Below are 54,649 nucleotides of genomic sequence, written 5' to 3' on the forward strand. Positions count from 1 at the left end.
CAACGCGCAGACCGAAGCCTGCGAGGTGGCATTTCTGGTGATGCAGTTGATGACATGTCTGCCCGAGCAGCCGCAGCCCTACCCGCCGCGCCAGCAGACCGTCGCCTCGCGGATAATGAGCTGGGTCGAAGCCCACTATGCCAGCAAGTTTTCGCTCGATCGGTTAGCGCACGACCTGGGGCTCTCGCGAAGCTATACCTCACGCATTTTCCGCCAGCAGACCGGCGGTAGCATCCACGAATATTTGCTGACCCGGCGGATTAAAAGCAGCTGCGATCTCTTACGGTACAGCGATGAGCCTGTTGACGCCATTGCACTGGCAGTGGGGTTTAGCGAGGTGACCTATTTCATTACCTGCTTTAAAAAGATGATGCGTCAGACGCCGCTGCAGTATCGACGGAGTAACTCCGGCACCAGAATTCCCGGTTAAGGCGGTTTTAACAAACAAAAAACCCAGGTCGCATAACGACCTGGGTTTCGAATTTGGCGGAAGCGTAGAGATTCGAACTCTAGAACCCTTTCGGGTCGCCGGTTTTCAAGACCGGTGCCTTCAACCGCTCGGCCACGCTTCCAAAGTGAGGCGCACTATAAACATCTATTAGCGCCTTGTAAAGCAGGAATTTTTCTATTTCTACGCCCTGGCGTTTAACTGCGCAAAAAATCGCTCATTCCCCGATCCCCGCGTCGCTCTCTCCCACTTGTACATACCGTTACACGGCAACGCTCATCCTTCTAAATCGCTCTGGTATAGAATGCCCCAAAATAGACGGCCATTTGTTGTGTAATTGTTATAAAGCCGGTTATTAACGGATTTTAGAAAATTGCCGCCATGTAGTCTTACTGGTTAATGATGAAAATCAAAAATACGTTTTGCTTACATATCCTGATGGCAGCCCTGGCCATTTTATTCCTCAGCATTCACCCGCTGGTGACCAGCTTTGATCCGCCGCTTAAATTCCAGCCGCTGATCAAATCCATGGCGGGCACACCGAAAGAACAAGCGGAAAAAATTGCCACCATTTCCCATGCCCTGGAGGGGAATGCCATTTTCTTCATTGGTGCCTCTGAAGTTGCCACCTCCGAAGATGAACATTACGCGGTCTATCATTATTTTAATCAGCAATTACACCAACCCGTCGTGGCGTATGGCGATGCGTTTGTCGATGATGAAACACAATTTTTACTGTTTTCACGTTTTAAAAATAGCCTTAACGCAAACAGTAAAGTGGTTTTATTGTTGGCACCTGACAGCTTTTACTCAAAAGGTCTGCCACCCGCTATCTATGCGGATAATTTTCCGGGCTCTGTTTTTGATCCCCTGATGAAGGATCCGCAGGCACGTCCGATCCTCGTGAATTATTTAAAACATATTGATGCTAAAGAGATAAGCCATTTAACCTTTGGGCAAATGCGTGTCTTCGGCTGGCACCCCGATCTGATTTGGGATGAGATCGGTTTCCAGTTCGCTAATATTTGTACCCTGATAAAAAACGACTGGCTGTCGCTGCTCAATATCAGGCCTGAGACGGCGCAACCCTGGCCGCAACAGCCAACCACCCACATGACTCCGGACTGGAATAAAGAGCTGGCGAATGCCCGTGAATTAAATAAAGTTCGCCAGCAAAGCGCGGCGACCCTGTGGATGGACAAAACGATTTACGAAGAGGACGGTAAGCCGCAGCAGTGGGATGACACGCCGGTGGTGCCCGGCCAATTCGCTGCGTTCAGGAAAACCGTCCAGCTGCTGAAGGCACATCACGTGCAGGTCATTGCTATCGTCGACCCGGTTAACCCGTGGGCGCTTTACCATACCGACACTTTCCGCCCGTACGATAAGCAAATTCAATCCATTCTGAAAGAGAACCAGATCCCTTATTTAGATATGTACGCTATGCCTTATCAGAATGGCTGGAACTGGGACCGACTGCACCCGACTGAACTGGCCTGGGTGCCTATGCTTCGCTTTATTGCACAGAGTTTTAAATAATGAAAATCGCGATCCGTCTGTTTATCCTTTATCTCCTGCTTGGGATCACCATCGTCGCGTGGACCGCTGTCGATGACAGCATGAGTATGCAACTGCATTTTGAATATCAGAAATTCTGAGGCCGAATGATGTACAGCTCAGGACTGTTTTTTGTCTGTTTATTTTCATCGGCAGGGGTATTTGCGCTGATTAATCGCCTGCTGCGCCATCGCCTGACCTGGTTATCGTCCTTGGTCGTCCTGACAGCATTAGGCTGGGGCTATATTTTTCAGGGCGATTATCGTATTCCGGCGATCGTTTTTGGCTGTTTTTATCTTTTCGCCACGTTAAAAGAAAAAGGATGGTTAAAAACCTGGCAGGCGATCGTGTTAACGCTGCTGCCACTGTTTTTGGTGAAATTACATTTTAATCACCATCTCGGCATGATCGGTCTCTCTTTTATGACCTTTCGCGCGGTGGATGTGCTGTTGTATCGCAGTAAAAAAGAGGGCCAGAATATTCTGCACTATTTCTGCTACCTCTTTATGCCCTTTATTATTCTGGCCGGGCCGATGTACCGCTGGCGGACATGGATGAGCGATGTGAATAAACCCGCATTCACCCTTAACCGTGAACAATGTTTAACAGCGTTAGAGCAGATCGTCACCGGCATCATCCAGAAGTTCCTGTTTGCCATGCTGATCGATTCGCTTGTGGTGCAGCCCTGGAGCCATAAGCCATTTTCGCTGACCGTCGGCGTGGTGATGTCGATTGCTTACAGCGCCTATCTGTACTTTGATTTTGCAGGTTACAGCAATATGGCCATCGGTGCCGGGCGCTTATTCGGGCTGAATATTCCGGCAAACTTCAATATGCCGCTGCTTGCAAAGAACCCTCAGGACTTCTGGCGGCGCTTCCACATCAGCCTGTCTGAATGGCTGCGCGATGTGGTGTTTATGCCCGTCTATATGAACCTGATGAAGTTCAACTTTTTCCGTCAGAACAAAACGCTGGCGCAAAATATCGGTATTTTTTGCACCCTGTTCTGCATGGGGGCATGGAATGGCCTGGAACGCCATTATGTCATCAGCGGCGCGCTGTTTGGCGCCATTTCCGTCGCACACAACATGCTGCTGTGGTCAGCCAAACGCAGCCCGGCATTACACCGTGGTTTGCAGTATCCGGCAGTGGCGTTTTTGGGGCGAATTCTGACGCTGGGCAGCGCCGCAGGATCCCTTTACATCTTTAGTGGAATGTCTCCTCTATGAAAAATCACACCGATCTGCAGGAACTGCAGGATTTCTTACGCGCGGCATTGCGCGATCCCGCCTCCCCGCAGCAGCTGGCCATCACGGGTAGCGACGAAACCCTCAGCTGGCTACAGCTTTCCGCCGCCGTGATGGACTGGGCGGAACGCTATCAACGCTGCAAGCCTATCGAAGGCACACCGGTCGTATTATATGGTCATCAGCAGGCCGAGTTCGCCGTGGCGATTTATAGCTGCCTGTTGCACAACATTCCGTACATCCCGGTGGATTGCATTTACCCGCAGGAGCGGCTCCGGGAGATTTGTAGCCTGGCCAGTGTCCCTTACTATTACGACGTGGCAACCCGGCAGTTTATTGCCACCGGTGAAGCGGGCAAGGTCCTGGAAGAGCAGGATCTGGCCTATATCATGTTTACCTCAGGCAGCACCGGCAAACCGAAAGGCGTGCAGATTGGACGTGAGAGCGTCTGGCACTTCATGAAATGGGTCAGCCAGGATTTTTCCCTGCCGGCAAAACCGGTGCTGATGAACCACGCGGTGTTCAGCTTTGACCTCTCCCTGATCCCTTTGCTGGCGAACCTGGCGATGGGCGGACACATCGTGCTCAACGCCAAAGAGGATATTCAGAAAGAGAACTGGCTGGCGCGACTCAAAAGCAACGCGGTCTCCGCCTGGGTGTCCACGCCCTCTTTTGCCTACCAGCAGCTGCTGTCCCCGCAGTTTAACAGCGAGTATTTGCCTGAACTCGGCGTCTTTATCTTCATTGGTGAAGTGCTCAATAAAGCGCTGGTTAAACAGCTGCGCCGCCGTTTCCCGCAGGCCAAAATCATCAACTCCTATGGCCCAACGGAAGCGACCATCGCGACGACGGTGGTTGAAATTACGGATGAGATCCTTAACCAGGACAGCGCCGTGCTGCCGGTGGGGGTCATGATGCCGGAGAGCAGAATGGACATTTCCGCCGAGGGCGAGCTGATTATCTGGGGTAAAAACGTCATGCGCGGCTACCTCGGCCTGCCGCAGGAGAACGCGGCAAAATTACTGCATCGGGAAGATGACGCGTGTCGCGGCTACCGGACCGGCGATCTGGGTTATGAAGCGGGGATGATCTATTGCCAGGGTCGCAACGATAGTCAGGTCAAACTGAATGGCTACCGTATTGAAATCAACGAGATCGAAAACCGTCTGCTGGCCATGTCCGGCATTAATGAAGCGGTAGTGATGCCGCTGATGAAACCCTGCGGCAGCGTGCTGCGTATTGCCGCGTTCTGCGTGACGGAAATGGCACCGGACACGATCAAAACCTCGCTGTCGAAAGTGGTTCCCCACTATATGGTGCCTACACAAATTATCGTAAAAGACGCGTTGCCGCTGAACCCTAACGGCAAAATTGACCGCAAATTGCTGGACGCTTACGCCCGCACTCATTAATTATCCCAGGAAACATAATGGAAAACGAAATTCTCGCCCTGTTCGAAAAAGTATTATCCCGTAAAGTGGGCTTTCACGATGAACTGATTGAATCTGATATTCTCGACTCTATTCTGGCAGTCGATATGGTGCTGGAAGTGCAGGACGTTTACGGCTGTATGATCCCGCCAACTGACGTAGCGACGGTGTTGAAGACCCCGGCAGATCTCGCCCGCTATATTGAAGAGAACCGCTAAGCCCCTCTGTATGACCCCGCCCTGGGGGCTCTGGCGCACCGCGCCAGAGCCCTGAATGCAAAATGAATACCTTTCACGGGAATGAAACCCACCGCTGATATGATTTCTCCTACACTTTAGGGGTCGTGTTGTTTTTAACAGAGGAGTCTGCGGTATGGCATTCGTAACAACGAAAGACGGCGTCAACATTTACTACAAAGACTGGGGTCCGAAAGAAGCTCAACCCATTGTTTTCCATCACGGCTGGCCATTGAGTGCCGATGACTGGGATAACCAGATGCTCTTCTTCCTTGCAGAGGGCTATCGCGTTATCGCTATCGATCGTCGTGGTCATGGACGTTCGGATCAGGTCAGTGAAGGTCACGATATGGATCATTATGCGGCCGACGCGTCGGCCGTGGTTGAAAGCCTGGATCTGCACAATGCCGTGCATGTCGGTCACTCTACCGGCGGCGGCCAGGTCGCCCGCTATGTAGCGAAATACGGCCAGCCGCAGGGGCGCGTCGCCAAAGCGGTGCTCGTCAGCGCCGTTCCCCCGCTGATGGTCAAAACAGAGAATAACCCCGGCGGGACACCCATCGAGGTGTTTGACGGCTTCCGTAGTGCGCTGGCAGCCAATCGCGCGCAGTTTTACCTCGACGTAGCCAGCGGCCCTTTTTACGGTTTTAACCGGGATGGCGCGGAGGTTTCACAGGTTACGATTCAGAACTGGTGGCGTCAGGGAATGATTGGCAGTGCCAAAGCGCACTATGAGGGGATTAAGGCGTTTTCAGAGACTGACCAGACGGAGGACTTAAAAGCCATCACGGTTCCCGTTCTGGTAATGCAGGGCGATGACGATCAGGTCGTACCGTATAAGAATGCCGCCCTTCTGCAGGACAAGCTGCTGGCGAACAGCGTGCTGAAAATTTATCCAGGCTTCCCGCACGGGATGCACACCACGCATGCGGAGACCATCAACGCGGACATTCTTGCGTTTATCCGTTCATAAACGTCAGGTTTTAAATTCACGCCAAAAGAAAAACCCCAGCTTAACGAGTAAGCTGGGGTTTATATCTGGCGGAAGCGCAGAGATTCGAACTCTGGAACCCTTTCGGGTCGCCGGTTTTCAAGACCGGTGCCTTCAACCGCTCGGCCACACTTCCTAAGTGAGGCGAACTATAAACACCTCACCGCGTGCTGTAAAGAGTGGCTGCAATCGTTCGCTGTAAAAATAGCCAAAACGCGTTTAATCGGTTGAACTGACGACATATCGGCGATTTTAACAGCATAACATTCAGCCCGCCCTCTTAGTGCTTTTTGATGTACATATCTTTTGTGAAATAGTACCCGAGCTTATCCGGTGTGAATCCCCCTACCCACGGTTTGACCAGGTGGGTACGAACGTAGTGATAAACCGGAATGGCTGGCACATCACGGCCAAGCAGATCCTCCGCCTGCTGGTAGAATTTACCCCGTTCCCCGGCTGTTTTCGCTTTCGCGGCGTTGATCAGGGCCTGGTCGTACTCCGGATTGCTGTACTGGCTGGTATTTTCGCTGTCGCCGGTACGGAAGTTGTTCAGGAAGGTTGCTGCATCGTCGTAGTCCGCAATCCATGCGTAACGCACCGCGTCAAAGTTGTGAGTGTGCATGGTATCCAGCATGGTTTTCCACTCCTGATTTTGCAGCTTCGCGTCCACGCCGAGGTTTTTCTTCCACATGGAGCTGGCGGCAATCGCGATACGCTGGTGCGATTCAGAGGTGTTATAGAGCAGGTTGAAGCGCAGAGGATGGCTTTCGTTATACCCCGCTTCACTGAGCAGTTTTTTCGCCTCCGCGATGCGCTTGTCCAGCGGCCAGCTGGCGTAATCCGGGTTCTGCAGCTTGACCCCACCGATGTCCGGCTGGCTAATCAGCCACGCCGGACGCTGCCCCTGCCCTAACACTTTCCCGGCAATGATGTCTTTATCCAGCGCCATATTCAGCGCCTTACGCACGCGCGCGTCGTTGAACGGCGGGCGCGTGGTGTTGAACTCGTAGTAATAGGTCGCGAGCTGCGGTGAAACGTCCAGCTCGCTGCCAAGGGTTTTCTTCAGCTGGGCAAACTGGTTAATGGGGACCGTGTAGACAATATCAATTTCACCCGCTTTATAGCGGTTCACATCTGAGGCCTCAGAGGTGATGGGCAAATACGTCACTTTGTTGATAACGGTATGCGCATTATCCCAGTAGCGCGCGTTACGCTCCGCCACAATGCGTTCGTTGACCACCCACTGAGAAAGTTTATACGCCCCGCTGCTGACGAAATGCTCCGGCTTGGTCCACTTATCGCCAAAACGCCCAATCAGCACTTTGTCCACCGGTACCAGCGACGGGTGCGCCAGCATCGCAAGGAAAGCCGCGTTTGGCTGCGTGAGCGTCACTTCCAGGGTGGTGTCGTTAATCGCTTTTACCCCCAGCGTATCGGGGGCTTTTTTCCCCTGGGCAATATCGGCCGCGTTGGCAATATGCATGTTGCCCGGATAGCTGGCATACGGTGACGCCGTTTTAGGATCGATCAGGCGCTGCCAGCTCCAGACCACATCTTCTGCGGTAATCGCTGTCCCGTCGCTCCAGGTGATGCCCGGCCGCAAATGGAACGTCCAGACGGTATTGTCTTTGTTCTCCCACTTTTCCGCCAGCCGGGGCTGAATTTCCCCCGTCGGGGAGACGCTCACCAGACCTTCGAATAAATCGCTGATAATATTGAATTCGACATCGCTTTCGACTTTATGCGGATCGAGCGAAGCCGGTTCACTGCCATTATTTCTGACCAGTTCCTGTTTCTCTGCCAGCGCGGTTCCTGCCGGGACGTTGGCCGCCCAGGATGCCGTACTGGCGCACAGGATCCCGGCGGTAAGTAAAGAGAGTGTAAAGCGCGTGCGTGTTTGTGGTTTCATGTCCTTCGCCTTATTGTCTGTTTTATGACGATCCGGAGATAACTCTTAGCGCCCTAAGGGTAATAACGCAATATTTTTCAGTAACCTATAAGAGGTTGATCTGGTAAATTTTCTCAAACCGCTGTTCATTCTGGTGAAATGCATTTCTGCAGAAGAAATAACCATCTCCTTCGCTAACGTGCTGAGTAAAGATGGGTAAAACCACTTTGAGACTGGCTCGCCGTTTCCTATTCTTTCCGCTAATTACATCTGTCATAAGAGAGTGACTCATGGATCGTATTATTACTTCTTCACGCGACCGCACATCGCTACTCAGTACCCACAAGGTGCTGCGCAATACCTATTTCATGCTCAGCCTGACGCTGGCGTTTTCGGCGATCACTGCCACCGCCAGCACCGTGCTGATGCTGCCGTCTCCGGGGCTGATCCTGACGCTGGTGGGGATGTATGGGCTGATGTTCTTGACCTACAAAACCGCGGATAAACCGGTCGGTATTCTGTCCGCGTTCGCCTTCACCGGCTTCCTGGGCTATATCCTGGGGCCGATTCTGAACGCGTATCTGTCTGCCGGTATGGGCGACGTGATTGGCATGGCGCTGGGCGGTACCGCGCTGGTGTTCTTCTGCTGCTCGGCCTACGTGCTGACCACCCGTAAGGACATGTCCTTCCTCGGCGGTATGCTGATGGCGGGTATCGTGGTGGTGCTGATTGGTATGGTGGCTAACATCTTCCTGCAGCTGCCTGCCCTGCATCTGGCGATTAGCGCGGTGTTTATCCTGCTGTCATCTGGCGCGATCCTGTATGAAACCAGCAACATCATTCACGGCGGTGAGACGAACTACATTCGCGCCACCGTGAGCCTGTATGTATCGCTGTATAACATCTTCGTCAGCCTGCTGAGCATTCTGGGCTTCGCCAGCCGGGATTAATTTGCATCACTGATACGAAAAAAGAGAATGCCCATGGCATTCTCTTTTTTTTGTCTTATTCTCCCCGGCAGATATAGGTAGGATAACGCCGGTCCTGAATCAGCCACACGGCGGGCGACAGTTCAGAGATCGTCAGGTAGTAACGTGCGGTCGGATAGGCGAAGCTTCCCCATTGAGCATCCGGGGTATTGTCATTGTGTCGACGCCAGGTTTTGGTGTAGCTCAATACAATGACGTTATCATCTTTCCGTTGCTCCCAGGTAAAGTCGACATCCCTGTCAACGATCAAACATTGCCCGCCAGCCCTTGCCGCGCCTTTGTAAGTCGTCAACCCGGTTCCATCCTGATGAAAATAGAACTGAGCAAAGGTATTGACCTTCACCTCACTTGCTTTTCCCTCATTGCGCGTGAAATTAAATTCTGTACTGCAGGCAAGCACATCCTTTTTACCCAGGCCGCCAGAATAGTAAAAAAGCGCTATTGCACCACCAACCAGTACACCGCTCAGCCCAAAAATAAGTTTTATTTTCATTTTTCAGCCCCGCTTTTATAACGAATGGTTTTGCACAGTCTGGTTTTACTTCCCGGGCAGGCACCAATGAAAACCTCATCCGCGGCGGAAATAGCAAAACGGGCGCTGAAATAATAAATATTATACTCTTCTCGCTCGCATGCCACGTTATTCGCCTCCAGCTGTTTTGCTAATTTCGATAACACTAACGGCCGTCCATGATCGTTAATTATCCAGATACTGCAACGCGCAATTTTTTCCTTAACTGGCGTGAGTTTCGCCGGAACGGTTATCCCCTGCGGGCGGCTAAAGTACAGGCATCCCCCTAGTGCAGCGACGATCGCGACCGCCGTAATCGCCCCCCTTTTCAGGAATGTGCGCCGCGGCTTTACGTCTTGCTGTTCAACCGGAGACTGAGAATCAACGGGTTGAATATTCTCCCGAGGCTGAAAAATCACATCGGCCTCAAAACGAAATCCATAGCGGGGTACGGTCACGATAAATTCATGCCCCTCTCCCAGCGACTGAAAGCTTTTACGTAATTCGCTTACCGCTTTATTGAGATTATTTCCTGATGGCGTAAAGCCGAACGCTTCCCACACGCGAGCGATCAATTCATCCCGGCTAAGGTCACGACCTCTGTGCTTAATAAACTCCTGTAAAAGACGAACGGCCGGTGCCGAAAGCGTTAATACAGACTCGGGTTGTCCAACAAGACTTATTGCATGTGATTCAGGATCGAATAACAACGAATTATTGCATATAAAAAACATCTTTTATTCTCGGCTGTTACCGCATGCTTTTTAATCCCTGGTACATCGACATGAAAATCACCTCCTGATCTGCTTATTTTGTAATCAGAAGGAATTTTCTTCCCATCCCTGGTCGCGGTATTTTCGCTTAACTATACAACCTTAAAGACAGAAAAGCAGGATAAAAAACTGTATTTAACGAGTTAATTAATACAAATTTTCACAAACCGCTGTTCTGGTTAAAGTTTCCCTGCCCTGAAGCGATACGAAAGCAGACGGTGTCCTGGTGTTAACGCGCCACCGATGAACTCAGAGCAGGCAGGCAGAATGTGAAACAGAAAAAAAGAGTGAACATGACAACCGCCTTTTATGTCGCCGCGCTGTCATTACCATTTTTCTCAGAAATGGCAATGGCCAATATGAGCGTGTACCCGATGGAACTTAACGTGGATAAGTCCGGGGCGGCTCAAATAAAAGTGGCTTCAAAAACGGATGATATTCAGTTCATTCGGGTGAGGCAAAAGAAAATTCTTAATCCCGGCACTGCCGAGGAAAAAGAGATTGATGTGGCCTCGTGGAAAGAAGGTGGCGTTGTTGTGACGCCAGAAAAATTTGCCCTGGCGGCTGGCGCAATGCGCGTCGTTCGTCTGGTATCGCTCACGCCACCGGAAAAAGAGACCACCTGGCGCGTCTATTTTGAAGGGGTAAAGCAACCTGACAGCATTATTCCAGGTCAGGCAGAAAGCGCTGCGGCGAAGGCGACATTGGGCGTCAATGTCATCTGGGGCGCCCTGATCCACCTCGCCCCGGAAAAAAGTGTGGTTTCACTCTCGATAGACCCTCGCAGGGGGACGTTAAAAAACAACGGTACGCTGCGCGTGCCGCTGAGAGAGATCGGTATTTGTGACGCAAATTCGTCGTGTAAATGGATTAAAGAAGACGCGACGATTTATCCGGACACCGAACGGAAATTAAAAACGCTCACAAAGACACAAGGCCATAAATATAAATTCCGCTACTTCAACTGGGTGAATAAAACCGCTGAAGAAGCTGATTTACCCGTCGTGCAATAACACGACGTTACCGTAAAGACCCCAAAGGGTTTGTTTAAAGAGCCAGGGTGCTCATTTGTAAATATGGAGATATCAATGCGTAAGTATTTTAAACCCCTGATGATTGTTGCCGCGATGACCACGTCCGTTAGCGCGCTGGCGCTCCAAAAAGATATTACCGTCAACGCCAGCGTTGATTCACAGCTGGATATGACCCAGGCGGATAATACGCCGCTGCCGGCAAGCATCGATATGCAGTACCTGCCAGGCCGCGGTCTGGAAAGCTACCGCCTGAATACCAAGGTATGGTCTAACTCCGCCACCAGCAACGTGAAAGTCCGTCTGGTGAGTGCCGCGAAGCTGGCAAATGCCGACGGTGCTGAGTCCATCCCAATGACGGTGAAGCTGGGCGATAAAACCCTCTCTACCGCCGATGTTGAATATACCGGTACCGAACTGTTCCCGGGGAGCATTGAAAACGGTTCAGCGGTACTGCCGCTGACCATTTCTCAGACCACCAAAGGCATTCTGAAAACCGGTCAGTACAGCGGCGTTGTCAGCCTGATGCTGACGCAAGCGACGACCACGGAAGGCGGTGCGTAACACCACAGCACCTAAGGAATAACGTCAGAGGGTGCCCACCCTCTGACGTCAGGATGATGTCGAGGCTCGTTCATGGCGTTTCACAGAAATACTCTCCTCTTTGTTGCTTTGTTACCCGCTTCCATCCAACTCGCCTGTGCCGGGATGACCGTCCCGGCAGGTTTTGAAGATCTGGCGAAAACCCAGCGCCTGTGGACAGAGGTAAACCTCTATGGCGAGTCGCTTGGCCTGTTTGAAACGGATATCACGCTTGAAACGGTCAGTTTTGTCGCACCTGAAACCGTTGTAGCGGCCATCAAACGACGGTTTAACGACGACCCTGCTCTCGTTGCCACCGTGTCTGCCACGCTGGCCGTTCCGCTTGCCCGTAACGGCAACCTGGCCTGCAGCAGCAACAGCTCCGCAGCGGGCTGCGATTACATTGATACCGACCGCGCGGCCATTATCTATGACGAGAATAACGCCCGTATTAGCCTGTTTTTAGACAAGAAATTCCTGCCTAAAGCCACCGCGGAAAATCAGTGGTATCAGCCCACGCAGGACACCGAAAATGCGCTTATCCATCAGCAGAATGTTAATTTTGTTGCCGACAGGGATTATCAGTCAGCCACCGTGCAGGGCAATGGCGCGCTGGCGCTCACGCAGGACGGCTATGTTAACCTCGACTGGACCTGGCTGGGACAGCGTTCAAGGCACCAGCAGCAACAGGAAATCACCGTTAACAATGCCTGGTTCCGCCAGGATATCTTGCGCCAGTACTATGTCCAGCTGGGCGAAATGGATACCCGCGATCTGTTCAGTAATGCCGGTGGAAATATCAACCTCAGCCAGCTGCCGCTGGGGAAAATTCGCGGCGTACGCGCAGGCTCAACACGGGCGTGGATAAATCCGGTTCAGCAGTCAAAGGGAACCCCTATCACCGTGCTGCTTTCCCATGACGCGCGTATTGATGCCCGCCGTGGCAGTCAGCTGCTGGCCAGCTTTTACCTGAATGCCGGGGCGCAAACTCTCGACACGCGATCGTTTCCGGACGGGAGCTACACCGTCACGCTGTCAGTCTATGAAAATAACCGGCTAACGCGTACCGAGCAGGTGCCGTTTACCCGAACCGGCATTACGCCATTCGACCGCGTCGAGTGGTTCCTGCAGGCGGGTGAAACCGACAATAGCGATCAAAACGAAGAACCCAGCGCGGTTGCGCAGGCGGGCGTACGCCTGCCCGTCACCGAGACCTTAGCGCTTACCAGCGGAGCAACGATAAAGCAAAACCAGCGCTTCCTGGAAAATGCGCTCGACTGGAGCCGGGGCTTCAACGCGGGCCCGATCGACGGCGTGCTGAGTACCCGGTTTAGCTACCTTTACGGCAGCGAAGGCCAGCGCGGCAATATTCAGCAAATCAGCTACAACGACGGTTTTTCACTAAGCCTCTATCGCAACGCGCTATCAGCGGAAAACTGCAACACCAGAAGAGCCGGGTTTGATGCCGTGAACGGCTGTTATCGCACCCTCTCGGTGATGTTTTCCGTCCCTGTCGGCGCCTGGTATGCGAGCCTCGGCTATTCGGATAACCGCAACGAAGGACGGTACGTTTCACGCCGGGAGCTGCCGGATAGCGACGATCGCCACGATGCGGGTTTGCCGTGGGAATCGGTCTATATGACCCGCTCGCGCTCGCGGGCCTGGCAGGGAGGCCTGAGCAATGCCTTTAGCACCCATGGTCTGAACATTAACAGTAGCGTTAACCTCTTCATGCGCAACGATGATGCCCGCGACGGCAGGGACAAAGGCGGCTACCTGAGCGTGAGCCTGTCCATGGCGCATAACCGTCAGGGTGATGCGTCTAGCTATACCTCTCTGGGGGCGACCTGGCAGCACCAGCAGCGTGAAAAAAATCAGCTGAGCTACAACGTGGCGCATAACTGGTACAGCGATGCACGCGGTGAAAACGAGTACGGCCTTAGCGCATCAGGCATTAACAGCGACTCGCTGAATACCTCAGCCTATACGCGCCAGGGCGGGCGATATGGCAACGGCAGTCTGACCGTCAGCGACGCCTGGGATCGTCAGGACAGACGCCATACGCTGAGCACCAGCGGCAACTACAGCTCGACACTTGCGCTGTCGCGTTCTGGCCTGTGGCTGGGCCGCTGGAGCGACGGACGCCCTGCTTCCGCCGTCGCGGTTAACGTTGCCACACCGACTGATACCCAGGCTCCGAGCGTTGCCGTGTCGCTGGATAACAGCGGGAGCGCAGACATTCCGGGTAATAGCCGCGCTCTCTTCGCCGTACCGGGCTACCAGCAGACCACGTTGACGATTAACGAATCGCTGGATGTATCCCGGGGAGCCAGCAGTGAGATCACGCAAGGTTCAGGCAGCAGAACGCTGTTTATGGTGCCAGGCAAACTGCTGCGTCGGGATGTGCAAACCACCGCAAGCTACACCTGGCTCGGCCAGTTAACCGACGAGCGTCATTCGCCGTTTATCGGTGGTGTGCCGCTGAACGTTAACGGCTGGAGCGATCTCGGCAACGGCGGATTCAGCGCCCAGAGCGATGCCCTGCTGCATAACCTCTACCTGGTGCGTCAGCAGCAGTTTTATCAGTGCGAACTCAACGTGAAAAGTATGCGCGACGTGGTGCGCTATGTCGGCTCAATTCCTTGTCGGGAATTAACCTTCTCGGCCCTGCCGGATGCCATCCAGCAGCAGGCACAGCTGATGCTCGCCGGACGATCGGTACCTGCCGGGCCAACTGCCATGAACGCCGACAACCTCACTAAAGGGAAATGATGTGATGAGGTACCTCTTTATTTTACTGTTGTTAAGCCTGTGGACAGGCCAGACGCTGGCGGGCGCCCCTGCGGGACGAAACACCAGCGTTGGGATCAGCTTCGATCGCACGGCACCGCCTGCACGTTTCGATATCTGGTTGCATGAATCGGGCGGCTTTGACACCGCCGACCCGCAAAAGTGGGGACGTAATACCCTGACCTGTCAGTCCCGAACCGACGCCACGTACGGGGCCTGCATGAACTCTCCGGTCTGGTTCTCGGGTAACCCGGCCGCGCCCTATGCCATCAATTTACGTTTCACGCATGCCCTCACCAGCAAGACGGTGGATATCAAGGTGTATGGCGATCACTACATGTTTATCAACAATAAAGTGTTTACCTTTGCCAGCTTTGTGACAGGCGGAACAGCCACAATTGCTGACTGGAACAGAGAGCCCTACTTCGATTTCTATATTGTGAAAAGCGAACTGGATAAGCTCGCCCTGCCGGGGATCTGGACCGCAACGCTGAAGCAGAACCTGCGTCAATGGGGGAGCGCCGACTGTGGCGGGAACTTCAATGACGTAAACGTCGGATGCCCTGGCTATCTCACTATCGCCAGGTGGCAGGCAAACATTCGCATTGAGGTGGTCGATCCGGGTAATCAGCAGATTTATCTGCCGGCATTTCCGCACTCCACGCCCATCGTTAACCTCAACCTGACTAACTTCCCGGGGCGGCCGGGTGGCAGTGAGATTCAGGGAGAAAATACGCTGGATATGTGCCTGTACGATGGTAAAAACAGCACCAGCACCCGCACCTACCTTCGGTTTGAGGACGACGGACTCGCCTCAGCGGGCCGTACTGAAGGTGCGTTTTCTATCAGGCGACGCGGAGGAAGCCAGACCGATGCGCGGGACCGTCTTGACTATCAGGTCTTTGTCACCCATCCCATCACAGGCGCAACAGACATCGTCGCTAACGGTAAAACCATGGTCTGGCAAGGGACTAACGATCCGCAGTATCTGCGTCAGGTCGTCCTGCCCGGCGGACGCGAGAGCGTACTGTGCGTGCCAGCCCCTATTATCCTGAAAACCCCTTCATTTACTGCCAGCAGCAAAAATGCCGGGGATTACACCGGCACGCTACGCATTATCTACACACCCAGTACGTTATAAAGAGGCCGCCGTGAATTACGTTATTCTTGATAATAATAGCTTTTATGCCGAAGGTTTACGCTACGCCCTTCTGCGCCGTAACGCTCAGATGCTGGTTGAAAGCGGCGCGGTAACGTGGCGCCATTCGTTATTGGCCTGCGACACCCTCGTTGTGCGCTGCCGCTTTTCCGTCGCCGGGACGCATCAGGCGCTGGTTGAGATTCTGCTTCAGCTGGAGGCCAGCCGCTGGGAAGGAACGCTTTATCTGGTGTGCAATGAAAAAGGCTGGGCGCTGGCCACGCATCTGCGAAAGCGTTTTGCCACGCTGACCTCATATATTATTGATGACAGAATTGCCGTCGCGGATGCAGCGTATCTGCTTGCAAAAGAGCCCCGTCGGGTCCGCAGCCTGAATTGTTGCCTGACGGGCATGGAGTTCAATGTTCTCGACAGGCTGGTTAACGGGCAATCGGTAAGACATGTTGCGACAATGACGCAGATGAGCGAAAAACAGGTCTCGACGTACAAATGCAACGCGTTAAAAAAGCTGAATGCCAACAATCTGCTACAGCTTCTTCTATAGACCGAAGTTTCTCATGCCGCCCCTTCTTTGCTAGACTAGGGGCGGTTTTTACTTTATCGACAGAGCACTATGTTCATTTTTGCAGGCCAGGAAATTGAGACCGATAGCGAAGGCTATCTGAAAGATACCACGCTGTGGAGCGAGCCACTGGCGGAAAAAATCGCCGAAAACGAAGGTATCACCCTCTCCCCCGAACACTGGGAAGTCGTGCGTTTTGTGCGCGAATTTTATCTCGAATTTAATACCTCTCCGGCGATCCGCATGCTGGTGAAAGCGATGGCCAATAAGTTTGGCGAAGAGAAAGGCAACAGCCGCTATCTGTATCGTCTGTTTCCGAAAGGCCCGGCAAAACAGGCCACCAAAGTTGCTGGCCTGCCAAAGCCGGTGAAGTGCATTTAATAACGAATACTGAAGTTCTCGTATTCCCGGCCGGGTTGATGCGGTTCCGTTAGCACCCTGTCAACCCGCGCGCTGCGCGGGCCACCCGCTTTCAGCCACACCATCAGTTTTTCTACCTGCTTCGCGTCTCCACAGGCGACCACCTCAACGCTGCCGTCATCCATGTTTCGCGCATAGCCCGTGATCCCGAGCTGAAGAGCCTCACGCTGGGTGCTGTAGCGGAACCCGACGCCCTGAACGATGCCGTGAACCCAGGCAATAGTGCAAACTTTTGACATTTTTCTTCTCCTTAACGTAGCGTTTTCGGCAAACAGCCGTAGTGTTGCCGAAAGCGGGCGGTGAAACGAGAACTGGAAAGATACCCACATTGTAATGCGATTTCGCCAATGGGTAATCGGGTCGATTGCAGCTGTGACAGCGCAACGGCCATTCTCACCTCTTCCACGATCTGGCGAAAACTCTGCGACTCTTCACGCAACTTTCTGCGCAGCGTCGGCACGCTTAAGGCCAGACGGCTTGCGATATCCTGCGCAGTCCAGGATCTGGCCGGCGATAGCATGATGAACTGTCGCACCTGCTCAGTCAGGTTACTGCTTCGCTCAATAAGCAGCGGACCTGCCACGCCTTCATGCAGCAATGCCAGCAAAAGACCGAAAGCCTGATGTTTTTGTAACGCCTCCGGTAAATCCTGACGCACGGCGTGCAGCAGGTTATCCCACATAAACGCCAGCCCCTCGCTCAACGGGACACAAAGGGAATGTAACGTCGTGCCCGGCCAGGATTTCAGGTAATGCGCTTTAAACTCGGCCAGGATCTCTGGCGACAACATCAGCAAGTCCGATCGAAACATGCCGTTCGCAGGCTGATTAATAATCTCCATTGACGTATTGGCCGGGATAATAATCAGCGCATCCCTCGTTGCCACCAGGCGATTATCATCCTGAACAATGACCTTACTGCCGTGAGTAATGTGACAAATGGCCGGAAAAAAAAGTTTAACCTGGTGCAGGCGATGCATTTTGCTGGCACTGACTTCGCCCGCCGTCAGCTGTTTATGTTGAAGGTAAAACTCCTGCACCGGGTCATCCTTATCTGCTGTACGTTGCGGTTAACTGCGTTTTTCCGAGAACGTGACTGTTTATCATATAACCGACCAGCGCGCCGCTGGCATTGTTATCAAGGGGCAGTGTGTCCACGTTCAGCGCCCAGACGGTAATCTGGTAACGGTGCGGTTTGTCTCCCTCAGGTGGACATGCGCCGCCAAATCCAGAATAACCGAAGTCATTACGCCCCTGCACCGCGCCAGCGGGTAATTTCTCACTCTTTGGGTTACCCGCGCCCGCGGGCAGTGCCATTGTTTTCGCAGGAATATTGGCGACTGTCCAGTGCCACCAGCCACTGCCGGTGGGGGCATCGGGGTCATATACCGTGATGGCAAAACTTTTCGTACCGGCTGGCGGATGTTTCCATGCAAGCTGCGGAGACTGATTATCACCGTGGCAGCCAAAACCGTTGAACACCTGCTGTTGCGCTAAACGGTGCTCCCCGGAGATATCCTGACTGGTGATACTGAAAGGCGTTGCCGCTAAAACCTGAAAACTTATCGCCGCCAGAGCGGTTGTTGCAATTACAGTGCGCTTTTTCATGGGGGAGTACTTTGCTGAACGGGAAGCCCCAATGTAAGGCACGCGGCCATACCGTAATGTGCTTAAGCGATTTGATTTTGTGCCGAAACGCTCAAAGGCATCCACAGATGATTGCGACTTGCTGAATGTGATAATCTACGCGCCATTTCCCTGAAATCGACAGAACAGCAAATTATGAGTGTACGTTTAGTGTTAGCCAAAGGGCGCGAGAAATCCTTACTGCGCCGTCATCCCTGGGTTTTTTCTGGCGCAGTTGCCCGCATGGAAGGCAAAGCCAGCCTCGGTGAAACCATTGATATCGTTGACCATCAGGGGAAATGGTTAGCGCGAGGCGCATACTCGCCTGCGTCCCAGATCCGCGCTCGCGTCTGGACCTTCGACAAAGATGAAACCATTGATATCGACTTCTTCATTCGCCGCCTGCAGCAGGCGCAGCAGTGGCGTGAGTGGCTGGCAAAGCGTGACGGTCTGGACAGCTATCGTCTGATCGCCGGTGAGTCCGACGGCCTGCCGGGTGTGACCATCGATCGCTTCGGCAACTTCCTGGTGCTGCAACTCCTGAGCGCCGGAGCGGAATACCAGCGTGCCGCGCTGATTAGCGCGCTGCAAACGCTGTTCCCGCAGTGTGCCATTTACGACCGCAGCGATGTGCCAGTGCGCAAAAAAGAGGGCATGGAGCTGACTCAGGGGCCTGTAACGGGCGAACTGCCGCCAGCCCTGCTGCCCATCGAAGAACATGGCATGAAGCTGCTGGTGGATATTCAGGGCGGTCACAAAACGGGCTATTACCTTGACCAGCGCGACAGCCGTCTGGCGACACGCCAGTACGTCGCCGACAAGCGCGTACTTAACTGCTTCTCCTATACCGGCGGTTTTGCCGTTTCGGCGCTGATGGGTGGCTGTGCTCAGGTCGTCAGCGTGGATACGTCACAGGAAGCGCTGGACGTGGCAAAACAAAACGTCGAGCTAAACAAGCTGGATTTGAGCAAAGCGGAGTTTGTACGCGACGACGTTTTCAAGCTGCTGCGTAAATATCGCGATCAGGGCGAGAAGTTCGACGTTATCGTGATGGATCCCCCTAAGTTTGTGGAGAATAAAAGCCAGCTGATGGGCGCCTGCCGCGGGTACAAAGATATCAACATGCTGGCCATCCAGCTGCTGAACCCGGGTGGCGTTCTGCTGACGTTCTCCTGCTCCGGTCTGATGACCACAGATTTATTTCAGAAAATCATCGCCGATGCCGCAATAGATGCTGGTCGTGATGTACAATTTATAGAGCAGTTCCGTCAGGCAGCCGATCATCCCGTGATTGCTACCTACCCGGAAGGGCTGTATCTGAAAGGGTTTGCCTGTCGCGTCATGTAACTTGAAAAGAGAAATATTGACCACACATAACGTGTAAGTCGTATTTCCCGGGAGGTGACTATGATTGCCAGCAAATTCGGTATCGGCCAGCAGGTCCGCCACACTTTGCTAGGGTATTTGGGTGTGGTCGTCGATATCGACCCGGAGTATTCCCTTGATGAACCGTCAGCAGACGAGCTGGCGGTTAACGCCGAGCTTCGCGCTGCGCCCTGGTACCATGTGGTGATGGAAGGTGACGACGGACAACCCGTTCATACCTACCTTGCCGAAGCGCAACTGAGTAGTGAGTTGCAGGAAGAGCATCCGGAGCAACCTACGATGGATGAACTTGCTCAGACCATCCGTAAACAGCTACAGGCTCCGCGCCTGCGGAACTAAGCGTGTAAAAAAAGCCCGATAACGGGCTTTTTTTTATTATTTCGCCAGCCCCAGACGGGGGATCTCAATCGCCGGGCATCGGTCCATGACCACCTTCAGACCCGCTTCACGCGCCAGCACGGCCGCCTGCTCGTTAATCACACCCAACTGCATCCACAGGGTTTTCGCCCCGACGGCAATAGCATCCTGCGCTACGCCCCATGCGGCCTCGGAATTACGGAAGACATCGACCATATCAATTTTTTCGGGTACGTCAGCGAGCGTCGCATACCCTTGCTGGCCCAGCAACGTTTTCCCCGCCACTTTTGGCGAGACCGGGATGACGTGATAACCCTGATCGAGAAGGTACTTCATCACCCGATAGCTGGGACGATCGGGTTTATCGCTCGCACCCACCAGCGCAATGGTCCGCGTGGATGTCAAAATCTCAGCAACATCATTCTCTTTCATAGTTTTTCTCCTGGCTTTTTTAAAAGTGTATGCCAAAGCGCACATCTCAACCATCCATCCCATACAGATGCATGAGGGCAAAACGGCAAAATATGTCTATATGTTAGTAAACGTGATTATCGAAAAATTTAGATACATTAATGCGGCGACAGTATGTCTGACGGGAGCCTCCTATGAAAACCGGTATTGCCACGGCTCTGATTGCGTTAGTGATGCCGGTTTGCGTATTTGCTACCACGCTTCGGCTCTCTGGCGACATTGATCTTCTGGTACTGGACGGAAAAAAAGTGTCCAGCTCATTATTACGCGGTGCTGACAGCATCGAATTAGATAACGGCCCCCATCAACTGGTCTTTCGGGTAGAAAAATCGATCGGCCTGGCTAACCATGAGCAACGACTGTACATCTCGCCACCGCTGATTATCAGCTTTAATACCCGGCAAATCAGTCAGGTGAACATTACTCTGCCTCGCCTTGAAACAGAAAAGGAATCGGCGGCCTTTGACGCCTCGCCGCGCATTGAACTGCTGGACGGCGATGCGATGCCGATCTCGGTGAAGCTGGATATTCTGGCATTAACCACGTCCCCGAAAGGCCCGGATTACGAGGCGGCTACGCAGGTTTATAACAAAGCCGGTAAACGCGCCTCCCTTCCGCAGTTTGCCACCCTGATGGCCGACGACAGTACGCTGCTTTCCGGCGTATCGGAACTGGATGTTATCCCGCCTCAGTCCCAGACGCTGACGGAACAGCGCCTGAAATTCTGGTTCCAGCAGGCCGATCCCGACACGCGGGCCCGATTTTTACAGTGGGCAAAGCAACAACCTTCATCCTAAGCCACATTTTTTTCGCCTGACGCTTGCAGCGTCAGGCGCTTCCCGTCATCGTGTAGTCAGTTAACCTGATGGATATGATTATGGAACTGACAACACGCACGCTGCCTGAACGCAAACACATTGCACTGGTGGCGCACGATCACTGTAAACAAATGCTGCTTAACTGGGTGCGCCGCCATCAGTCTTTGCTGGAAAAGCATGCCCTTTCAGCGACCGGCACCACCGGAAACCTGATCCAGCGCGAAACGGGTCTGGAGGTCAATGCGATGCTGAGCGGCCCGATGGGCGGCGATCAGCAGGTCGGCGCGCAGATTTCCGAAGGGAAGATTGACGTGCTGATCTTCTTCTGGGATCCGCTGAACGCGGTTCCGCACGATCCCGATGTTAAAGCCCTGCTGCGTCTGGCGACGGTGTGGAATATTCCGGTGGCGACAAACCTCTCGACGGCGGATTTCATCATCGAATCACCGCAGTTCAATTCGCCGGTTGATATCCTGATTCCGGACTATCAGCGTTATCTTTCTGAGAGACTGAAGTAGCTTTTTTGCCGGGTGGCGGCTTCGCCTTACCCGGCCTACCCATCCTTGCCCGTCGTCGCTACGGCTTTCTCGCTACCGGCACATCAATACTCTTCAGAATATCGACAAACACGGATGGCTCCGCTTTATTGAACAGCAGCCAGACGCGGTGACGTGCGCGCGTCATTGCCACATAAAGCAAACGTCGCTCTTCGGCATCCGGGAAATCTTCCGGCACCGGCAGTAGGGCCTGTTCCATCACCGATTCACGGGCCGGAGCCGGGAAACCGTCGCTGCCCTCTTTCAGCCCCATCACAATCACATAATCGGCCTGCTGCCCTTTGCTGGCGTGAATGGTCATAAATTCAAGCTGCAGTTTCGGCCAGCGGGTAGCTGCTTTTTCCAGCGCTGCAGGTTTAAGGTGATGATAACGCGCCAGCACCATGATACGCTCATCGGGCTTCGCATAGCCGCTGAGCTTGTCCAGCAGCGGTTCCAGCTGGTCATCCGCCAGCAGGGTGACGGCTTTTTTATCCCCAGGCCGCAGGCTGTTAAGCGGCTTGGTCAGCTGATGCGGGTTTTGCTGGATAAAACGGTTGGCGATTTCACCAATCCGGGAGTTGAAGCGATACGTGGTGTCCAGATCGCTGCGATCCCCTTCACCAAAATAGTGGTGGAACGCGGTCGTGAGTGAAAGCTGTGCGCCGCTGAAGCGATAGATAGCCTGCCAGTCATCCCCCACCGCAAACAGCGAGGTATGTTTATTTTGCGCCCGTAGCGCACAGAGCAGTGCTGCGCGCTGGGGTGAGATATCCTGAAACTCATCCACCAGAATATGTTTCCACGGACTGACAAAACGTCCTTTCTCAAGAATGACGATCGCCTGATGGATCAAACCGGAAAAATCGACGGCATTTTCCGCCTTCAACGCGGCTTTCCAGGCTTTTAAGAGCGGTGCCATCAGTTTGACCCGCTTCGAAAATAGATCGCGGATCCCCTCTGGCGCACCTTCAATCATTTCTGCCTGTGAGCCACCGTGCATCCGCATCAGGCTGACCCAACGGTCAAGACGCGATCCCAGCCGACGCGCCAGTTTATCATCCTGCCAGAAACTGCCTTCCGGCACTGCCCAGTTGAGCTCCTCTTCCAGCCACTGACGCCACCCTTTCGCCTGCGCTTTTTTCTCACTGCACTGCTGACGCCACGTTTTGATAAACAGCGCCTGGCGCACCTGCGTGTCATTTTCCAGTTTACTGACGGAAGGCACTTTTTTACTGCCCTGCTGAATGATATGCAGCGCAAGGGCATGGAAGGTTCTGGCAGTAATGTCCCGGGTATGCAGACGCTGCTGAATGCGTTCGTCCATCTCCTCAGCAGCCTTACGGCCAAAAGCCAGCAGCAGAATCTGATCGGCAACCGCTTCACCGGTCGTCAGAAGCCAGCCTACACGCGCCACCAGTACCGACGTTTTGCCGCTTCCCGCCCCCGCGAGCACCAGCAGCGACTGCTCGCCATTGACCACCGCGCGAGCCTGCGCAGGGTTGAGCGGCGAAGATTCCACCGTACTGAAAAAGTCGGCGTATTGGGTGAGCATGGTATCTGTCCAGGCCTGGTTATGCGCCAGCCGACTCTTATCCCTATCGTTCAGCCAGGCCTGACACTGATGCCAGGCGTCGCGACAGTTGTCGAACTCATCAAGACGCGTTACGGCAATCGGCAGGGCCGAGAGGGCCTGGCGAATCTTTTGCTGCAGCCCGGCAGTCTGCTGGCGGGTCAACCACGTTTGTTGCGCGTTGCTCTGGGCGATCTCGTCCAGCACCTGGTGCAGAACCTGGGCGGCAATCACGCTCATGTCGTGACTCCACTGCTGCCAGCGGGCGTTCAGGTGGTGATGAAAACGCTGGGTTTCCGCCCACTCGGTGCCGTGAAGACGCACGACTTTATCGTCTGGCAGAACAAACTCCAGCTCACCCCATACCAGCCCACGCTTGCAGTGGATGGCCAGAAGCTGATTAAACGGAATAAGGTATTCGTGGCGTTCTCCGGAGACTTTCACCCCGGCGTTGAGCAAAACAACGCTGTCATAGGGGTGTTGCGCCAGGCGTTTGCCTAATGAAGTTGCTTTCAGTTCCATGTCCCGCCAAATCCACGAAGAGATAATTTACCTGACAGTTTAACTGCCAGTTTTAAGGTGCTCCAGCCTAAAAAAACGTTACAATCATTGGGCGTTAATTTTATCGAAAGGAAGTGAGGGTTTATGCGTACCGTTCTGAATGTGTTGAATTTTGTGCTGGGCGGTTTTGCCACCACCCTTTCCTGGCTTTTTGCCACACTGGTGAGCATCGTCCTGATTTTCACACTCCCCCTGACCCGCTCCTGCTGGGAAATCACCAAACTCTCGTTGATCCCCTACGGTAACGAAGCCATCCACATTGACGAACTGAATCCGGAAAGTAAGAACGCCCTGATGAACACGGGGGGAACCCTGCTGAACATTCTGTGGCTGATTTTCTTTGGCTGGTGGCTATGCATCATGCATATTTTTGCCGGTATTGCACAGTGCATCTCAATTATTGGGATTCCGGTAGGGCTCGCGAACTTTAAGATCGCCGCCATCGCCCTTTGGCCCGTCGGGCGCAGAGTTGTTCCGGTTGAAGTGGCCCAGGCGGCGCGTGAAGCGAACGCACGCCGTCGTTTTCAGTAAATAAGGACTGGCCGCGTTTATGCTAAGCCCACTGCTTCGCCGTTATACCTGGAACAGTTCCTGGCTTTACAACGTCAGGATTTTTATCGCGCTTTGCGGCACGGTAGCCCTGCCGTGGTGGTTGAATGACGTCAAACTCACCATCCCGCTCACGCTGGGGGTGGTGGCCGGGGCGCTTGCGGATCTGGACGATCGCCTGGCCGGTCGTTTGCGTAATCTGGTGATTACGCTCGTCTGCTTTTTTATTGCGTCAGCGTCCGTTGAGTTGCTCTTCCCCTGGCCGTGGCTGTTTGCGCTGGGCCTGACGCTTTCGACCAGCGGGTTTATTTTGCTGGGTGGACTGGGGCAGCGCTATGCCACCATCGCCTTCGGCGCCTTACTGATCGCCATCTATACCATGCTGGGCGTATCACTTTACGACCAGTGGTACCAGCAACCTCTACTGCTGTTGCTGGGCGCCATCTGGTATAACCTGCTGACGTTAACCGGCCATCTTATCTTCCCGGTTCGCCCGCTGCAGGATAACCTTGCCCGTAGCTTTGAGCAGCTAGCCCATTATCTGGAACTGAAATCCCGGCTGTTTGACCCGGATATTGAAGAAGAAAGCCAGGCGCCGCTTTACGATCTGGCGCTGGCAAACGGTCAGCTGGTCACCACCCTTAACCAGACGAAAGCCTCGCTGCTTACCCGTCTGCGCGGCGATCGCGGTCAGCGTGGAACGCGAAGAACCTTACACTACTATTTTGTCGCCCAGGACATTCATGAACGCGCCAGTTCCTCGCATGTTCAGTACGCCGCCCTGCGTGAAAAGTTTCGCTACAGCGACGTGATGTTCCGCTTCCAGCGCCTGCTGTCCATGCAGTCCCTGGCCTGCCAGCAGCTCTCGCGATCCATTCTGCTGCGCACGCCCTATCAGCATGACCCCCGTTTCGAACGGGTGTTTAGCCATCTTGATGCGGCGCTCGATCGCGTTCAGGCCAGCGGAACATCACCGGAACATATCAAAGCGCTGGGTTTTCTGCTCAACAACCTGCGGGCTATAGATGCTCAGCTGGCGACCATCGAATCCGAACAGGCGATGGCGCAACCGGGTAATGATGTGGAAAATCAGCTGGCTGATGACAGCGTGCATAGCTTTAGCGATATGTGGCTGCGCCTGAGCCGCAACTTTACGCCGGAGTCGGCGCTCTTTCGCCACGCGGTGAGAATGTCTCTGGTGCTATGCGTCGGTTATGCCTTTATCCAGATAACCGGTTTGCAGCATGGCTACTGGATCCTGCTGACCAGCCTGTTTGTCTGCCAGCCAAACTATAACGCCACCCGGCACCGCCTTGCGCTGCGTATTATCGGTACGCTGGTCGGTGTCGCGATTGGACTTCCCGTGCTGTACTTCGTGCCTTCTGTTGAAGGGCAGCTGGTGCTGATTGTGATTACCGGCGTGTTGTTTTTCGCGTTTCGCAACGTGCAGTACGCTCATGCCACCATGTTTATCACGCTGCTGGTGCTGCTCTGCTTTAACCTGCTGGGTGAAGGGTTCGAGGTCGCACTGCCTCGCGTGCTCGATACCCTGATCGGCTGTGCGATTGCCTGGGCTGCGGTGAGCTTTATCTGGCCGGACTGGCGTTTCCGTAATTTACCGCGTGTGTTAGACAGGGCATTGAACGCCAACTGCCGATACCTGGATGCCATCCTTGAGCAGTACCACCAGGGACGCGATAACCGTCTGGCTTATCGGATAGCCCGCCGCGATGCGCACAACAGTGATGCTGAACTGGCTTCGGTTGTCTCTAACATGTCAACGGAGCCTCGTGCCACGGCCGAGATACGTGAGACGGCTTTCCGGTTGCTCTGCCTCAACCATACCTTCACCAGCTATATTTCCACGCTGGGTGCACACCGCGAGAAACTGGTCAACCCGGGCATACTCAACCTGCTGGATGACGCGGTCTGCTACGTCGATGATGCACTGCATCACCGGCCAGCCGATGAACCGAAAGTGAGACAGTCGCTGGATGAACTGACTCAACGTATCGCGCGTCTTGAGCCAGGAAACGACAGCAAAGCGCCGCTGGTGCTACAGCAGATTGGCCTGCTTATCGCTCTGCTGCCAGAAATTTGCCGGTTACAACAGCAAATCGCTACCTGGAGGAGTGATTCTTCTGTGGCTCAGGCAGCGCATTAAACCACTCCGTCAACTCCCGGCGAATGCCTGCCGGGAGTGCCGCCTCATGCAAACCCTCAATAGCCCCCTCAAGGGCAAAGAGCACTTTAATACCGAGTGCCCTATTTTTAGCCCGCATCTTTAACCAGCACTCCCTGGCACCCAGTGCCCGCAGCGTCTCTTCGTTAGTAATGCCAGCTTCAAAAAGCAATACCTCAAGCTGAAATGTCAGGTTTGGCAGATCTTTAAGCCGGTTTCGTTGATGGCGCTGACAGCGCTCTTTCCTCGCCGCATTGAGCGCGAAAGAGGAGAGCTGAAGCAGCCGTTCCCTGTCTTGCCACAGTCCATCATCGACACGGTAATAGTTGAGAAGTACCGGGCGGCCTCGTTTCATCAGCGTCAAAAAAGAGGCGGCATTTTTTACACAGTATTTCGCGCTTTCTTCACAGGCGCGAAGGTACAGCTCGCCATCTGACACCATGGCAAAAACCGCGTCATCTATCGCCAGGGTATAGCCACCGAACAGTGCGCGATGATGAATTTCTCCTAGCGGTGAGAGGTATTGCTGGGATTGATAAATCCGTTCATAAGATATCTTTTTCATGATATTTCCCTTCTAAATCATAAAGTAACAGCGAAATTTCTTACTAGCGGATCCGTTAGCAGGAAAATAGGCAACTTAGCGCCGTTGAGCAAGATGATTTTTCGAGGGGCATCAACATTGAACGAATTTTGCGAGTCGCTTTCCGAAAATGAGGTTGATCTTTATGCATACAGGGGTTACTGTATATCCATACAGTAACTACAGGGCTGGAATGAATATGTACACTTCAGGCTATGCAAATCGCTCAACTTCTCTCTCCTCTACCGCGGGCACTGCCGCGCACAACACCGTTGGGGGTGTTTCGACGGGGCTTATTAGTGAAGTGGTTTATCGTGAAGACCAGCCTCTGTTGACCCAACTCCTGCTACTGCCTTTATTACAGCAGCTTGGTCAGCAATCGCGCTGGCAGCTCTGGCTGACGCCACAGCAAAAATTGAGCCGAGAATGGGTTCAGTCCGCAGGCCTGCCGCTGGCTAAGGTGATGCAGATTAACCAACTCTCTCCCTGCGATACCGTTGAGTCTATGGTTCGCGCGTTGCGCACTGGAAATTACAGCGTGGTGATCGGCTGGTTACCCGAAGAACTGACGGAAGAGGAACATTTTCGTCTGACTGAAGCGGCTGAAGAAGGGAATGCGATCGGGTTCATCATGCGCCCGGTTCGTCCAGATTCTTATCGCAGAGGACAACTTTCTGGGCTAAAAATTCACTCAAATTTGTATCATTGAGCGAAATTAAGATTTTTCCTGGAATTTTTTTTGACCGCAAGATACGGATTTAGTTCCCGGCGTCAAAATTGCGGCAAGGCGCGTCTGGAGCGGTTCTCCTTAATTTTACTGCACAAAATTCGTTCTAAAAATGTTAAATAATAGGTATACGGAACTTTTTTTTTCATATGCCTGACAGACTTCACACTTGTAAGTTTTCAGCTACGTTGTAGACTTTACATCGCCAGGGGTGCTCGGCCTAAGCCGAAGATATCGGTAGATTTATATTTGACCACGCCCCCCGGTGAAGGATTTAACCGTGATTCTCTACTTGAGACATTCATGGCGAATTTTGGATGATAACGAGGCGCAAAAAATGAAAAAGACAGCTATCGCGATTGCAGTGGCACTGGCTGGCTTCGCTACCGTAGCGCAGGCCGCTCCGAAAGATAATACCTGGTATGCAGGTGGTAAACTGGGCTGGTCTCAGTTCCACGACACCGGCTGGTACAACAGCAGCCTGAACAATGATGGCCCTACTCACGAGAGCCAGCTTGGTGCAGGTGCGTTCGGTGGCTATCAGGTTAACCCGTATGTTGGTTTTGAAATGGGTTACGACTGGTTAGGTCGTATGCCATACAAAGGCGACAACGTTAATGGCGCTTTTAAAGCTCAAGGCGTACAGCTGACCGCTAAACTGGGTTACCCAGTAACTGACGATCTGGACGTGTACACCCGTCTGGGTGGTATGGTATGGCGCGCTGACTCCAGCAACAGCATCGCTGGCGACGACCATGACACCGGTGTTTCCCCAGTATTCGCTGGTGGCGTTGAGTGGGCTATGACCCGTGACATCGCTACCCGTCTGGAATACCAGTGGGTTAACAACATCGGCGACGGTGCTACCGTTGGCGTTCGTCCAGACAACGGCATGCTGAGCGTAGGTGTTTCCTACCGTTTCGGCCAGCAGGAAGATGCAGCACCAGTTGTTGCTCCAGCGCCGGCTCCAGCTCCAGAAGTACAGACCAAGCACTTCACTCTGAAGTCTGACGTTCTGTTCAACTTCAACAAAGCGACTCTGAAACCAGAAGGCCAGCAGGCACTGGATCAGCTGTACACCCAGCTGAGCAACCTGGATCCTAAAGACGGTTCCGTAGTGGTTCTGGGCTTCACCGACCGTATCGGTTCTGACGCTTACAACCAGAAACTGTCTGAGAAACGTGCTCAGTCTGTTGTTGATTACCTGATCTCTAAAGGTATCCCAGCTAACAAGATCTCCCCACGTGGTATGGGCGAATCTAACCCAGTTACTGGCAACACCTGTGACAACGTGAAAGCTCGCGCTGCACTGATCGACTGCCTGGCTCCAGATCGTCGCGTAGAGATCGAAGTTAAAGGCGTTAAAGACGTTGTAACTCAGCCAGCGGCATAAGTTATCGTCTTATAAAAAAACCCCGCAATGCGGGGTTTTTTATTGTCTGAAGAAAAACACAAATCTACTTTTTGCCCAGCAACGCCTGAAGGTCGTTTTTTAGCGACGACATTTGGTTAGCATACTTCTCTTTATGTTCGGCATCCTCAATCAACTGCACGATGGTTTCCGACAGCGTTTTACCACGCCGTTGCGCCAGCCCAGCCAGACGCTGCCAGACCACGAACTCCAGATCGATTGATTTTTTACGCGTGTGCTGATGCTCAGCATTAAAATGCCGTTTGCGTCGCGCGCGGATCGTTTGCTTCATCCGGTTTAACAACGCGGGATTGATGTGTTTCTCAATCCAGCCGTTAACCTGTACCGGTTCATTCTCGAGGGTCAGCAAAATATCCACGGCTTCTTGTGCAGCGCTGGCTTCGATGTAGCAGGTGATCAGCTCCCCTTCACGGTGCTTTTTGACCAGGTACTTCCATTTCCAGCCGCTTTCGAGATTTTCCAGTTGTTGATATTTCATTGCGATCTCAGTGTTACCACGTAACTCTGTTCAGAATATCAGTTTTTTGGCAATCTGCTGAAAAGAAATCATATCCTGTGAGTCAATGCAGCCATTCCCGCTGTCGAAATACCCAATCCTGCTTGGGTAGATCCCCCCGCTTACGGTATACTCCACGCTTTTACATCTGACTAAAAAACATCAACTTTGACGATTACGAAACTTGCATGGCGTGACCTTGTTCCGGATACCGAGAGCTATCAGGACCTGTTTTCACAGCCCGAACTCGCAACAGAACATCCATTCATCCTTAGCGATACGCAACCCCGTTTGCATTATGCGCTGGAGCAGGCGTTAAGCCCATGGGCGACATCGCCCTTCATGCTGCTGAAAGCCCCCGAAGAGGCGGAATATCTGACGCTTCTCGGGGACGCTATGCGCCAGTTGCGCCCGGAAGCGAACGCGGTCTTTGGCGGCCAGTATCGTATCGCGGGAGATAAGATCGCCTTCGAACCGGCGGACCAGGCCGATGACCGTTTTGCAGCGAAAGGTGAAGTCATTACCGCTAACTGGGTCGAGGCTGAACAACTCTTTGGCTGTCTGCGTCAGTTCAACGGTGAGCTTTCACTGCAACCGGGTCTGGTACATCGCGCAAACGGCGGCGTGCTGATCATCTCTCTGCGCACCCTGCTCTCGCAGCCGCTGCTGTGGATGCGCCTGAAAACGATTGTGACCGAGCAACGCTTTGACTGGGTCGGTTACGATGAGTCTCGCCCTCTGCCGGTCTCCGTGCCGTCAATGCCGCTGTCGCTGACCGTCGTGCTGACGGGCGATCGTGAATCGCTGGCTGACTTCCAGGAAATGGAGCCGGAACTGGCTGAGCTGGCGGTTTACAGCGAATACGAAGACAACATCCAGGTAGCCGATGCTGATGACATGGCGCAATGGTGTCAGTGGGTGCTGGCCGTTGCGGAACGCTTTGCATTGCCAATGCCTGCCGCTGACGCGTGGCCGGGTTTGATCCGCGAAGCGGTTCGTTATACCGGTGACCAGGAAACCCTGCCGCTCAGTCCACTCTGGATAGGCAAGCAGCTGCGTGAAGTGGGTGTGATCAGCGGTAAAGGTGCGTTTACTGGCGAACAGCTCACGCAGATGCTGGCGCAGCGTGAGTGGCGCGAAGGCTATCTTGCTGACCGTATGCAGGATGAAATTCTGCTGGAACAAATTCTGGTCGAGACCGAAGGTGAACGCGTCGGCCAGATTAACGCCCTGTCCGTGATTGAATTCCCTGGCCACCCGCGCGCGTTCGGGGAACCCTCACGCATCAGTTGTGTTGTGCATGTTGGCGATGGCGAGTTCACCGATATTGAACGCAAAGCCGAGCTGGGCGGCAACATTCACGCCAAAGGCATGATGATCATGCAGGCGTTTTTGATGTCTGAGCTGCAGCTTGAGCAGCAAATCCCCTTCTCCGCCTCGCTGACGTTTGAACAATCCTATAGCGAAGTGGATGGCGATAGCGCCTCTATGGCGGAGCTCTGCGCCTTGATCAGCGCCCTGGCAGACGTGCCGATCAACCAGAACCTCGCGATCACCGGTTCGGTCGATCAGTTCGGTCGTGCTCAGCCTGTTGGCGGTCTGAACGAAAAAATTGAAGGCTTCTTCTCTATCTGTCAGCAGCGTGGTTTAAACGGCAAACAGGGTGTGATTATTCCAGCACCCAATTTACGCCATTTAAGCCTTAGCCAGGCTATTCTGGACGCGGTTGAGCAGGAACAATTCGCCATCTGGGCCATCGAAGGGATTGAGGATGCACTACCCTTACTGACAAACCTGGTATGGGATGGCGAGGGGCAGACGACCCTGATGCAGACCATCCAGGAGCGAATTGCTCAGGCGACACAGCAGGATGCTCGCCACCGTTATCCATGGCCGTTACGCTGGCTGGGCTGGTTTAATTCAAACTGATCGGACTTGTTCAGCGTACACGTGTTAGCTATCCTGCGTCCTTCACTAAAATAAGGCTTACTGAGAACATGGTAGATAAACGCGAATCCTATACAAAAGAAGATCTTCTTGCCTCTGGTCGCGGTGAACTGTTTGGCGCGAAAGGCCCACAGTTACCAGCCCCGAACATGCTGATGATGGACCGTGTCGTGAAAATGACCGAAACCGGCGGCAACTTCGATAAGGGTTACGTAGAAGCAGAACTCGATATCAACCCGGACCTGTGGTTCTTCGGTTGCCACTTCATTGGCGATCCGGTAATGCCTGGCTGCCTGGGCCTGGATGCCATGTGGCAGCTGGTTGGCTTCTATCTGGGCTGGCTGGGTGGTGAAGGCAAAGGCCGCGCACTGGGCGTGGGCGAAGTGAAATTCACCGGCCAGGTTCTGCCTACAGCGAAGAAAGTGACCTATCGTATTCACTTCAAGCGCATTGTTAACCGTCGCCTGATTATGGGCCTGGCGGATGGCGAAGTGCTGGTAGATGGTCGTCTGATCTATACCGCGAACGACCTGAAAGTTGGCCTGTTCCAGGACACTTCCGCATTCTGATTTTGCGTTAAGCCCTCCCTGAAAGGCGAAACCTCCGCAGTGCGGAGGTTTCTTTCTTTAAAGAGACGTTATCAGGCAATGAGTGCCCTGTCGCCGATGGCTTCTCGCCAGCCTCCAAGCCATTGTGACCTTTGATTTATCGTCTGATAAGGACACATTTCTTTAGAACGTCCAGCGATGCCGGCCTGATAACCACGTTGATGAGCCCGTTCCAGGCGATCTCGTTTCTGTCTCTTCATGCCTCGTTTCCCTCATTCTTTTGTCTGGTGGAAAGAAAACAGTGTCTGCACTAAATGTACAGGCACAGATAACGAATACCCCGAATTCATTGCAGCGTCAATGTTCAAAATTCATACGGGTGTCATATTTGTGAGCTAGCCAGAAGATCATTTGTACAAAAAGTGTGACCCGGCACAAGTAACAACCTGAAGCCAAAACGAAAAAAAAACCGCAATCAGCGACAGGCCAATTGCGGTTTTTGATGATGAATTTTACTTATGGCAGCCGGGAAATCTCCCTGGCGATACTGGCTGACTCCTGCGCCCAACCCTGAGCAAGGACTTTCACCATTTCATCATAGCCATCTTTCTGCTGCTTCAGTTCCAGATGGAAAGGACGTTTAATCAGCTGTCCCTGATGATTCAGCAGCCACTCTCCGCTGATGATAACGGCACCGTCATACCGACCATGGAAGCCCGTTACCGTGACGTTCAGCGTATCCTGATCGCTACCCAGTGGCTGGGAAGCGACAACCCAGCCCGGAAGCTGGCTGCTCAGATTTGCCACCAGCGTATTGCGCAACTGCTGATCCAGCGGGCTGGCCCACAGATTATTGTTGGCGATGGTGTACTGTACTTCGCTGGTCTGGTAGACCACCCCGTTGCCGGCCAGGTAGTCCGGCACGGCAACTTGCTCAACCCACAGCAGACGGTTGCCTTGCGAAGCGGTACTCTGGGTACCTGCCTGCGCCATCAGCGGTAGCTGATAGTAGCTTTTCGTTTCACTTCCTGAGCTACAGGCCGTGAGTACCATCGCTCCTACAATCGCTAGCCATTTTTTCATTGTTTCGCCCTCTTCGGCTCAGGATCCTTTTTATCTTTCGCTTCAAACACCAGCGCGTTGCTCTTCTCGTTGAGCGTTTTCAGAACCGGCTGCAGTTCGCGCAAGACCTGATCAAGACGCTGCATATCTGCCACCATCTTGTTGTACGCCGCCGAGCCTGGCTGGAAGCCCTGCATACTGCGGTTCAGCTCACGCAGCGTTTTCTGCATATCCTGCGGCAACTGCTGCATGCTCTGGCTTGCAGTGAGCTTATTGATGTTATCCAGCGTGGTTTGCAGGCGTTGCATCGTCGCCTGGCTCTGATGTAACGAACCTGTCGCGGCTTCAATCATTGGGTTCAGCGGCAGATTGTTAATCTTATCCAGCGTTTCCATCAGACGCTGCTGGATCTGAGCCAGTCCGCTGCTCACGGTTGGGATGATTTTATAGCCACCGAATTCACGAATGCCGGTAATCGGCGGTGCTTTCTGATAGAAATCCATATCCACATACAGCGCGCCGGTCACCAGGTTGCCGGTCTTCAACGACCCGCGCAGACCACGTTCCATCAGTTGAGAGATATGCGTGGCAATATCCTGGTTCTCGCCAATCTGGTTGATCAGACGTTCTGGTTCGATACGAATCAGCACCGGAATGCGGTAATCATCATCCAGGACCTGCTGCAGACCAGGCACAAAGAACGGTACTTGCCCAACCGTACCGAGACGAATGCCGCGGAACTCAACCGGCGCTCCCGGCTGCAGGCCACGAACGGAGTCTTTAAAGAACATCAGGAAGTCAACGTGATCGGTGTAGAGCGCATCCTGAATGCTTTTTTGATCGTCAAACAGGCGGAAAGCGGTGTTCTCCGCAACCGGCTGCCCCAGATCCAGACCTTCCGGCACGTCAAAACTTACGCCACCGCCAAACAGCGTTGTCAGGGAGCCCATTTCGACACGCATGCCTGCCGAGGTCAGATCGACCGCGATGCCGCTGTCTTTCCAGAAACGGACATTGCTGGTGACCAGACGATCGTTAGGTGCATTGATGAACAGCTGATAGCTGATGGATCTTTTTTGTGGGTCAAACGTGCTTTTCTCAACCGAACCCACGCGATAACCGCGGAACAACACCGGATCGCCCGCCGTGAGCTGACCCGCTTTTTTACTGTCTAAAATCACGCGGATACCTTTTGCATCCGGCGGAGCTAGCGGCGGTGAATCCAGAAGCTGATATTGCCCCGGCTGGTTACCTTTTGTACCCGGCTGGAGTTCAATATAGGCACCTGACAGCAACGTTCCTAAGCCGCTGATCCCTTCACGCCCCACCTGCGGTTTAACCACCCAGAAAACAGAATCGCCATGCAGCAGTTTTTCCATGCCGGCATTCAGGCGCGCCTTGATCTCCACATGGGTTAAATCGTCGGTCAGGGTTGCACTTTCCACCACGCCCACATCCACGCTGCGGCTTTTGATGGTCGTTTTACCGCCCTCAATCCCCTCGGCATTGGTGGTAATCAGCGTCACTTCCGGTCCCTGATGGCTGTAATGATAAAACAGGATCCAGGCACCGATCAGCGCCGTCACGATGGGGAAAATCCACACCGGCGACCAGTTTTTGACCTTCTGCACTTTCGCCTCTCCACTCTTATTTTCCATGCTCTTACTCTTCCTCATGGCTTGATTCAGGCTCACGATCCCACGATAAACGAGGGTCGAAGGTCATGGCCGCAAACATGGTCATAATCACGACCAGCGCAAACATTAAAGCCCCCATCGCGGGATAAATACTCATCAAACCGCCCATCCGCACCAGCGCAGAGAGAACGGCAATCACAAACACGTCGATCATTGACCAGCGACCAACAAACTCGACCACCTCATAAATCAGATGCATGCGTTCGCTGTCGCGCTTTCCGTGACCTTTTGCATCCCAACAGAGCCAGGCAATGGCGATCATTTTTAAGGTGGGTACCATAATACTGGCGATGAAAATCACGCCGGCGACCGGATAGGATCCTTCGCCCCAGAGCAGGATCACCCCCGCGAGGATCGTCGAGGGCATTTTGTCGCCGAGCAGGTCGGTGATCATAATCGGCAGAATATTGGCGGGCAGATACAGCATGACGGATGTCACCAGCAGCGCCATTGTCCACTGCAGGCTGTTCTTGCGACGGACGTGGCCTTTCGTTTCGCAGCGCGGACACACGTCGAGATCGGCGGGCAGCACGGCGGTACAGCACGGACAGGAACGCAGCCCCTGGCGGATACCCGGCACACCGACCTTCACCGTCTGTGCAAGCGTCGGTGCCGGGGCGATATCGTCCCACGCCCAGCGCCTGTCCACGCACTGGAAGGCGCGCAGCTGCAGGATGCAATACAGGCACCAGGGCACAAAGCTACTGCCAATCCCGACATCGCCATACGCCATCAGCTTCACGAAACTAACCAGTATCCCGGCCAGAAAGATCTCGGCCATCCCCCAGCTTTTGAGCTGGAAAAGGACACGCGCGAGCCGGATTTTCAGTGATGTCGGCATCCTGACGCGGTTGACCAGCAGAAGAATGACCACCAGGCAAAACGCCGGGACTATCTGGACAAATAGCAGAAAAAAGGTGCCGAGGCTGGCGTAATCTTCCGAGAACATCACGCCCGGGATTTCAAGCAGATCCACCTGGCTTGTCATCCCCCCCACCTTCATATAGATGAAGGGGAAGAGATTGGAGAGCAGCAGCATAAATAATGCCGCCAGTGCGTAAGCAGTGGGACGCTGCCTTGGCGCGTCCCACTCGGTCGTCAGCGTTGCGCCGCAACGTGGACACAGGGCTTTATGTCCGTGACCCAGCTCTGGCAACGCCACGAGCATATCGCATTGCGAGCATAATATATGCCTGTCGGCATGGTGCTGGTCACACATATGTTATCCCTGTTTATGCGCCGTTCTTCAGAGACTCAAGGTACTCCCAGCGCTCAAATGCTTCTTCCAGGGCTTTTTCAGCCGCGGACAGTTCAGCCAATACTTTCTGAGTATAGTCATGCGACTGGGTAAAGAATGAGGCATCAGCAACCTGTGCCTGAAGATCTTCAAGCGCCGCCTCCAGCTCTTCCAGACGCTGAGGAAGCCCCTCCAGTTCGCGCTGCAGGTTATAGCTTAGTTTAGCCGAGCTTTTCTTGACTGTTTCTGCTTTTGTTACAGCAGGTTCAGCACTTGTTTTGGACTTTGACTGTTTTTGCGCCAGAGACTGTGACTGCTGCCCTTTTGCATCGTGGTACCCGCCCACATACTGTCCAATTCGCCCTTCCCCTTCGAAGATCCAGCACTCGGTCACGGTATTATCAACGAACTGACGATCGTGGCTGACTAGCATCACGGTTCCCTGGTACCCGTCGATCAGCTCTTCCAGCAATTCCAGCGTTTCGACATCCAGATCGTTCGTCGGTTCATCGAGGATCAGCAGGTTGCTTGGCTTCAGGAACAGACGTGCCAGCAACAGGCGGTTACGTTCCCCGCCGGACAGGGCGCGAACCGGCGTCATCGCACGTTTCGGATGGAACAGGAAGTCCTGCAGGTAGCCCAGCACATGGCGCGGCTTACCGTTTACCATGACCTCCTGCTTACCTTCAGCGAGGTTATCCATTACCGTGCGGTCCGGATCCAGCTCCGCGCGGTGCTGGTCGAAGTAGGCCACTTCAAGTTTGGTGCCGCAGTGAATACGGCCGCTGTCAGCCTGCAACTGGCTCAGCATCAGCTTCAGTAATGTAGTTTTGCCGCAGCCGTTGGGGCCAATCAGCGCAATTTTGTCGCCGCGCTGGACCTGAGCAGAGAAATCTTTTACCAGCACTTTGCCGTCAACCTGATAGTTAACGTTTTCCATTTCGAAGACAATCTTGCCGGAGCGGGATGCCTCTTCAACCTGCATTTTGGCGCTGCCCATCACTTCGCGGCGTTCGCTGCGCTCGCGGCGCATCGCTTTCAGGGCACGCACACGGCCTTCGTTACGGGTGCGGCGGGCTTTGATGCCCTGGCGGATCCAGACCTCTTCCTGCGCCAGTTTGCGGTCAAACTCAGCATTCTGCAGCTCTTCCACGCGCAGGTTTTCTTCTTTCTCCAGCAGATAGGTATCGTAATCGCCAGGATAAGTGACCAGCTTACCGCGGTCGAGATCGACAATACGGGTCGCCATATTGCGAATAAACGAACGGTCGTGCGAGATAAAGATGATGGTGCCGCTGAAGGTTTTCAGGAACCCTTCCAGCCAGTCAATGGCTTCGATATCCAGGTGGTTCGTCGGTTCGTCCAGCAGCAGCACTTTCGGCCCGCTGACCAGCGCGCGGCCCAGGGCCGCTTTACGCAGCCAGCCGCCGGAGAGCGAAGACAGCTCCATATCCGCTTCCAGACCAAGCTGTGCCAGCACTTCATTAATGCGGTTTTCAAGCTGCCACAGGCCGTGGTGATCGAGCATCTCCTGCACTTTTGCGAGCTCATTGAGATTCTTGTCGCTCGGGTCGGTCATGACCAGATGCGAAATCTCGTGATAGCGCTTCAGGTATTCCGCCTGCTCAGAGATCCCCTCCGCCACGAAGTCGTACACGCTGCCGGTGACATGGCGCGGCGGGTCCTGCTGGAGGCGGGAGACAATCAGATCCTGCTCGTACACGATGCGGCCGTCATCCAGCCCCTGCTCGCGGTTGAGGATTTTCATCAGCGTGGATTTACCCGCGCCGTTACGGCCAACCAGACAGACGCGTTCGTTATCTTCGATATGCAGCTCTGCATTATCGAGAAGCGGTGAGTCACTGAAAGAGAGCCACGCGCCGTGCATACTAATTAAAGACATTTATTATTCCTTTCAGACCGCGGTAATCAACCAGCAGTTATGAATTTGACGGTTACGGGCGAAGTCCTGAGACAGCGTTTTTTGGCTAATTTCTTGTGCTTTCAGTCCCAGGGCTGCTAAACCGTCGTGATCCATACGGAAGCCGCGTTTGTTGTTCGAGAACATAATGGTGCCGCCTTTACGCAACAGGCGCTTCAGGTCGGTCATCAGGCGCAGGTGGTCGCGTTGAACGTCAAAGCTATCCTCCATGCGCTTAGAGTTGGAGAAGGTCGGCGGATCGATAAAGATCAGGTCGAACTGTTCATCGGTATCACGCAGCCAGCCCAGCACGTCGGCCTGCATCAGGCGATGCTGGCGCCCGGTTAAACCGTTCAGACGCAGGTTACGCTCGGCCCACTCCAGGTAGGTACGCGACATATCCACGGTAGTGGTGCTGCGCGCGCCGCCGAGGCCGGCATGCACACTCGCGCTACCGGTATAGGAGAACAGGTTGAGGAAATCTTTCCCCTTGCTCATCTGGCCGAGCATACGGCGGGCGATACGGTGGTCAAGGAACAGACCGGTATCGAGATAGTCGGTCAGGTTAACCCACAGGCGGGCGTTATATTCGCCCACTTCAATGTAGTCACCCTTCTCGCCCATCTTCTGGTACTGGTTTTTGCCCTTCTGACGCTCGCGGGTTTTCAGCACCAGCTTGTTCGGCGCAATCCCCAGCACGGCAATGGTGGCCGCAATCACGTCCAGCATACGCTGGCGCGCTTTTTGTGCATCAATGGTTTTTGGCGGAGCATATTCCTGAATGACGACCCAGTCGGCGTAGCGATCAACCGCCACGTTGTACTCCGGCAGGTCGGCATCGTACAGGCGGTAACATTCAATCCCTTCCTGCTTCGCCCACTTCTCGAATTTCTTCAGATTCTTGCGCAGACGGTTGGCGTAATCTTCCGCCACGCCGGTTGGCTTACTGTCCGCCGCTTTTTCTGCCAGATGGTAGTTTTTCTGCACACAGTCCAGCGGACCGTTTTTCGCTTTAAACTGGCGATCGGCGCGCAGTTGCAGACAGCTCAACAGCTCCGGCGACGCGCTGAACAGAGACAGATTCCAGCCGCCAAAATAGTCTTTCATATTGCGGCCCAGCAGGCTGTGCAGGGCGATCAGCGCCGGTTCGCTGTCCAGACGCTCACCGTATGGCGGGTTACTGATGACGGTACCGTACGGGCCTTTCGGCAGCGGGTTGGTCAGGTTCGCAACATCTTTCACGTCGAAGGTGACCAGCTCACCGATACCCGCTCGACGGGCGTTGCTTCGCGCACGTTCAATCACGCGCGGGTCGCTGTCCGAACCATAGAAATGCGAGGTGTACTCTGCCAGGCCTTTACGCGCACGGCTCTGCGCGTCATCTTTGACCTCTTTCCAGAGGGCTTCATCATGCTGCGCCCAGCCTTTAAAGCCCCAGTGACCGCGGTGCAGCCCTGGCGCACGGTCGGTAGCCAGCATTGCGGCTTCAATCAGCAGCGTACCGGAACCACACATCGGATCGAGCAGCGGTGTGCCCGGCTGCCAGCCGGAGCGCATCACAATGGCTGCGGCAAGGGTTTCTTTGATCGGCGCCATCCCGGTGCGATCGCGATAGCCACGTAAATGCAGACCCGCGCCGCTCAGATCGAGAGAAATGCTCGCCGTGTCGCCGTTCAGCCAGACGTTGATACGCAGGTCCGGATTTTCGCGATCGACATTAGGGCGTTCCTTATTCTTGCGGGTGAAGCAGTCCACAATGGCGTCTTTCACGCGCAGCGCACCGTACTGACTGTTGCGGATCTCATCGTTCACGCCGTTGAAATGCACCGCAAAGGTGGCATTTGGGGTGAAGATCTCTGTCCAGTCGATCATCTGTACGCCGGTATAGAGGTCAAGGTCGCTATAGACCTTGCACTCCTTCATCGGCAGCATGATGCGCGACGCCAGACGGCTCCACATCAGGCTCTGGTAAATAAGCCGCGTGTCGCCCTCAAAATGGACACCACCCTGAACTACCTGGCACTCTTGCGCACCCAGGGCTTCCAGTTCAGTTTTTAACAGCTCTTCCAGCCCACGGGCCGTACTGGCAAACAGAGAATTCATATCGTCACTTTTACTCTTAGAAAATTGTCGCGCATTATAGCTAATATGGCGTGTATGTCATAAAGTTGAAGGCTTATTTTCATTTGCGGGAGTATGCAGTGGCGACGTTATCCAGGCTTTTTATTCATCCGGTGAAATCCATGCGCGGCATTGGCGTTTCTCACGCACTGGCAGACATGAGCGGATTTGCCTTCGATCGTATTTTTATGGTCACCGAGCCTGACGGTACGTTCATCACCGCGCGCCAGTTCCCGCAGATGGTTCGCTTTACCCCTTCCCCCCTTCATGACGGATTGCATTTGACCGCGCCGGACGGTTCCAGCACGGTGATTCGTTTTGCTGATTTTGCGCCCGTCGACGCGCCAACGGAAGTCTGGGGTAACCATTTTACCGCGCGCATCGCCCCGGAAGAGATTAACCGCTGGCTAAGCGGTTTCTTCTCCCGCGACGTGCAGCTGCGCTGGGTGGGGCCTGAACTGACGCGCCGCGTGAAGCGCCACGATGCCGTTCCGCTCTCCTTCGCCGACGGCTTCCCGTTCCTGCTGACCAACGAGGCGTCGCTGCGTGATTTACAAAACCGCTGTAAGGCCAGCGTGCAGATGGAGCAGTTCCGTCCGAACCTGGTGGTAACCGGTGCCGATGCGTGGGAAGAAGACACCTGGAAAACGATCCGCATTGGTAGCGTCATCTTTGATGTCGTCAAGCCGTGCAGCCGCTGTATCTTTACCACCGTGAGTCCGGAAAAAGGGCAAAAGCACCCCTCTGGCGAACCGCTGAAAACGCTGCAATCGTTCCGCACCGCCCAGGATAACGGCGATGTCGATTTCGGCCAGAACCTGATCCCCCGCTCCAGCGGTGTGATCCGCGTGGGCGATGAGGTCGAAATCCTCGCCCGCGGACCTGCGAAAGTGTACGGCGCCGGTCAGGAAGAAGAAAGCGTTGAAGTTGAGACGAACGTCGCCTCTGCCGTGGATATTCACTGGCAGGGCAAAATTATTCGTGGCAACAATCAGCAGGTGCTGCTGGAGCAACTGGAACAGGCCGGTATTCGCGTACCGTATTCTTGTCGTGCGGGAATCTGCGGATGCTGTCGCATCAAGCTGGTAGAGGGAGAAGTGACTGCGCTGAAGAAATCGGCAGTGGGAAACGACGGCACAATTCTGTGCTGTAGCTGCGTACCGAAAACATCCGTACAGCTGGAAGCTTAAACCGCCTGTTCGAGGCTGAAGGAATCGACACGCACCTGTGGCTTCAGCCTGTCATTCATGACTTTGATCGCATCCCCTAACTGCATTACGCGCCCGGCAATCGTCACGCCGGGTTGCGCCAGCAGACAAAGCGCAGCATTTTCGCCCGGCTCCACCACTAACAAACTCACCTCTTCGGCGGTATCGCTCAGATTGACGCTGGCCGCATCACCCGTTGCTGGCGTCCAGTTCATGTCGTGCGGCAGGAAATGCCAGCTTTTCGGCATTTGCGGTTTCAGGAAACGAATCGCCACCAGCGCATTTAATACCAGCTCGGCACGCTGCTCTTTAGAGAGCACCAGATCGCGACATTTTTCTTCAAAGGAGAAATAAAGTGCAGCATCGTCAACGCAAAAGCCCGAGGGTGAAAACGCGTCCGGGGTTAACATTCGGCGGGCAAAACGAGAACGAAACAACATGCCATTGGCTAAATCGAGCATCATACGATCGTGCTCGTCGCAAAAATACCAGCGCCAGTTATCGTCAGGTTTAATTCGCATGTTTCTCTCCCGTCCCCAAACGTCCTGTACTAAAAATGTCCTGATTGTCGCTTCGTTTATAACACCATTAATAAAAGACCAGAATGTCTAAATAAGCAACAGTGACGGAATATAAAACAACCAGGGCTGGAAATAAAGCCCTGGTTGTCTGATTAAGAGAAAAGATTAGATATGGGTAACGATTTCTTTAATCAGCGGCGGTCCTTTAAAAATAAAGCCGGAATAGATTTGCACCAGCGATGCCCCTGCCGCCATCTTCTCGCGCGCAGCAATCACCGAGTCGATACCGCCGACACCAATAATCGGCAAACGCCCTTTTAATTCTGCAGACAGAGCACGAATAATTTCGGTGCTTTTTAATTGTACCGGACGGCCACTTAACCCACCCGCTTCGTCACAGTTTTTCATTCCCTGAACGAGGGAGCGATCGAGCGTCGTATTGGTCGCAATAACACCATCAATATTATGGCGAACTAAACTGTCGGCAACCTGGATCAATTCTTCAGGCGAAAGATCCGGTGCGATCTTCACCGCGACCGGAACATATTTATGGTGGATCGCCTGCAGTTCATTTTGTTTATTTTTAATGGCGCTGAGAAGATCGTCCAGCGCTTCGCCATATTGTAAAGAACGCAGGCCCGGGGTATTCGGCGATGAAATATTCACCGCGATGTAACCGGCATAGGCGTAGACTTTTTCCATACAAATCAGATAGTCATCTTTACCTTGTTCAACCGGCGTGTCTTTATTTTTACCGATATTAATGCCCAGCACCCCATCGAAATGGGCTTTTTTCACGTTCTCGACCAGGTGATCAACGCCGAGATTATTAAAGCCCATGCGGTTGATTAGCCCTTCGGCTTCCACCAGGCGGAACAAACGCGGCTTATCATTTCCCGGCTGTGGACGCGGGGTAACGGTACCGATTTCGATGGAGCCAAAGCCCATTGCGCCCAGGGCATCAATGCACTCGCCGTTTTTGTCCAGACCGGCCGCCAGACCCAGCGGGTTTTTAAAGGTCAGACCCATGCACTGCACAGGTTTTTCCGGCACATTCTGGCGCACCAGAGCCGCCAGAGGCGTTCCGGTAATGCGACGTAATTGCTGGAATGTCAATTCATGAGCGCGCTCAGGATCGAGCTGGAAAAGGGCTTTACGAACGAAGGGGTAGTACATGAACTCTCCTGGATTCCCGGTGTGCAAACCGGGAGGGGATTATGGGCGATCCCGCTGCGAAAAGGAATTGACCTGCGGCAAAAAAATCATCGTAAAACGCAAACGTTTACCTCCCGGTCTCTTTCTTATGCACTTTTTCGCATTTTAATTGCAGATAAATCATTTAGTGGAATAACCGCGCGGTGTCACACTCCTGAAAATTGTTATGAATGTTAGATAAAAGCAAACAATTGGTTATAAGGAGGAAGTATGCGCGTCATTACCCTGGCCGGAAGTCCACGATTCCCTTCGCGTTCCAGCGCCCTGCTGGAATATGCCCGTGAAAAGCTCAATGCGCTGGATGTGGAAGTGTGCCACTGGAATCTGCATAACTTCGAACCCGAAGATTTGCTGTACGCCCGTTTCGACAGCCCTGCGCTGAAAACCCTCACAGAGCAACTGAAAGAGGCAGACGGTTTAATCGTGGCGACACCGATCTATAAAGCCTCTTTTTCTGGCGCACTGAAAACCCTGCTCGATCTACTGCCGGAGCGCGCGCTGGACGGCAAAGTGGTGCTGCCGCTGGCAACGGGCGGAACGGTTGCCCATTTACTGGCGGTGGATTATGCCCTGAAACCGGTCCTGAATGCCCTGAAAGCACAAGAGATTCTCCATGGGGTTTTCGCGGACGATTCGCAGGTCATTGATTATCAACACAAGCCGCACTTTACGCCGAATCTGCAAACGCGCCTCGATGCTGCGCTGGAAACCTTCTGGCACGCGCTGCATCGCCGGGATATCCAGGCACCTGCGTTTGGCCAGCCTCAAGGAGTCGCACATGTTTAAAACCTTAACCCGCCTCGGGCTGGCTGGCCTGATGGCCTTGACCGGGCTGGCTCAGGCCGCAGAAACAGCGCCGGACAGTTTACGCATTGGCTATCAGAAAGGCAGCGTCAGTATGGTGCTGGCAAAAAGTCACCAGCTTCTGGAAAAACGCTTCCCGGACACCAAATTTGCCTGGATCGAGTTTCCTGCCGGTCCTCAAATGCTGGAAGCCTTAAACGTAGGCAGTATCGATCTTGGTAGCACAGGCGATATTCCGCCGATATTCGCCCAGGCTGCTGGGGCGGACCTCGTTTATGTCGGCGTTGAACCGCCTAAACCGAAGGCCGAAGTCATTCTGGTGCCTGAAAACAGCGAGATTAAAAGCGTTGCCGACCTAAAAGGTCATAAGGTCGCTTTTCAGAAAGGCTCCAGTTCACACAACCTGCTGCTGCGCGCTTTACAGGAGGCCGGGCTGAAATTCACGGACATTCAGCCCGTTTACCTGACTCCAGCCGACGCTCGTGCCGCGTTCCAGCAGAAGAATGTTGATGCCTGGGCTATCTGGGATCCGTACTACTCCGCAGCATTACTGCAAGGAGGCGTGCGTGTGCTGAAGGATGGCACGACGCTGAAGCAGACCGGCTCGTTCTACCTTGCCGCGCGTCCTTACGCGGAAAAGAATGGCGCATTTATTCAGAGCGTACTGGATACCTTTACGCAGGCCGACACGCTGACCCAAAGCCAGCGTCAGGAAAGTATTGCGCTGCTGGCGAAAACCATGGGCTTACCTGAACCGGTGATTGCGAGCTACCTCAACCACCGTCCGCCGACCACCATTTCACCCGTGGATGCGCACGTCGCCGCGCTACAGCAACAAACCGCTGACCTCTTCTATCAAAACCGCCTGGTGCCAAAACAGGTCGATATTCGCGAACGCATCTGGCAACCCGCAGGCAAAGAAGGAGCTAAATCATGAGTCTGAATCTTTTCTGGTTTTTACCCACCCACGGAGATGGCCACTATCTTGGCACTGAAGAGGGTTCCCGCCCGGTTGACCATGGCTACCTGCAGCAGATTGCACAGGCGGCGGACCGCATCGGTTTCACCGGCGTGCTGATCCCAACCGGGCGCTCATGTGAAGATGCCTGGCTGGTCGCCGCGTCGATGATCCCGGTCACCCAGCGTCTGAAGTTCCTGGTTGCGTTACGTCCAGGCGTGGTTTCCCCCACCGTGGCAGCGCGTCAGGCGGCAACGCTGGACAGACTCTCCAACGGTCGTGCCCTGTTTAACCTGGTGACGGGCAGCGATCCGCAGGAACTGGCAGGCGATGGCGTGTTCCTCGACCACACCGAGCGCTATGAGGCTTCTGCCGAGTTCACCCGCGTCTGGCGGCGCCTGCTTGAAGGTGAAACCGTCACCTTCGAAGGCAAGCATATCCACGTTCGTGACGCGAAACTCTATTTTCCGCCGGTACAACAGCCACGCCCGCCGCTCTATTTCGGCGGGTCGTCGGATGTAGCCCAGGATCTGGCTGCCGAGCAGGTCGATCTGTATCTGACCTGGGGCGAACCGCCTGAGCTGGTGAAAGAGAAAATTGCCCAGGTGCGCGCTAAAGCGGCCGCCCATGGCCGCAAGGTGCGCTTCGGTATTCGTCTGCACGTGATTGTTCGCGAAACCACTGAAGAGGCCTGGCGGGCGGCAGACCGTCTGATATCCCATCTGGACGATGAGACCATCGCAAAGGCGCAGGCCGCGTTTGCCAAAACCGACTCCGTCGGACAGCACCGAATGGCATCCCTGCACAACGGCAAGCGCGAGAAGCTGGAGATCAGCCCGAACCTGTGGGCAGGCGTTGGCCTGGTGCGCGGCGGTGCGGGCACGGCGCTGGTCGGGGACGGCCCGACCATGGCAGCGCGGATTAATGAATACGCGGACCTCGGTATCGACAGCTTTATTATCTCCGGTTATCCGCACCTGGAGGAGGCCTACAAAGTGGGCGAGCTGTTATTCCCGCATCTGGATGTGGCCATCCCGGAAATACCGCAGCCACAGCAGCTTCAGCTGCAGGGAGAAGCGGTGGCAAACGAATTTATCCCTCGAAAAGCCGCGCAAAGCTAAGGAGTGACCATGTCTGCCACCTCACAAAAATGGCTGCTGCGCGCCGCGCCGTGGTTTTTACCCGTCGGCATTGTGGCTCTCTGGCAGCTCGCATCATCCACCGGCTGGCTGTCGAGCCGTATTCTGCCCTCTCCTGAGGGCGTTGTAGAAGCGTTCTGGTCGCTGAGCGTCAGCGGTGAGCTGTGGCAGCATCTGGCGATCAGTTCCTGGCGCGCGGTGATTGGGTTTTCTATTGGCGGCAGCATCGGCCTGGTGCTGGGGTTGATCAGCGGTCTTTCCCGCTGGGGTGAGCGGCTGCTGGATACCTCCATTCAGATGTTGCGTAACGTGCCGCATCTGGCGCTGATCCCGCTGGTCATTCTGTGGTTTGGGATTGATGAGAGCGCGAAGATCTTCCTCGTGGCGCTGGGCACGCTGTTCCCGATTTACATTAATACCTGGCACGGCATCCGCAATATCGATCGCGGCCTGGTGGAGATGGCGCGAAGCTATGGCTTGTCGGGTTTTTCGCTCTTTCTACACGTGATCCTGCCGGGCGCCCTGCCCTCCATCATGGTCGGGGTGCGTTTTGCCCTCGGCCTGATGTGGCTGACGCTGATTGTCGCGGAAACCATTTCGGCTAACTCTGGCATCGGCTACCTGGCGATGAACGCCCGCGAGTTCCTGCAAACGGACGTCGTGGTGGTTGCCATTATCCTTTATGCCCTGCTCGGCAAACTGGCCGACGTCAGCGCCCAGTGGCTGGAACGCAGCTGGCTACGCTGGAACCCGGCGTATACCCTTCAGGAGGCGAAAGCATGAATACGGCACGACTGAATCAGGGGACACCGTTACTGCTAAACGGCGTGACCAAACGCTACGGCGAAAACACCATTCTTAACGCGCTGGATCTGCATATTCCCGCCGGGCAGTTTGTGGCCATTGTCGGGCGCAGCGGCGGCGGCAAGAGTACGCTGCTGCGCCTTCTGGCCGGACTGGAATCCCCCAACGGCGGCGACATTCTGGCAGGGACAACGCCGCTGGCCACTATTCAGGACGATACCCGCATGATGTTTCAGGATGCGCGACTGCTGCCCTGGAAGACGGTGATGGATAACGTCGGGCTGGGGCTCAAAGGACACTGGCGGGATGAAGCCCGTCAGGCGCTGGCCGCCGTCGGACTGGAAAACCGCGCCGGTGAATGGCCTGCTGCGCTGTCGGGTGGGCAGAAGCAGCGCGTGGCGCTGGCACGGGCGTTGATTCATCGTCCGGGCCTGCTGTTGCTTGATGAGCCGCTCGGCGCGCTCGACGCCTTAACGCGGATCGAAATGCAGGATCTGATTGAATCCCTGTGGCAGACGCATGGATTCACGGTTCTGCTGGTCACGCATGACGTCAGCGAAGCCGTGGCGATGGCCGACCGGGTGCTGTTAATAGAAGACGGAAAAATTGGTCTGGATCTGACGGTGGATCTTCCACGTCCTCGTCGTGTCGGTTCGGCAAGACTGGCGGAGCTGGAGGCAGAAGTGCTGGATCGGGTGATGAAGCGCGGGGGAACGGAGTTACAGCGAGTTAAGGCTAATGCCTGATGCCCTCACCCCGGCCCTCTCCCACAGGGAGAGGGAGAAAACACAAAAAACGGCAACCTGGGTTGCCGTTTTGCTTTTACCTGCCCACCGGGCTTTTTTACATCACGCTAAGGCTTTCGCGATCTTCTCGTACAAATCGCCGGACAGGTTTTCCAGCCCTTTCAGCTGTTCAAGCGCGGCACGCATTTTCGCCTGACGCTTCGCATCGTAGCGTTTCAGACGGATCAGCGGCTCAATCAGACGCGACGCCACCTGCGGGTTACGGCTGTTCAGTTCGGTCAGCATTTCTACCATGAACTGATAACCGCTGCCGTCCTCCGCGTGGAACGCGGCCGGGTTGCTGCTGGCAAACGCACCAATCAGGGAACGCACGCGGTTCGGGTTACTCATGGTGAACGAACGGTGCTTCAGCAGGCTGCGGACTTTGCTGAGCGCATCGGCCGCCGGGCTGGTCGCCTGCAGAATGAACCATTTGTCCATCACCAGACCATCCTGGTGCCACTTGTCGTCGTACTCCTGCATCAGCGCATCGCGGCACGGCAGTTCAGCGGCAACGCTCGCCGCCAGCGCGGCCAGCGCGTCGGTCATATTGTCCGCTTTATGATACTGCATGCTCACCAGCGTGTTCGCCAGCTCGGTTTCACCAAACGCCAGATAACGCAGGCAGGTGTTACGCAGAGAACGTTTACCAATGTCCGCGTGCTCAACGCGATAAGCATCAAGCTTATTGGCGTTATAGATGGCGAGGAATTCGTCCGCCAGTTCAGCAGCCAGCGTGCGGGTCAGCGCTTCACGCACGGCCACGATGGCAATCGGGTCAATGATGTCAAACAGCTCGGCAATTTCAGTTGCCGACGGCAGGGTCAGAATTTCAGCCGCCAGCGCCGGATCAATAGATTCATCCAGCAGGATCGCACGGAACGCGTCTGCTACATGCACCGGCAGCGTCAGCGGCTGGCCCTGCTGGTAACGGTTCACGTTCAGCTTGATGTAGGTCGCCAGCAGACTCTGCGCGGCATCCCAGCGGGAGAAATCGTTGCGGGCGTGACGCATCAGGAACGTCAGCTGCTGATCGCTCCACTTGTACTCCAGCTTCACCGGGGCTGAGAATTCGCACAGCAGCGCTGGCACCGGCTGGAAATAGACGTTATCGAAGATAAAGGTCTGCTCTGCCTGGGTTACGTTCAGTACGTGGTGTACCGGATGACCGCCCTTCTGCAGCGGGATCACTTTGCCTTCGTTGTCATACAGCTCAATGCTGAACGGGATGTGCAGCGGATGTTTTTCTTCCTGCTCGGCGGTTGGCGGCGTGCGCTGGCTGATGGTCAGGGTGTATTGCTCGGTTTCCGGGTTGTAGTCGTCTTTAACGGTGACAATCGGTGTCCCGGCCTGGCTGTACCAGCGGCGGAAGTGAGAGAGATCCACGTTAGAAGCATCTTCCATCGCCTGCACAAAATCGTCACAGGTCGCCGCGCTGCCGTCATGACGCTCAAAATAGAGTTGCATCCCTTTCTGGAAGTTCTCTTCGCCCAGCAGGGTGTGGATCATACGGATAATTTCAGCGCCCTTCTCATACACCGTCAGGGTGTAGAAGTTGTTCATCTCAATGACTTTATCCGGACGGATTGGGTGCGCCATTGGGCTGGCATCTTCCGCAAACTGCAGGCCGCGCATAGTGCGGACGTTGTTGATACGGTTTACCGCACGAGAGCCCAGATCGGAGCTGAACTCCTGATCGCGGAAGACGGTCAGTCCCTCTTTCAGGCTCAGCTGGAACCAGTCACGGCAGGTGACGCGGTTACCGGTCCAGTTATGGAAATACTCGTGGCCGATGACGCGTTCGATATCAAGGTAGTCTTTATCGGTAGCGGTGTCGGTACGTGCCAGTACGTATTTGGAGTTAAAGATGTTGAGACCTTTATTCTCCATCGCGCCCATGTTGAAGAAATCGACGGCGACGATCATATAGATGTCGAGGTCGTATTCGAGGCCGAAACGTTCTTCGTCCCACTTCATGGAGTTGATGAGCGAGGTCATCGCCCACGGTGCGCGGTCAAGGTTGCCACGGTCAACAAACAGCTCCAGCGCCACTTCACGCCCGGAGCGAGTTTTGAACGTATCGCGCAGCACATCAAAATCACCCGCCACCAGCGCAAAGAGGTAGCACGGTTTCGGGAACGGATCCTGCCACTGCACCCAGTGACGACCATTTTCCAGTTCGCCCTCACCGACGCGGTTACCGTTGGAGAGCAGGAACGGATAAAGCGTTTTATCGGCGATGATTTTCGTCGTGAAGCGCGCCAGGACGTCCGGGCGGTCCAGATACCAGGTGATATGGCGGAAACCTTCGGCTTCACACTGGGTACACAGAGCCACGCCTGACTGGTAAAGCCCTTCCAGCGCCGTGTTGGCTGAAGGGCTGATTTCATTCACGATGCGCAGCGTAAAGCGTTCCGGCAGGTTGTCGATGACCAGCTGGTTGCCTTCTTCTTTATAGTCTGACCAGGGTTCATCATTAATATGCAGGGAGACCAGCGTCAGGTCTTCGCCATCGAGACGCAGCGGCACGGCAGTCGCACTGTGGCGCGTCACCTGACTCACCGCCGTCACGACGGTTTTTGTGGCATCCAGGTCAAACGTCAGGTCGATATCGCTAATCAGGTATTCCGGCGCACGGTAGTCGTGGCGGTATTTGGCTTGTGGCTGTTGTGTCATAGAAAACCTTATGCATCGTTTGTCGAGTAACGTTTCAATATATTCCTGTTGCGCAAAACGCGCTATGCAGAATGTTCATCTTTTCAGGCAGAAACACCTTTTTCGCTACATTTGTATAACACGGGGCACAAAATGCCCTCGACCATAAAGTGTGCTTATGTTGTGATCGGGGTTCAATAAATCACTAAACAAGGTATACTCCGGAGTTGTTTATTGTACTAAACGCTCCCGTGAGAGGATGCTACAGCGCACCTATGACTCAATTCGCTTCTCCGGTTCTGCATACGTTGCTGGATACCGACGCGTATAAACTGCATATGCAGCAAGCCGTTTTCCACCATTACTATGACGTTCACGTCGCGGCAGAATTCCGCTGCCGTGGTGACGATTTGCTCGGTATCTACGCAGACTCCATTCGTGAACAGGTCGATGCGATGCAGCATCTGACGCTGCAGGACGATGAATACCAGTGGCTTTCTGGCCTGCCTTTCTTTAAAACCGATTACCTGAACTGGCTGCGTGATTTCCGCTATAAGCCGGAGCAGGTCACCGTGACCAACGAGAACGGCAAGCTGGATATTCGCCTTGAAGGTCCGTGGCGGGAAGTGATCATGTGGGAAGTGCCGCTGCTGGCAGTGATCAGCGAGTTGGCTCACCGCTACCGTTCGCCGGAAATGGGCGTCGCCCAGGCGGTCGCCTCGCTGGAAAATAAACTTGCAGCCTTCACCACGCTGACCGAAGGGCTGGATATGTCCCGCTTCCGCCTGATGGATTTCGGCACCCGTCGCCGTTTCTCTCGCGAGGTTCAGCAGGCCATCGTTAAACGTCTGCAGCAGGAGCCGTGGTTCGTGGGCACCAGTAACTACGACCTGGCGCGTCGCCTCAACCTGACGCCGATGGGTACCCAGGCGCACGAGTGGTTCCAGGCGCATCAGCAAATCAGCCCGGATCTGGCTAACAGCCAGCGCGCGGCCCTCGCCGCATGGCTTGAGGAGTACCCGGATCAACTCGGGATCGCCCTCACCGACTGCATTACGATGGATGCCTTCCTGCGTGACTTCGGTCCCGAGTTTGCTGAGCGTTATCAGGGGTTACGCCACGATTCCGGGGACCCGGTTGAATGGGGCGAGAAGGCGATAGCCCATTACCAAAAACTCGGCATTGACCCGATGAGCAAGGTGCTGGTTTTCTCCGATAATCTTGACCTGGCAAAAGCGGTTGAACTTTATCGCCATTTCAACACCCGAGTGAACCTGAGCTTCGGGATTGGTACCCGTTTGACCTGCGACATTCCTCAGGTAAAACCTCTGAATATTGTGATAAAGCTGGTGGAATGTAACGGCAAGCCGGTGGCGAAACTCTCCGACAGCCCGGGTAAAACCATCTGCCATGACAAAGCGTTTGTCCGCGCATTGCGCAAAGCCTTCGATCTCCCGCAGATCAAAAAAGCCAGTTAAGCGCTTACGGGAGCCTGAAGGGCTCCCTTCCCTTATTTATTTCTCAATTCTTCTCTTTTGACTGCGAAATTTACTTGTCTGATAGCGGATGGCAGGTAACATAGATATCCCCCCATAAGGGTGGACAAGTGTTTATTTTTTCCGACTATTAACAGAGAGAATATTATGAGCGTTGTGCCTGTAGCCGACGTACTCCAGGGCCGTGTCGCCGTTGACCAGGAAGTCACCGTGCGCGGATGGGTGCGTACCCGCCGAGATTCTAAAGCTGGCATCTCCTTCCTCGCCGTCTATGACGGTTCCTGCTTTGATCCTGTACAGGCCGTCATTAATAATTCTCTGCCCAATTACAATGATGACGTTCTGCACCTGACAACCGGCTGTTCCGTCATTGTGACCGGCGTGGTTGTGGCGTCTCCGGGTCAGGGCCAGAGTTTCGAAATTCAGGCCTCTGCGATTGAAGTGACCGGCTGGGTTGAAGATCCGGACACCTACCCGATGGCGGCAAAACGTCACAGCATCGAGTACCTGCGTGAAGTGGCGCACCTGCGTCCACGTACCAACCTGATCGGCGCGGTGGCACGCGTGCGCCATACGCTGGCTCAGGCGCTGCATCGCTTCTTCGATGAGCAGGGTTACTTCTGGGTGTCTACCCCACTGATCACCGCTTCCGATACGGAAGGTGCGGGTGAAATGTTCCGCGTCTCGACGCTGGACATGGAAAACCTGCCGCGCACGCCAGAAGGTAAAGTGGACTATGACAAAGACTTCTTTGGTAAAGAGGCCTTCCTGACGGTATCCGGTCAGCTCAACGGCGAAACCTACGCCTGTGCACTGTCTAAGATTTATACCTTCGGCCCAACCTTCCGTGCTGAAAACTCCAACACCAGCCGCCACCTGGCGGAATTCTGGATGCTGGAGCCGGAAGTGGCGTTTGCTAACCTCGACGATGTCGCCGGTCTGGCAGAAGCGATGCTGAAGTACGTCTTCAAAGCGGTGCTGGAAGAGCGTCCGGACGATATGAAGTTCTTCGCTGAGCGCGTAGACAGCGATGCGGTCGCCCGTCTGGAACGTTTTGTCTCTGCCGACTTTGCGCAGGTGGACTATACCGACGCGGTTGCGATCCTCGAGAAATGCGGTGAGAAGTTCGAGAACCCGGTTTACTGGGGCGTTGACCTGGCGTCTGAGCACGAACGCTATCTGGCCGAGAAACATTTCAAAGCGCCGGTTGTCGTTAAAAACTACCCGAAAGACATCAAGGCCTTCTATATGCGCCTTAACGAAGACGGTAAAACCGTCGCAGCGATGGACGTCCTGGCGCCTGGCATCGGTGAAATCATCGGTGGTTCTCAGCGTGAAGAACGTCTGGATGTGCTGGACGCGCGCATGGAAGAGATGGGTCTCAATCCTGCGGACTATAGCTGGTATCGCGATCTTCGTCGTTACGGCACCGTTCCGCATTCAGGTTTCGGCCTGGGCTTCGAGCGTCTGATCGCCTACGTTACCGGTGTTCAGAACGTGCGTGATGTGATTCCGTTCCCGCGTACGCCACGTAACGCCAGCTTCTAAGAGCAAAAAACAGACCATGGCCAGCATTTGCTGGCCATTATTTTATTCTGCACTGTCAGTTTTCGTCAGTGCAAAGTCAGTGTTTTTAAAGCACCACCCCGTCACAACCACTACCTGTTACGTTTTGTTTCCGAGAAACATCTAGCCACAAAAAATAAACCCTATTCTTATTGCGATTATTACACCCTCAAGCAATAGCACAATTTTCAACCACTTTTTCAGCCATCCAGAAGTCTTTTTTCGGTCATAAGAAAAAACGAATCGTTTAACATCTGTTTATAGGAATTGCCTTTATCCAAATTAATCATAAGGAATTCATATATATAGGAAACATTCTGCTGTTTAATTCGCCAGGGCGTTCTGAAATTTGAGATGGTTCACAAAGTTCCGAAAAATACACATTTAGTTACACATATTTTCTTTTTGTAACTCAATCTTGAGAATTGTAGCACTTTCAGGCTAGCGAAACGCTTCGGTGAATGGAAAGATGCCTGTCAGATACATAAAGACACCTAACTCTCATCAATAGTTCCGGAAATATTTATTGACAGAATTTATTGACGGCAGTGGCGAGTGTCATAAAAAAACCAATGAGGGTAATAAATAATGATGAAGCGCAATATTCTGGCAGTGGTAATCCCTGCCCTGCTGGTAGCCGGTGCAGCTAACGCTGCAGAAATCTATAACAAGAACGGCAACAAACTGGACTTCTACGGGAAAGTTAACGCCGAGCACGATTTCGTGACCTCTGGTGATAACACTAACAACAACGACGCAACTTACGCGCAGATCGGTTTCAAAGGCGAAACTCAGATCAACGACCAACTGACCGGTTACGGCCAGTGGGAATACCGCTTCATGGCCAATGATGCGGAAAACACTGCACAGAAAAACAAAAACCGTCTGGCCTTTGCCGGTCTGAAAGCGGGTGACGCTGGCAGCATCGACTACGGTCGTAACTACGGTATCGTTTACGACGTTGAGTCATACACCGATATGGCACCTGTGTAGAGACATTAAAGTTGTATCCTTTAACCTGAAAAAGACTTTAAAGTTGTAAAGTTTTAAAAAAA

General features: G+C 54.1%; 50 protein-coding genes, 2 tRNA genes and 1 pseudogene (1 of these 53 only partly in view). 32 read left to right on the forward strand and 21 right to left on the reverse strand.

Translation table 11 applies throughout. From position 1 onward, the window contains the following. On the forward strand, positions 1–430 hold the 3' portion of the coding sequence (locus tag ACOTXR_RS18290) for an AraC family transcriptional regulator (protein ID WP_032637038.1). It extends 428 nt beyond the left edge of the window; the window shows 430 of its 858 coding nt (coding positions 429–858); its start codon lies beyond the left edge, outside the window; its stop codon occupies positions 428–430. 54 nt (positions 431–484) lie between these two features. Here the strand turns inward: ACOTXR_RS18290 and ACOTXR_RS18295 are convergent. After that, positions 485–572: transfer RNA gene (locus ACOTXR_RS18295), tRNA-Ser, on the reverse strand. Positions 573–850: 278 nt separating this feature from the next. Here ACOTXR_RS18295 and ACOTXR_RS18300 point away from each other — a divergent pair. From ACOTXR_RS18300 to ACOTXR_RS18320, 5 genes are all read left to right on the forward strand, one after another. Beyond that, complete coding sequence (locus ACOTXR_RS18300; RefSeq protein ID WP_058689794.1) at positions 851–1,987, forward strand: D-alanyl-lipoteichoic acid biosynthesis protein DltD; 1,137 nt, start codon at positions 851–853, stop codon at positions 1,985–1,987. A gap of 128 nt (positions 1,988–2,115) precedes the next feature. Next, complete coding sequence (locus ACOTXR_RS18305; RefSeq protein WP_058689798.1) at positions 2,116–3,234, forward strand: MBOAT family O-acyltransferase; 1,119 nt, start codon at positions 2,116–2,118, stop codon at positions 3,232–3,234. Beyond that, complete coding sequence (locus tag ACOTXR_RS18310; RefSeq protein ID WP_058689795.1) at positions 3,231–4,664, forward strand: AMP-binding protein; 1,434 nt, start codon at positions 3,231–3,233, stop codon at positions 4,662–4,664. The genes ACOTXR_RS18305 and ACOTXR_RS18310 overlap by 4 nt, the downstream gene beginning before the upstream one ends. Positions 4,665–4,681: 17 nt before the next feature. After that, entirely contained in the window at positions 4,682–4,900 is a 219-nt protein-coding gene (locus ACOTXR_RS18315) for an acyl carrier protein (RefSeq protein ID WP_023332630.1), read from the forward strand. Between the two features lie 154 nt (positions 4,901–5,054). Then, positions 5,055–5,891 (forward strand): alpha/beta fold hydrolase, encoded by an 837-nt coding sequence (locus ACOTXR_RS18320; RefSeq protein ID WP_058689796.1) that lies wholly within the window; start codon positions 5,055–5,057, stop codon positions 5,889–5,891. 66 nt (positions 5,892–5,957) lie between these two features. On the opposite strand, the gene ACOTXR_RS18325 is transcribed toward ACOTXR_RS18320, so the two are convergent. Continuing rightward, positions 5,958–6,045 (reverse strand) — tRNA-Ser (locus ACOTXR_RS18325). Positions 6,046–6,189: 144 nt separating this feature from the next. Next, positions 6,190–7,818, reverse strand: coding sequence for an ABC transporter substrate-binding protein (locus ACOTXR_RS18330; protein WP_023338218.1), 1,629 nt, complete (start codon positions 7,816–7,818; stop codon positions 6,190–6,192). Positions 7,819–8,087: 269 nt separating this feature from the next. Here ACOTXR_RS18330 and yccA point away from each other — a divergent pair, with 269 nt between their 5' ends. After that, positions 8,088–8,747, forward strand: coding sequence for an FtsH protease modulator YccA (gene yccA, locus ACOTXR_RS18335; protein ID WP_013097244.1), 660 nt, complete (start codon positions 8,088–8,090; stop codon positions 8,745–8,747). 55 nt (positions 8,748–8,802) lie between these two features. Here yccA and ACOTXR_RS18340 read toward each other — a convergent pair whose 3' ends face one another. Both ACOTXR_RS18340 and ACOTXR_RS18345 read right to left on the reverse strand, forming a co-directional pair. Further along, positions 8,803–9,279 carry a hypothetical protein gene (locus ACOTXR_RS18340; protein WP_032637041.1) on the reverse strand — a complete coding sequence of 159 codons (477 nt, stop codon included), beginning with the start codon at positions 9,277–9,279 and terminating at the stop codon, positions 8,803–8,805. Further along, positions 9,276–10,031: a winged helix-turn-helix domain-containing protein gene (locus ACOTXR_RS18345; protein WP_032637043.1), complete on the reverse strand. Its 756-nt coding sequence runs from the start codon at positions 10,029–10,031 to the stop codon at positions 9,276–9,278. The genes ACOTXR_RS18340 and ACOTXR_RS18345 overlap by 4 nt, the downstream gene beginning before the upstream one ends. Before the next feature lie 308 nt (positions 10,032–10,339). Here ACOTXR_RS18345 and ACOTXR_RS18350 point away from each other — a divergent pair, with 308 nt between their 5' ends. From ACOTXR_RS18350 to tusE, 6 genes are all read left to right on the forward strand, one after another. Then, the gene (locus ACOTXR_RS18350) at positions 10,340–11,083 is read left to right on the forward strand and encodes a fimbrial protein (protein ID WP_032637044.1); all 744 of its coding nucleotides are present in this window, start codon (positions 10,340–10,342) and stop codon (positions 11,081–11,083) included. A gap of 75 nt (positions 11,084–11,158) precedes the next feature. Beyond that, positions 11,159–11,665: a CS1 type fimbrial major subunit gene (locus ACOTXR_RS18355; RefSeq protein WP_421767064.1), complete on the forward strand. Its 507-nt coding sequence runs from the start codon at positions 11,159–11,161 to the stop codon at positions 11,663–11,665. 72 nt (positions 11,666–11,737) lie between these two features. Then, the gene (locus ACOTXR_RS18360; protein WP_058690689.1) at positions 11,738–14,455 is read left to right on the forward strand and encodes a TcfC E-set like domain-containing protein; all 2,718 of its coding nucleotides are present in this window, start codon (positions 11,738–11,740) and stop codon (positions 14,453–14,455) included. A 4-nt stretch (positions 14,456–14,459) separates the two neighbouring features. Then, positions 14,460–15,614: a CfaE/CblD family pilus tip adhesin gene (locus ACOTXR_RS18365; RefSeq protein ID WP_101706497.1), complete on the forward strand. Its 1,155-nt coding sequence runs from the start codon at positions 14,460–14,462 to the stop codon at positions 15,612–15,614. Between the two features lie 10 nt (positions 15,615–15,624). Next, entirely contained in the window at positions 15,625–16,176 is a 552-nt protein-coding gene (locus tag ACOTXR_RS18370; RefSeq protein ID WP_058690687.1) for a LuxR C-terminal-related transcriptional regulator, read from the forward strand. Positions 16,177–16,245: 69 nt separating this feature from the next. Further along, positions 16,246–16,575 carry a sulfurtransferase TusE gene (gene tusE, locus ACOTXR_RS18375; RefSeq protein WP_023332621.1) on the forward strand — a complete coding sequence of 110 codons (330 nt, stop codon included), beginning with the start codon at positions 16,246–16,248 and terminating at the stop codon, positions 16,573–16,575. Here the strand turns inward: tusE and yccX are convergent. The 3 genes from yccX to ACOTXR_RS18390 form a co-directional block, all read right to left on the reverse strand. Continuing rightward, a complete protein-coding gene (gene yccX, locus ACOTXR_RS18380; protein ID WP_023332620.1) occupies positions 16,572–16,853 on the reverse strand; it encodes an acylphosphatase in 282 nt (93 codons plus the stop codon). The two genes, tusE and yccX, sit on opposite strands and share 4 nt — an antisense overlap. 11 nt (positions 16,854–16,864) lie before the next feature. Then, on the reverse strand, positions 16,865–17,593 hold the full coding sequence (locus ACOTXR_RS18385; protein ID WP_198925977.1) for an AraC family transcriptional regulator: 729 nt from the start codon (positions 17,591–17,593) through the stop codon (positions 16,865–16,867). Positions 17,594–17,663: 70 nt separating this feature from the next. Then, positions 17,664–18,221, reverse strand: a complete 558-nt coding sequence (locus tag ACOTXR_RS18390; RefSeq protein ID WP_058690686.1) for a kinase inhibitor — start codon at positions 18,219–18,221, stop codon at positions 17,664–17,666. Positions 18,222–18,395: 174 nt separating this feature from the next. Between ACOTXR_RS18390 and rlmI the strand changes: the two genes are divergently transcribed. Both rlmI and hspQ read left to right on the forward strand, forming a co-directional pair. Next, on the forward strand, positions 18,396–19,586 hold the full coding sequence (rlmI, locus tag ACOTXR_RS18395; RefSeq protein ID WP_058690685.1) for a 23S rRNA (cytosine(1962)-C(5))-methyltransferase RlmI: 1,191 nt from the start codon (positions 18,396–18,398) through the stop codon (positions 19,584–19,586). Between the two features lie 60 nt (positions 19,587–19,646). Then, positions 19,647–19,964, forward strand: coding sequence for a heat shock protein HspQ (gene hspQ, locus ACOTXR_RS18400; protein ID WP_008499919.1), 318 nt, complete (start codon positions 19,647–19,649; stop codon positions 19,962–19,964). 36 nt (positions 19,965–20,000) lie between these two features. On the opposite strand, the gene ACOTXR_RS18405 is transcribed toward hspQ, so the two are convergent. Continuing rightward, entirely contained in the window at positions 20,001–20,414 is a 414-nt protein-coding gene (locus tag ACOTXR_RS18405) for a CoA-binding protein (protein WP_014883259.1), read from the reverse strand. A 173-nt stretch (positions 20,415–20,587) separates the two neighbouring features. Between ACOTXR_RS18405 and csgI the strand changes: the two genes are divergently transcribed. Both csgI and mgsA read left to right on the forward strand, forming a co-directional pair. Further along, complete coding sequence (csgI, locus tag ACOTXR_RS18410) at positions 20,588–21,250, forward strand: curli synthesis inhibitor (protein WP_058690684.1); 663 nt, start codon at positions 20,588–20,590, stop codon at positions 21,248–21,250. A gap of 80 nt (positions 21,251–21,330) precedes the next feature. Next, positions 21,331–21,789 (forward strand): methylglyoxal synthase, encoded by a 459-nt coding sequence (gene mgsA, locus ACOTXR_RS18415; protein WP_008499922.1) that lies wholly within the window; start codon positions 21,331–21,333, stop codon positions 21,787–21,789. Positions 21,790–21,847: 58 nt separating this feature from the next. Here mgsA and helD read toward each other — a convergent pair whose 3' ends face one another. Then, entirely contained in the window at positions 21,848–23,902 is a 2,055-nt protein-coding gene (gene helD, locus ACOTXR_RS18420) for a DNA helicase IV (RefSeq protein WP_058690683.1), read from the reverse strand. A 123-nt stretch (positions 23,903–24,025) separates the two neighbouring features. Between helD and ACOTXR_RS18425 the strand changes: the two genes are divergently transcribed. Then, complete coding sequence (locus tag ACOTXR_RS18425; RefSeq protein WP_058690682.1) at positions 24,026–24,472, forward strand: YccF domain-containing protein; 447 nt, start codon at positions 24,026–24,028, stop codon at positions 24,470–24,472. Positions 24,473–24,491: 19 nt separating this feature from the next. Then, entirely contained in the window at positions 24,492–26,654 is a 2,163-nt protein-coding gene (gene yccS / locus ACOTXR_RS18430) for a YccS family putative transporter (protein WP_058690681.1), read from the forward strand. On the opposite strand, the gene ACOTXR_RS18435 is transcribed toward yccS, so the two are convergent. Then, complete coding sequence (locus tag ACOTXR_RS18435; protein WP_058690680.1) at positions 26,611–27,237, reverse strand: TfoX/Sxy family DNA transformation protein; 627 nt, start codon at positions 27,235–27,237, stop codon at positions 26,611–26,613. The two genes, yccS and ACOTXR_RS18435, sit on opposite strands and share 44 nt — an antisense overlap. A gap of 217 nt (positions 27,238–27,454) precedes the next feature. Here ACOTXR_RS18435 and sulA point away from each other — a divergent pair, with 217 nt between their 5' ends. Together sulA and ompA are read left to right on the forward strand one after the other, a co-directional pair. Further along, a complete protein-coding gene (gene sulA / locus ACOTXR_RS18440; RefSeq protein ID WP_058690679.1) occupies positions 27,455–27,964 on the forward strand; it encodes an SOS-induced cell division inhibitor SulA in 510 nt (169 codons plus the stop codon). Between the two features lie 355 nt (positions 27,965–28,319). Further along, positions 28,320–29,375, forward strand: coding sequence for a porin OmpA (gene ompA, locus ACOTXR_RS18445; RefSeq protein WP_014883252.1), 1,056 nt, complete (start codon positions 28,320–28,322; stop codon positions 29,373–29,375). 64 nt (positions 29,376–29,439) lie between these two features. On the opposite strand, the gene matP is transcribed toward ompA, so the two are convergent. Then, complete coding sequence (matP, locus tag ACOTXR_RS18450) at positions 29,440–29,892, reverse strand: macrodomain Ter protein MatP (protein WP_023332611.1); 453 nt, start codon at positions 29,890–29,892, stop codon at positions 29,440–29,442. 186 nt (positions 29,893–30,078) lie between these two features. Between matP and ACOTXR_RS18455 the strand changes: the two genes are divergently transcribed. Continuing rightward, complete coding sequence (locus tag ACOTXR_RS18455; RefSeq protein ID WP_222834810.1) at positions 30,079–31,839, forward strand: AAA family ATPase; 1,761 nt, start codon at positions 30,079–30,081, stop codon at positions 31,837–31,839. Between the two features lie 68 nt (positions 31,840–31,907). Further along, complete coding sequence (gene fabA / locus ACOTXR_RS18460) at positions 31,908–32,426, forward strand: bifunctional 3-hydroxydecanoyl-ACP dehydratase/trans-2-decenoyl-ACP isomerase (RefSeq protein WP_000227926.1); 519 nt, start codon at positions 31,908–31,910, stop codon at positions 32,424–32,426. Between the two features lie 71 nt (positions 32,427–32,497). Here the strand turns inward: fabA and rmf are convergent, their stop codons facing one another. The 6 genes from rmf to rlmKL form a co-directional block, all read right to left on the reverse strand. Beyond that, positions 32,498–32,665 (reverse strand): ribosome modulation factor, encoded by a 168-nt coding sequence (rmf, locus tag ACOTXR_RS18465; protein WP_013097261.1) that lies wholly within the window; start codon positions 32,663–32,665, stop codon positions 32,498–32,500. A gap of 256 nt (positions 32,666–32,921) precedes the next feature. Further along, on the reverse strand, positions 32,922–33,488 hold the full coding sequence (gene pqiC, locus ACOTXR_RS18470) for a membrane integrity-associated transporter subunit PqiC (RefSeq protein ID WP_058690678.1): 567 nt from the start codon (positions 33,486–33,488) through the stop codon (positions 32,922–32,924). Beyond that, complete coding sequence (gene pqiB / locus ACOTXR_RS18475; RefSeq protein ID WP_014883248.1) at positions 33,485–35,125, reverse strand: intermembrane transport protein PqiB; 1,641 nt, start codon at positions 35,123–35,125, stop codon at positions 33,485–33,487. Before pqiB ends, pqiC begins: the two co-directional genes overlap by 4 nt. 4 nt (positions 35,126–35,129) lie before the next feature. After that, positions 35,130–36,383, reverse strand: a complete 1,254-nt coding sequence (gene pqiA / locus ACOTXR_RS18480) for a membrane integrity-associated transporter subunit PqiA (RefSeq protein WP_032637056.1) — start codon at positions 36,381–36,383, stop codon at positions 35,130–35,132. Positions 36,384–36,396: 13 nt separating this feature from the next. Then, positions 36,397–38,304, reverse strand: coding sequence for an ABC transporter ATP-binding protein (locus ACOTXR_RS18485; protein ID WP_058690677.1), 1,908 nt, complete (start codon positions 38,302–38,304; stop codon positions 36,397–36,399). Positions 38,305–38,316: 12 nt separating this feature from the next. Next, positions 38,317–40,425 carry a bifunctional 23S rRNA (guanine(2069)-N(7))-methyltransferase RlmK/23S rRNA (guanine(2445)-N(2))-methyltransferase RlmL gene (gene rlmKL / locus ACOTXR_RS18490; RefSeq protein ID WP_023332608.1) on the reverse strand — a complete coding sequence of 703 codons (2,109 nt, stop codon included), beginning with the start codon at positions 40,423–40,425 and terminating at the stop codon, positions 38,317–38,319. Positions 40,426–40,523: 98 nt separating this feature from the next. Between rlmKL and ACOTXR_RS18495 the strand changes: the two genes are divergently transcribed. After that, positions 40,524–41,633 (forward strand): YcbX family protein, encoded by a 1,110-nt coding sequence (locus ACOTXR_RS18495; protein WP_014883244.1) that lies wholly within the window; start codon positions 40,524–40,526, stop codon positions 41,631–41,633. Here ACOTXR_RS18495 and zapC read toward each other — a convergent pair. Together zapC and pyrD are read right to left on the reverse strand one after the other, a co-directional pair. Next, complete coding sequence (gene zapC / locus ACOTXR_RS18500) at positions 41,630–42,172, reverse strand: cell division protein ZapC (RefSeq protein ID WP_014883243.1); 543 nt, start codon at positions 42,170–42,172, stop codon at positions 41,630–41,632. The genes ACOTXR_RS18495 and zapC overlap by 4 nt on opposite strands. 165 nt (positions 42,173–42,337) lie before the next feature. Further along, positions 42,338–43,348: a quinone-dependent dihydroorotate dehydrogenase gene (gene pyrD, locus ACOTXR_RS18505; RefSeq protein ID WP_014883242.1), complete on the reverse strand. Its 1,011-nt coding sequence runs from the start codon at positions 43,346–43,348 to the stop codon at positions 42,338–42,340. A 249-nt stretch (positions 43,349–43,597) separates the two neighbouring features. Between pyrD and ssuE the strand changes: the two genes are divergently transcribed. From ssuE to ssuB, 5 genes are read left to right on the forward strand one after another with little or no spacing between them, the layout of a single operon-like run. Continuing rightward, the gene (ssuE, locus tag ACOTXR_RS18510; protein WP_014883241.1) at positions 43,598–44,173 is read left to right on the forward strand and encodes an NADPH-dependent FMN reductase; all 576 of its coding nucleotides are present in this window, start codon (positions 43,598–43,600) and stop codon (positions 44,171–44,173) included. After that, the gene (locus ACOTXR_RS18515) at positions 44,166–45,128 is read left to right on the forward strand and encodes a sulfonate ABC transporter substrate-binding protein (RefSeq protein WP_058690676.1); all 963 of its coding nucleotides are present in this window, start codon (positions 44,166–44,168) and stop codon (positions 45,126–45,128) included. Before ssuE ends, ACOTXR_RS18515 begins: the two co-directional genes overlap by 8 nt. Continuing rightward, positions 45,125–46,270 (forward strand): FMNH2-dependent alkanesulfonate monooxygenase, encoded by a 1,146-nt coding sequence (gene ssuD, locus ACOTXR_RS18520; RefSeq protein WP_421767065.1) that lies wholly within the window; start codon positions 45,125–45,127, stop codon positions 46,268–46,270. Before ACOTXR_RS18515 ends, ssuD begins: the two co-directional genes overlap by 4 nt. 9 nt (positions 46,271–46,279) lie before the next feature. Continuing rightward, the gene (gene ssuC, locus ACOTXR_RS18525) at positions 46,280–47,071 is read left to right on the forward strand and encodes an aliphatic sulfonate ABC transporter permease SsuC (RefSeq protein WP_014883238.1); all 792 of its coding nucleotides are present in this window, start codon (positions 46,280–46,282) and stop codon (positions 47,069–47,071) included. After that, complete coding sequence (gene ssuB / locus ACOTXR_RS18530) at positions 47,068–47,838, forward strand: aliphatic sulfonates ABC transporter ATP-binding protein (protein WP_058690674.1); 771 nt, start codon at positions 47,068–47,070, stop codon at positions 47,836–47,838. The genes ssuC and ssuB overlap by 4 nt, the downstream gene beginning before the upstream one ends. 102 nt (positions 47,839–47,940) lie before the next feature. On the opposite strand, the gene pepN is transcribed toward ssuB, so the two are convergent. Continuing rightward, complete coding sequence (gene pepN, locus ACOTXR_RS18535; RefSeq protein ID WP_023332604.1) at positions 47,941–50,553, reverse strand: aminopeptidase N; 2,613 nt, start codon at positions 50,551–50,553, stop codon at positions 47,941–47,943. 254 nt (positions 50,554–50,807) lie between these two features. Here pepN and pncB point away from each other — a divergent pair, with 254 nt between their 5' ends. The 3 genes and pseudogenes from pncB to ACOTXR_RS18550 all read left to right on the forward strand — a co-directional run. Next, the gene (gene pncB / locus ACOTXR_RS18540; protein WP_047343765.1) at positions 50,808–52,010 is read left to right on the forward strand and encodes a nicotinate phosphoribosyltransferase; all 1,203 of its coding nucleotides are present in this window, start codon (positions 50,808–50,810) and stop codon (positions 52,008–52,010) included. Between the two features lie 165 nt (positions 52,011–52,175). After that, positions 52,176–53,576: an asparagine--tRNA ligase gene (gene asnS, locus ACOTXR_RS18545; protein WP_014883234.1), complete on the forward strand. Its 1,401-nt coding sequence runs from the start codon at positions 52,176–52,178 to the stop codon at positions 53,574–53,576. 606 nt (positions 53,577–54,182) lie between these two features. Beyond that, positions 54,183–54,581, forward strand: a pseudogene (locus ACOTXR_RS18550) (porin); the annotation flags it as partial. Between the last annotated feature and the right edge of the window lie 68 nt (positions 54,582–54,649).

This window comes from Enterobacter cloacae complex sp. IR53030, assembly GCF_049238365.1.
GTDB classification, from domain to species: Bacteria; Pseudomonadota; Gammaproteobacteria; order Enterobacterales; family Enterobacteriaceae; genus Enterobacter; species Enterobacter kobei.

Coding starts and splice junctions, on each gene's coding strand:
- ACOTXR_RS18405 (WP_014883259.1), bottom strand. CDS start 20,414: ATGAAAGAGAATGATGTTGCTGAGATTTTGACATCCACGCGGACCATT.
- ACOTXR_RS18340 (WP_032637041.1), bottom strand. CDS start 9,279: ATGAAAATAAAACTTATTTTTGGGCTGAGCGGTGTACTGGTTGGTGGT.
- ACOTXR_RS18515 (WP_058690676.1), top strand. CDS start 44,166: ATGTTTAAAACCTTAACCCGCCTCGGGCTGGCTGGCCTGATGGCCTTG.
- pqiA (WP_032637056.1), bottom strand. CDS start 36,383: ATGTGTGACCAGCACCATGCCGACAGGCATATATTATGCTCGCAATGC.
- yccA (WP_013097244.1), top strand. CDS start 8,088: ATGGATCGTATTATTACTTCTTCACGCGACCGCACATCGCTACTCAGT.
- csgI (WP_058690684.1), top strand. CDS start 20,588: ATGAAAACCGGTATTGCCACGGCTCTGATTGCGTTAGTGATGCCGGTT.
- sulA (WP_058690679.1), top strand. CDS start 27,455: ATGTACACTTCAGGCTATGCAAATCGCTCAACTTCTCTCTCCTCTACC.
- zapC (WP_014883243.1), bottom strand. CDS start 42,172: ATGCGAATTAAACCTGACGATAACTGGCGCTGGTATTTTTGCGACGAG.
- fabA (WP_000227926.1), top strand. CDS start 31,908: ATGGTAGATAAACGCGAATCCTATACAAAAGAAGATCTTCTTGCCTCT.
- yccX (WP_023332620.1), bottom strand. CDS start 16,853: ATGTCAAAAGTTTGCACTATTGCCTGGGTTCACGGCATCGTTCAGGGC.
- matP (WP_023332611.1), bottom strand. CDS start 29,892: ATGAAATATCAACAACTGGAAAATCTCGAAAGCGGCTGGAAATGGAAG.
- ACOTXR_RS18320 (WP_058689796.1), top strand. CDS start 5,055: ATGGCATTCGTAACAACGAAAGACGGCGTCAACATTTACTACAAAGAC.
- ACOTXR_RS18385 (WP_198925977.1), bottom strand. CDS start 17,593: ATGCATCGCCTGCACCAGGTTAAACTTTTTTTTCCGGCCATTTGTCAC.
- ACOTXR_RS18485 (WP_058690677.1), bottom strand. CDS start 38,304: ATGTCTTTAATTAGTATGCACGGCGCGTGGCTCTCTTTCAGTGACTCA.
- ACOTXR_RS18310 (WP_058689795.1), top strand. CDS start 3,231: ATGAAAAATCACACCGATCTGCAGGAACTGCAGGATTTCTTACGCGCG.
- ssuD (WP_421767065.1), top strand. CDS start 45,125: ATGAGTCTGAATCTTTTCTGGTTTTTACCCACCCACGGAGATGGCCAC.
- ACOTXR_RS18390 (WP_058690686.1), bottom strand. CDS start 18,221: ATGAAAAAGCGCACTGTAATTGCAACAACCGCTCTGGCGGCGATAAGT.
- ACOTXR_RS18330 (WP_023338218.1), bottom strand. CDS start 7,818: ATGAAACCACAAACACGCACGCGCTTTACACTCTCTTTACTTACCGCC.
- rlmKL (WP_023332608.1), bottom strand. CDS start 40,425: ATGAATTCTCTGTTTGCCAGTACGGCCCGTGGGCTGGAAGAGCTGTTA.
- ACOTXR_RS18345 (WP_032637043.1), bottom strand. CDS start 10,031: ATGTTTTTTATATGCAATAATTCGTTGTTATTCGATCCTGAATCACAT.
- ACOTXR_RS18360 (WP_058690689.1), top strand. CDS start 11,738: ATGGCGTTTCACAGAAATACTCTCCTCTTTGTTGCTTTGTTACCCGCT.
- hspQ (WP_008499919.1), top strand. CDS start 19,647: ATGATTGCCAGCAAATTCGGTATCGGCCAGCAGGTCCGCCACACTTTG.
- ssuE (WP_014883241.1), top strand. CDS start 43,598: ATGCGCGTCATTACCCTGGCCGGAAGTCCACGATTCCCTTCGCGTTCC.
- ACOTXR_RS18365 (WP_101706497.1), top strand. CDS start 14,460: ATGAGGTACCTCTTTATTTTACTGTTGTTAAGCCTGTGGACAGGCCAG.
- tusE (WP_023332621.1), top strand. CDS start 16,246: ATGTTCATTTTTGCAGGCCAGGAAATTGAGACCGATAGCGAAGGCTAT.
- ompA (WP_014883252.1), top strand. CDS start 28,320: ATGAAAAAGACAGCTATCGCGATTGCAGTGGCACTGGCTGGCTTCGCT.
- ACOTXR_RS18305 (WP_058689798.1), top strand. CDS start 2,116: ATGTACAGCTCAGGACTGTTTTTTGTCTGTTTATTTTCATCGGCAGGG.
- rmf (WP_013097261.1), bottom strand. CDS start 32,665: ATGAAGAGACAGAAACGAGATCGCCTGGAACGGGCTCATCAACGTGGT.
- pqiB (WP_014883248.1), bottom strand. CDS start 35,125: ATGGAAAATAAGAGTGGAGAGGCGAAAGTGCAGAAGGTCAAAAACTGG.
- ACOTXR_RS18315 (WP_023332630.1), top strand. CDS start 4,682: ATGGAAAACGAAATTCTCGCCCTGTTCGAAAAAGTATTATCCCGTAAA.
- ACOTXR_RS18300 (WP_058689794.1), top strand. CDS start 851: ATGAAAATCAAAAATACGTTTTGCTTACATATCCTGATGGCAGCCCTG.
- yccS (WP_058690681.1), top strand. CDS start 24,492: ATGCTAAGCCCACTGCTTCGCCGTTATACCTGGAACAGTTCCTGGCTT.
- pqiC (WP_058690678.1), bottom strand. CDS start 33,488: ATGAAAAAATGGCTAGCGATTGTAGGAGCGATGGTACTCACGGCCTGT.
- pyrD (WP_014883242.1), bottom strand. CDS start 43,348: ATGTACTACCCCTTCGTTCGTAAAGCCCTTTTCCAGCTCGATCCTGAG.
- ssuB (WP_058690674.1), top strand. CDS start 47,068: ATGAATACGGCACGACTGAATCAGGGGACACCGTTACTGCTAAACGGC.
- ACOTXR_RS18425 (WP_058690682.1), top strand. CDS start 24,026: ATGCGTACCGTTCTGAATGTGTTGAATTTTGTGCTGGGCGGTTTTGCC.
- ACOTXR_RS18435 (WP_058690680.1), bottom strand. CDS start 27,237: ATGAAAAAGATATCTTATGAACGGATTTATCAATCCCAGCAATACCTC.
- ssuC (WP_014883238.1), top strand. CDS start 46,280: ATGTCTGCCACCTCACAAAAATGGCTGCTGCGCGCCGCGCCGTGGTTT.
- asnS (WP_014883234.1), top strand. CDS start 52,176: ATGAGCGTTGTGCCTGTAGCCGACGTACTCCAGGGCCGTGTCGCCGTT.
- helD (WP_058690683.1), bottom strand. CDS start 23,902: ATGGAACTGAAAGCAACTTCATTAGGCAAACGCCTGGCGCAACACCCC.
- mgsA (WP_008499922.1), top strand. CDS start 21,331: ATGGAACTGACAACACGCACGCTGCCTGAACGCAAACACATTGCACTG.
- ACOTXR_RS18355 (WP_421767064.1), top strand. CDS start 11,159: ATGCGTAAGTATTTTAAACCCCTGATGATTGTTGCCGCGATGACCACG.
- pepN (WP_023332604.1), bottom strand. CDS start 50,553: ATGACACAACAGCCACAAGCCAAATACCGCCACGACTACCGTGCGCCG.
- rlmI (WP_058690685.1), top strand. CDS start 18,396: ATGAGTGTACGTTTAGTGTTAGCCAAAGGGCGCGAGAAATCCTTACTG.
- pncB (WP_047343765.1), top strand. CDS start 50,808: ATGACTCAATTCGCTTCTCCGGTTCTGCATACGTTGCTGGATACCGAC.